52 protein-coding genes, 1 tRNA gene and 1 riboswitch (2 of these 54 running past the window's edge) are annotated in these 56,935 nt (G+C 71.0%); of the genes, 29 read left to right on the top strand and 24 right to left on the bottom strand.

All coding sequences use genetic code 11. The features are described 5' to 3' along the window. The 4 genes from O7597_RS12285 to dnaK all read right to left on the bottom strand — a co-directional run. Positions 1-153 carry the 5' end (the start) of a MerR family transcriptional regulator gene (locus O7597_RS12285; protein WP_164446726.1) on the bottom strand. Its footprint begins 285 nt before the window's first position, so 153 of the gene's 438 nt are visible here — the first part of the coding sequence; the start codon lies at positions 151-153; its stop codon lies beyond the left edge, outside the window. A 28-nt stretch (positions 154-181) separates the two neighbouring features. After that, a complete protein-coding gene (gene dnaJ, locus O7597_RS12280; RefSeq protein ID WP_281582760.1) occupies positions 182-1,357 on the bottom strand; it encodes a molecular chaperone DnaJ in 1,176 nt (391 codons plus the stop codon). 85 nt (positions 1,358-1,442) lie between these two features. Next, positions 1,443-2,204 (bottom strand): nucleotide exchange factor GrpE, encoded by a 762-nt coding sequence (grpE, locus tag O7597_RS12275; RefSeq protein ID WP_281582759.1) that lies wholly within the window; start codon positions 2,202-2,204, stop codon positions 1,443-1,445. A 46-nt stretch (positions 2,205-2,250) separates the two neighbouring features. Then, a complete protein-coding gene (gene dnaK / locus O7597_RS12270) occupies positions 2,251-4,128 on the bottom strand; it encodes a molecular chaperone DnaK (protein WP_269740449.1) in 1,878 nt (625 codons plus the stop codon). Between the two features lie 220 nt (positions 4,129-4,348). Here dnaK and O7597_RS12265 point away from each other — a divergent pair, with 220 nt between their 5' ends. The 12 genes from O7597_RS12265 to O7597_RS12210 all read left to right on the top strand — a co-directional run bounded on the left by O7597_RS12265 (position 4,349) and on the right by O7597_RS12210 (position 20,513). Next, entirely contained in the window at positions 4,349-6,214 is a 1,866-nt protein-coding gene (locus tag O7597_RS12265) for a GTPase domain-containing protein (RefSeq protein WP_269740450.1), read from the top strand. 5 nt (positions 6,215-6,219) lie between these two features. Then, positions 6,220-7,896 (top strand): GTPase, encoded by a 1,677-nt coding sequence (locus O7597_RS12260; RefSeq protein WP_281583240.1) that lies wholly within the window; start codon positions 6,220-6,222, stop codon positions 7,894-7,896. A 50-nt stretch (positions 7,897-7,946) separates the two neighbouring features. Further along, on the top strand, positions 7,947-9,167 hold the full coding sequence (locus O7597_RS12255; RefSeq protein ID WP_269740451.1) for a hypothetical protein: 1,221 nt from the start codon (positions 7,947-7,949) through the stop codon (positions 9,165-9,167). Positions 9,168-9,303: 136 nt separating this feature from the next. Continuing rightward, positions 9,304-9,972 (top strand): hypothetical protein, encoded by a 669-nt coding sequence (locus O7597_RS12250; RefSeq protein WP_281582758.1) that lies wholly within the window; start codon positions 9,304-9,306, stop codon positions 9,970-9,972. A gap of 636 nt (positions 9,973-10,608) precedes the next feature. Then, a complete protein-coding gene (pdhA, locus tag O7597_RS12245; protein WP_269740453.1) occupies positions 10,609-11,784 on the top strand; it encodes a pyruvate dehydrogenase (acetyl-transferring) E1 component subunit alpha in 1,176 nt (391 codons plus the stop codon). Continuing rightward, on the top strand, positions 11,784-12,773 hold the full coding sequence (locus O7597_RS12240; protein ID WP_281582757.1) for an alpha-ketoacid dehydrogenase subunit beta: 990 nt from the start codon (positions 11,784-11,786) through the stop codon (positions 12,771-12,773). Before pdhA ends, O7597_RS12240 begins: the two co-directional genes overlap by 1 nt. Positions 12,774-12,778: 5 nt before the next feature. Beyond that, entirely contained in the window at positions 12,779-14,242 is a 1,464-nt protein-coding gene (locus O7597_RS12235; protein WP_281583239.1) for a dihydrolipoamide acetyltransferase family protein, read from the top strand. Between the two features lie 217 nt (positions 14,243-14,459). Beyond that, positions 14,460-14,597 (top strand): hypothetical protein, encoded by a 138-nt coding sequence (locus tag O7597_RS12230; protein ID WP_196255796.1) that lies wholly within the window; start codon positions 14,460-14,462, stop codon positions 14,595-14,597. 342 nt (positions 14,598-14,939) lie between these two features. Then, positions 14,940-17,435: a hypothetical protein gene (locus tag O7597_RS12225; protein WP_281582756.1), complete on the top strand. Its 2,496-nt coding sequence runs from the start codon at positions 14,940-14,942 to the stop codon at positions 17,433-17,435. 367 nt (positions 17,436-17,802) lie between these two features. Then, on the top strand, positions 17,803-19,383 hold the full coding sequence (locus O7597_RS12220; protein WP_269740456.1) for a recombinase family protein: 1,581 nt from the start codon (positions 17,803-17,805) through the stop codon (positions 19,381-19,383). A 93-nt stretch (positions 19,384-19,476) separates the two neighbouring features. Next, positions 19,477-19,776, top strand: a complete 300-nt coding sequence (locus O7597_RS12215; RefSeq protein WP_269740457.1) for a hypothetical protein — start codon at positions 19,477-19,479, stop codon at positions 19,774-19,776. Beyond that, positions 19,773-20,513, top strand: a complete 741-nt coding sequence (locus O7597_RS12210) for a DUF2637 domain-containing protein (protein ID WP_269740458.1) — start codon at positions 19,773-19,775, stop codon at positions 20,511-20,513. The genes O7597_RS12215 and O7597_RS12210 overlap by 4 nt, the downstream gene beginning before the upstream one ends. A gap of 210 nt (positions 20,514-20,723) precedes the next feature. Here O7597_RS12210 and O7597_RS12205 read toward each other — a convergent pair whose 3' ends face one another. Then, positions 20,724-20,873 carry a hypothetical protein gene (locus O7597_RS12205; protein ID WP_204027591.1) on the bottom strand — a complete coding sequence of 50 codons (150 nt, stop codon included), beginning with the start codon at positions 20,871-20,873 and terminating at the stop codon, positions 20,724-20,726. 1,086 nt (positions 20,874-21,959) lie between these two features. After that, a complete protein-coding gene (locus O7597_RS12200; RefSeq protein WP_269740459.1) occupies positions 21,960-22,145 on the bottom strand; it encodes a hypothetical protein in 186 nt (61 codons plus the stop codon). A 297-nt stretch (positions 22,146-22,442) separates the two neighbouring features. Between O7597_RS12200 and O7597_RS12195 the strand changes: the two genes are divergently transcribed. From O7597_RS12195 to istB, 7 genes are all read left to right on the top strand, one after another. After that, positions 22,443-22,634 (top strand): hypothetical protein, encoded by a 192-nt coding sequence (locus O7597_RS12195; protein WP_269740460.1) that lies wholly within the window; start codon positions 22,443-22,445, stop codon positions 22,632-22,634. A 476-nt stretch (positions 22,635-23,110) separates the two neighbouring features. After that, positions 23,111-23,494 carry a hypothetical protein gene (locus O7597_RS12190; protein ID WP_269740461.1) on the top strand — a complete coding sequence of 128 codons (384 nt, stop codon included), beginning with the start codon at positions 23,111-23,113 and terminating at the stop codon, positions 23,492-23,494. A 72-nt stretch (positions 23,495-23,566) separates the two neighbouring features. Further along, positions 23,567-24,268, top strand: coding sequence for an ATP-binding cassette domain-containing protein (locus tag O7597_RS12185; RefSeq protein WP_269740462.1), 702 nt, complete (start codon positions 23,567-23,569; stop codon positions 24,266-24,268). Between the two features lie 68 nt (positions 24,269-24,336). Continuing rightward, a complete protein-coding gene (locus tag O7597_RS12180) occupies positions 24,337-25,533 on the top strand; it encodes a hypothetical protein (protein WP_269740463.1) in 1,197 nt (398 codons plus the stop codon). A gap of 35 nt (positions 25,534-25,568) precedes the next feature. After that, positions 25,569-26,150, top strand: a complete 582-nt coding sequence (locus O7597_RS12175; protein ID WP_269740464.1) for a hypothetical protein — start codon at positions 25,569-25,571, stop codon at positions 26,148-26,150. A gap of 216 nt (positions 26,151-26,366) precedes the next feature. Then, complete coding sequence (gene istA / locus O7597_RS12170) at positions 26,367-27,983, top strand: IS21 family transposase (protein ID WP_281582755.1); 1,617 nt, start codon at positions 26,367-26,369, stop codon at positions 27,981-27,983. Next, on the top strand, positions 27,980-28,798 hold the full coding sequence (gene istB / locus O7597_RS12165) for an IS21-like element helper ATPase IstB (protein WP_269740466.1): 819 nt from the start codon (positions 27,980-27,982) through the stop codon (positions 28,796-28,798). Before istA ends, istB begins: the two co-directional genes overlap by 4 nt. Before the next feature lie 1,618 nt (positions 28,799-30,416). Here the strand turns inward: istB and O7597_RS12160 are convergent. After that, positions 30,417-30,548 carry a hypothetical protein gene (locus O7597_RS12160; RefSeq protein ID WP_269740467.1) on the bottom strand — a complete coding sequence of 44 codons (132 nt, stop codon included), beginning with the start codon at positions 30,546-30,548 and terminating at the stop codon, positions 30,417-30,419. 431 nt (positions 30,549-30,979) lie between these two features. Here O7597_RS12160 and O7597_RS12155 point away from each other — a divergent pair, with 431 nt between their 5' ends. After that, a complete protein-coding gene (locus tag O7597_RS12155; protein ID WP_281582754.1) occupies positions 30,980-32,815 on the top strand; it encodes an NHL domain-containing thioredoxin family protein in 1,836 nt (611 codons plus the stop codon). A 30-nt stretch (positions 32,816-32,845) separates the two neighbouring features. Here the strand turns inward: O7597_RS12155 and O7597_RS12150 are convergent, their stop codons facing one another. Genes O7597_RS12150 through O7597_RS12140 form a run of 3 tightly spaced genes read right to left on the bottom strand, consistent with a single transcriptional unit; the run spans position 32,846 to position 35,113 of the window. Beyond that, positions 32,846-33,595 carry a 5-oxoprolinase subunit PxpA gene (locus O7597_RS12150; RefSeq protein ID WP_281582753.1) on the bottom strand — a complete coding sequence of 250 codons (750 nt, stop codon included), beginning with the start codon at positions 33,593-33,595 and terminating at the stop codon, positions 32,846-32,848. Then, positions 33,579-34,436: a biotin-dependent carboxyltransferase family protein gene (locus O7597_RS12145; protein WP_281582752.1), complete on the bottom strand. Its 858-nt coding sequence runs from the start codon at positions 34,434-34,436 to the stop codon at positions 33,579-33,581. The genes O7597_RS12150 and O7597_RS12145 overlap by 17 nt, the downstream gene beginning before the upstream one ends. Next, positions 34,433-35,113: a carboxyltransferase domain-containing protein gene (locus O7597_RS12140; protein WP_281582751.1), complete on the bottom strand. Its 681-nt coding sequence runs from the start codon at positions 35,111-35,113 to the stop codon at positions 34,433-34,435. The genes O7597_RS12145 and O7597_RS12140 overlap by 4 nt, the downstream gene beginning before the upstream one ends. A gap of 106 nt (positions 35,114-35,219) precedes the next feature. On the opposite strand from O7597_RS12140, the gene O7597_RS12135 reads away from it, so the two are divergent. Beyond that, the gene (locus O7597_RS12135; RefSeq protein ID WP_269740472.1) at positions 35,220-35,897 is read left to right on the top strand and encodes a hemolysin III family protein; all 678 of its coding nucleotides are present in this window, start codon (positions 35,220-35,222) and stop codon (positions 35,895-35,897) included. An 84-nt stretch (positions 35,898-35,981) separates the two neighbouring features. Here the strand turns inward: O7597_RS12135 and O7597_RS12130 are convergent, their stop codons facing one another. Next, positions 35,982-36,266, bottom strand: coding sequence for a DUF6458 family protein (locus tag O7597_RS12130; protein WP_269740473.1), 285 nt, complete (start codon positions 36,264-36,266; stop codon positions 35,982-35,984). Between the two features lie 117 nt (positions 36,267-36,383). On the opposite strand from O7597_RS12130, the gene O7597_RS12125 reads away from it, so the two are divergent. Together O7597_RS12125 and O7597_RS12120 are read left to right on the top strand one after the other, a co-directional pair. After that, positions 36,384-36,923: a histidine phosphatase family protein gene (locus tag O7597_RS12125; protein ID WP_281582750.1), complete on the top strand. Its 540-nt coding sequence runs from the start codon at positions 36,384-36,386 to the stop codon at positions 36,921-36,923. A 147-nt stretch (positions 36,924-37,070) separates the two neighbouring features. After that, positions 37,071-38,348 carry an IS701 family transposase gene (locus O7597_RS12120; protein WP_281580117.1) on the top strand — a complete coding sequence of 426 codons (1,278 nt, stop codon included), beginning with the start codon at positions 37,071-37,073 and terminating at the stop codon, positions 38,346-38,348. A 58-nt stretch (positions 38,349-38,406) separates the two neighbouring features. On the opposite strand, the gene O7597_RS12115 is transcribed toward O7597_RS12120, so the two are convergent. The 4 genes from O7597_RS12115 to O7597_RS12100 form a co-directional block, all read right to left on the bottom strand. Then, positions 38,407-38,676, bottom strand: coding sequence for a DUF6458 family protein (locus O7597_RS12115; RefSeq protein ID WP_088996804.1), 270 nt, complete (start codon positions 38,674-38,676; stop codon positions 38,407-38,409). A 213-nt stretch (positions 38,677-38,889) separates the two neighbouring features. Next, positions 38,890-40,746, bottom strand: a complete 1,857-nt coding sequence (locus O7597_RS12110) for an acyl-CoA dehydrogenase (RefSeq protein WP_281582749.1) — start codon at positions 40,744-40,746, stop codon at positions 38,890-38,892. Between the two features lie 145 nt (positions 40,747-40,891). Then, a complete protein-coding gene (locus O7597_RS12105; protein ID WP_269740476.1) occupies positions 40,892-42,019 on the bottom strand; it encodes a PP2C family protein-serine/threonine phosphatase in 1,128 nt (375 codons plus the stop codon). Positions 42,020-42,116: 97 nt separating this feature from the next. Then, positions 42,117-42,746, bottom strand: coding sequence for a septal ring lytic transglycosylase RlpA family protein (locus O7597_RS12100; protein ID WP_281582748.1), 630 nt, complete (start codon positions 42,744-42,746; stop codon positions 42,117-42,119). A gap of 179 nt (positions 42,747-42,925) precedes the next feature. Between O7597_RS12100 and O7597_RS12095 the strand changes: the two genes are divergently transcribed. Continuing rightward, positions 42,926-43,477: a phosphoribosyltransferase family protein gene (locus O7597_RS12095; protein WP_281582747.1), complete on the top strand. Its 552-nt coding sequence runs from the start codon at positions 42,926-42,928 to the stop codon at positions 43,475-43,477. A 101-nt stretch (positions 43,478-43,578) separates the two neighbouring features. Here O7597_RS12095 and O7597_RS12090 read toward each other — a convergent pair whose 3' ends face one another. Continuing rightward, the gene (locus O7597_RS12090; RefSeq protein ID WP_210822875.1) at positions 43,579-44,094 is read right to left on the bottom strand and encodes an alpha/beta hydrolase; all 516 of its coding nucleotides are present in this window, start codon (positions 44,092-44,094) and stop codon (positions 43,579-43,581) included. A gap of 116 nt (positions 44,095-44,210) precedes the next feature. Between O7597_RS12090 and O7597_RS12085 the strand changes: the two genes are divergently transcribed. Then, positions 44,211-44,642, top strand: a complete 432-nt coding sequence (locus O7597_RS12085; RefSeq protein ID WP_269740479.1) for an ASCH domain-containing protein — start codon at positions 44,211-44,213, stop codon at positions 44,640-44,642. A 55-nt stretch (positions 44,643-44,697) separates the two neighbouring features. On the opposite strand, the gene O7597_RS12080 is transcribed toward O7597_RS12085, so the two are convergent. From O7597_RS12080 to O7597_RS12070, 3 genes are all read right to left on the bottom strand, one after another. Beyond that, the gene (locus O7597_RS12080) at positions 44,698-45,576 is read right to left on the bottom strand and encodes an LLM class flavin-dependent oxidoreductase (RefSeq protein WP_281582746.1); all 879 of its coding nucleotides are present in this window, start codon (positions 45,574-45,576) and stop codon (positions 44,698-44,700) included. Between the two features lie 88 nt (positions 45,577-45,664). After that, positions 45,665-46,201: a phosphoribosyltransferase family protein gene (locus O7597_RS12075; RefSeq protein ID WP_281582745.1), complete on the bottom strand. Its 537-nt coding sequence runs from the start codon at positions 46,199-46,201 to the stop codon at positions 45,665-45,667. A 108-nt stretch (positions 46,202-46,309) separates the two neighbouring features. Then, a tRNA-Gly gene (locus O7597_RS12070) sits at positions 46,310-46,383 on the bottom strand. Between the two features lie 297 nt (positions 46,384-46,680). Here O7597_RS12070 and O7597_RS12065 point away from each other — a divergent pair. Next, positions 46,681-47,685 (top strand): zinc metalloprotease, encoded by a 1,005-nt coding sequence (locus tag O7597_RS12065; RefSeq protein WP_269740487.1) that lies wholly within the window; start codon positions 46,681-46,683, stop codon positions 47,683-47,685. 68 nt (positions 47,686-47,753) lie between these two features. Here the strand turns inward: O7597_RS12065 and O7597_RS12060 are convergent, their stop codons facing one another. Next, positions 47,754-48,290 (bottom strand): pyridoxamine 5'-phosphate oxidase family protein, encoded by a 537-nt coding sequence (locus tag O7597_RS12060; protein WP_332317138.1) that lies wholly within the window; start codon positions 48,288-48,290, stop codon positions 47,754-47,756. Positions 48,291-48,367: 77 nt separating this feature from the next. Between O7597_RS12060 and dcd the strand changes: the two genes are divergently transcribed. Then, on the top strand, positions 48,368-48,946 hold the full coding sequence (dcd, locus tag O7597_RS12055) for a dCTP deaminase (protein ID WP_093409429.1): 579 nt from the start codon (positions 48,368-48,370) through the stop codon (positions 48,944-48,946). 12 nt (positions 48,947-48,958) lie between these two features. Here the strand turns inward: dcd and O7597_RS12050 are convergent, their stop codons facing one another. The 4 genes from O7597_RS12050 to O7597_RS12035 all read right to left on the bottom strand — a co-directional run bounded on the left by O7597_RS12050 (position 48,959) and on the right by O7597_RS12035 (position 54,338). Continuing rightward, positions 48,959-49,951 carry an NlpC/P60 family protein gene (locus tag O7597_RS12050; protein WP_281582744.1) on the bottom strand — a complete coding sequence of 331 codons (993 nt, stop codon included), beginning with the start codon at positions 49,949-49,951 and terminating at the stop codon, positions 48,959-48,961. Positions 49,952-50,005: 54 nt separating this feature from the next. After that, positions 50,006-50,140: riboswitch (cyclic di-AMP (ydaO/yuaA leader) on the bottom strand. A 191-nt stretch (positions 50,141-50,331) separates the two neighbouring features. Further along, positions 50,332-51,342, bottom strand: coding sequence for a C40 family peptidase (locus O7597_RS12045; protein ID WP_281583238.1), 1,011 nt, complete (start codon positions 51,340-51,342; stop codon positions 50,332-50,334). 253 nt (positions 51,343-51,595) lie between these two features. Continuing rightward, entirely contained in the window at positions 51,596-53,791 is a 2,196-nt protein-coding gene (locus O7597_RS12040; RefSeq protein ID WP_269740490.1) for a (Fe-S)-binding protein, read from the bottom strand. Positions 53,792-54,071: 280 nt separating this feature from the next. Then, the gene (locus O7597_RS12035) at positions 54,072-54,338 is read right to left on the bottom strand and encodes a cell division protein CrgA (protein WP_093409169.1); all 267 of its coding nucleotides are present in this window, start codon (positions 54,336-54,338) and stop codon (positions 54,072-54,074) included. Positions 54,339-54,562: 224 nt separating this feature from the next. Here O7597_RS12035 and O7597_RS12030 point away from each other — a divergent pair, with 224 nt between their 5' ends. After that, entirely contained in the window at positions 54,563-55,372 is an 810-nt protein-coding gene (locus tag O7597_RS12030; RefSeq protein ID WP_269740491.1) for a DUF881 domain-containing protein, read from the top strand. A 7-nt stretch (positions 55,373-55,379) separates the two neighbouring features. Beyond that, a protein-coding gene (locus tag O7597_RS12025; RefSeq protein ID WP_281582743.1) for a class E sortase crosses the window boundary here: on the top strand, positions 55,380-56,935 show its 5' portion. It continues 1,261 nt past the right edge of the window; 1,556 of the gene's 2,817 nt are visible here — the first part of the coding sequence; the start codon lies at positions 55,380-55,382; its stop codon lies off the right edge, out of view.

Below are 56,935 nucleotides of genomic sequence, written 5' to 3'. Positions count from 1 at the left end.
ACCACCACCGGCCGCCCGGCCGGCCTGCACCAGGCCGAGCCGGTCGTACTGGCGCAGCGTCTGCGGGTGCATCCCCGCCATCCGCGCCGCGACCGAGATCATCAGCACCTTGGCCTCGTATGCCGGGTCATCCGAGCCGACGAACCCGTCCATCCCGCTCACCTCCGCACCGCTTCACCGATCAACCGAACCGACGCACCCGCGCGTCGAGATGTTCCCGGGCCGCCGGCGGGGTCTGCTCGGCGAACGTCTCCAGAGCGGCCCGTGCCTCGTCCGAGATCCGCGCCGGCACCACCACGTCGAGGGTGACCAGCAGGTCGCCGGCCTGACCGTCCCGGCGGCTGACACCCTTGCCCCGGGCACGCAGGATGCGACCGCTCGGCGTACCCGGTGGCACCCGCAGGGTCACCGGACCGTCGAGCGTCGGTACCCGCAGATCGGTGCCGAGCACGGCCTCCGCGAACGTGATCGGCACGGTGAGCGTGAGGTCGTCGCCGGTGCGCCCGAACACCTCGTCCGGCCGGACCTTCACGTGCACGAACAGATCACCCGCCGGGCCGCCGCGCTCACCCGGCTCGCCCCGGCCGGCCAGCCTGATCCGCTGGCCGTCGGCCACCCCGGCAGGAAAGCGGACGTTGAGCGTACGGGTCTTGGTGACCCCGCCGGTGCCCTGGCACTCCGGGCACTTCTCGTCCACCACCGTGCCCACGCCCTGGCAGTTGCGGCAGGGCTCGGAGAAGCTGAACGCGCCCTGGTTCCGGTTGGTGACCCCGGCGCCGTGGCAGACCGGGCAGGTGCGTGGCACGGTGCCGGGCTTGGCGCCGTTGCCGTGGCAGGTGTCGCAGACACCGGGTGCGCGCAGGGTCAGCGGCAGGGTCACGCCGCGTACCGCGTCGTCGAAGTCGAGCGCCACTTCGGTCTCGATGTCCCGGCCCCGGGCCGGGCCTGGCGCGCCCGCACCCCCGCCACCACCGGAGAAGATCGAGCTGAACAGGTCGGAGATGTTGCCACCGGCGAACCGGCCGCCACCCGGCTGCGCGCCACCGAACAGGTCGGAGACGTCGAACGGCGCACCGCCCGGCTGGCCGCCCTGGCGGGCACCACGCCGGAACGCGCCCGAGCCGAAGAGCGAGCGCATCTCGTCGTACTCGCGGCGCTTGGCGTCGTCGCCGAGCACCGCGTACGCCTCGGACACCGCTTTGAAGCGTTCCTCGGCCTTGGCGTCGCCGGGGTTGTGGTCCGGGTGCGACTCGCGGGCCAGCTTGCGGTACGCCTTCTTGATCTCATCAGCCGGCGCGGCCTTGGCCACGCCCAGGACCGCGTAGTAGTCCTTCTCGATCCAGTCCTTCGAACTCACCCGTACACCTCCTCCCCACCGCCGGGCCCGGTCCGCCCCGCCCACCGGGTGTCGGCGGGCGGGGCGGCCGGGTCACCGTCGCGCACTATTCCGGGTCGGCGACCGCGACCAGCGCGGGCCGCAGCAGTCGCTCACCGACCTGGTAGCCCCGGCGCATCACCTGTACGCAGGTCGGCTCGGTGACGTCGGCCGAGGTCTGGTGGGCCACCGCCTCGTGCCGCGTCGGGTCGAACGGGTCGCCCTGCTCGCCGAACGGGGTCAGCCCGAACTTGCCGAGCGCGGTGACGAGCTGCTCGGCCACCGAACCGAAGGGGCCGACCAGGTCGCCGTGCTCCCGAGCGCGGTCGAGATCGTCCAGGATCGGCAGCAGCGCGGCGAGCACGGACCCGGTCGCCTGCTCGGTGACCAGGCCACGGTCGCGCTCGACCCGCTTGCGGTAGTTGGCGTACTCGGCCGACACCCGCTGCACGTCGCGGGTGCGTTCGTCCAGCTCGGCGCGGAGCGCCTCCAGCTCGGCACCCAGCCCGCCGGAAGCGGGCTCGGACGGTTCTCCGACCGGCTGTGCCGGCGCGTCCACAACCGGTGGCCCCTCGGTGGACGCGTCGCTCAGCGCGCTCGCCTCGACCTCGATCGAGTCGACCACGACCTCGGCCTCTTCGACCAGACCTTCCGCCGGCACGTCCGGTCCGGCGTCGGCCGCCGTGCCGTCGGGCTCACGGATTTCACTGATCTTGCGGTTGTTGCGGATGACGACCCGCGGCGCGTCGCCGGTGGCCGGCTCGGACGCCGAGCCACCCGGCGCCGACCCGGTGTCACCCGGGTCGGCGGCTCGTGGCTTCTCCGTCATACGACTACCTCATCCCTCTGCCCGTGCGCTCGGGTGGCCAGGACCGTCACTTCTTGTCCTCGTCCACGATCTCCGCGTCGACCACGTCGTCCGCACCGGGCCGTGCGCCGCCGGCCTGCGCGCCACCGGTCGCGTCGGCGCCACCGGTCGCGCCGGTGCCGGCCTCGCCACCCGGCTGGGCCTGCTCGGCCTGCTGGGCGTAGAGCAGCGAACCCGCCTCCTGGGAGACCTGCGCGAGCCGCTCGTGCGCCGACTTGATCTTCTCGATGTCACTGCCACCGAGAGCGCCACGCAGCTCGCCGAGGGCCTCGTTGAGCTTCTCGCGGTTCTCGGCGGGGAGCTTGTCACCGTTCTCGGCGAGGAACTTCTCGGTCTGCCACTGCAGAGCCTCGGCCACGTTGCGGGTCTCGGCCTCCTCGCGGCGGCGCTTGTCCTCCTCCGCGTGCTCCTCGGCGTCCCGGCGCATCCGCTCGATGTCGTCCTTCGGCAGCGAGGAACCGCCGGTGATCGTCATCTTCTGTTCCTTGCCGGTGCCCAGGTCCTTGGCGTGGACGTTGACGATGCCGTTGGCGTCGATGTCGAAGGTGACCTCGATCTGCGGCACGCCGCGCGGGGCCGGCGGGAGGCCGGTCAGCTCGAAGGTGCCGAGCTTCTTGTTGTACGCGGCGATCTCACGCTCGCCCTGGAAGACCTGGATCAGCACCGACGGCTGGTTGTCGTCGGCGGTGGTGAACACCTCGGAGCGCTTGGTCGGGATGGTGGTGTTGCGCTCGATGAGCTTGGTGAAGATGCCACCCTTGGTCTCGATGCCCAGGCTCAGCGGCGTCACGTCGAGCAGCAGGACGTCCTTGACCTCGCCCTTGAGCACACCGGCCTGCAGGGCGGCACCCACGGCGACGACCTCGTCCGGGTTGACGCCCTTGTTGGGCTCACGGCCGGTGAGCTGCTTGACCAGCTCGGTCACGGCCGGCATCCGGGTCGAGCCACCGACGAGGATCACGTGCTCGACGTCGGAGACCTTGATCCCGGCGTCCTTCACGGCCTGCTCGAACGGGCCCTTGCAGCGGTCCAGCAGGTCCTGCGTCATCCGCTGGAACTCGGCCCGGCTGAGCGTCACGTCCAGGTGCAGCGGGCCAGCGGCACCGGCGGTGATGTACGGCAGGTTGATGTTGCTGGTGGTGGCGGCGGACAGCTCGATCTTGGCCTTCTCGGCGGCCTCCTTGAGCCGCTGCATCGCCATCTTGTCCTGCGACAGGTCGATGCCGTGCTCGCCCCGGAAGGTCTTCACCAGGTGGTCGATGATCCGCTGGTCCCAGTCGTCGCCGCCGAGGAGGTTGTCACCACTCGTCGACTTGACCTCGATGACGCCCTCGGCCAACTCCAGCAGCGACACGTCGAAGGTGCCGCCACCGAGGTCGAAGACCAGGACGGTCTGCTCCTTGGAGCCCTTGTCCAGCCCGTACGCCAGGGCTGCCGCGGTCGGCTCGTTCACGATCCGCAGCACGTTGAAGCCGGCGATCTCACCGGCCTCCTTGGTGGCCTGACGCTGGCCGTCGTTGAAGTAGGCCGGGACGGTGATCACCGCATCGGTGATCTGCTCGCCCAGGTAGGCCTCGGCGTCCCGCTTGAGCTTCATCAGCGTCCGGGCCGAGATCTCCTGCGGGGTGTACTTCTTGCCGTCGATGTCGACGGACCAGTTGGTGCCGATCTCCCGCTTGACCGAGCGGATCGTCCGGTCCGGGTTCGTCACCGCCTGGCGCTTGGCGACCTCACCGACGAGCACCTCGCCGTTACGGGCGAACGCGACGATCGACGGGGTCGTCCGCGAGCCCTCAGCGTTGGCGATGACGGTGGGCTCACCGCCCTCCAGAACGCTGACGCAGGAGTTCGTCGTGCCGAGGTCGATACCGACCGCACGTGCCATCTTCGCTTCCTCGCTTCGTTACGTTGAGCAGGTGACGGGCCCTCCCGTCCCGCTGCGCGGCACCTGCCGTCCGCAGCGACCCCACCTCAAGTTGAGTGAACTTGACTCAATAGTGCCACGCCCCCGGAAATCGTCAAGTCAAGGTTGAGTCGGATCGACGCAACTCACCAGTCCTACCGACCGGTTGTCTTACCTTGTGTCGGTCGGGCACGCTTTAGCGGTGACGACGCACGGCGATCCCGCCTCACCGTCCGGCGCGCCCGCCGTCGCAGCCCGCACCGGGTCCGCCGGCGCCGGCGAGGACCGGCCCGCGCCCACCGGGGACGACACCCTGCCAGACGCCCTGACCAGCCTGCGCGCCGCGATCGGGGCGGCCCGGTTCCCGCTGGCCCTGCCCTCGGCCGAGCTGGCCGCACGCACTGTCGCCGCCCTCGCCGACCAGCTCGACGACTACCTGCTACCCCGCCTGGCCCGCCTCGACGCACCGCTGCTCGTGGTGGTCGGCGGATCCACCGGTGCCGGCAAGTCGACCCTGGTCAACAGCCTGGTGCAGGCCCGGGTCAGCGCTGCCGGCGTGCTGCGACCCACCACCCGGTCGCCGGTGCTGGTCTGCAACCCGGCCGACTCGGCCTGGTTCCGCCGGGGCGAGCTGCTGCCCGGGCTGACCCGCACCAACCAGCCCAGCGACGATCCCCGCACCCTGCACCTGGTCACCGCACCGGCGCTGCCCCCGGGGCTGGCGTTCCTGGACGCCCCCGACATCGACTCGGTGGTCGACGCCAACCGGGCCCTGGCCAACCAACTGCTCGCCGCCGCCGACCTCTGGCTCTTCGTCACCACGGCCGCCCGGTACGCCGACGCCGTCCCCTGGGAGCTGCTGCACAACGCCCGGGCCAGGGGTGCGGTCCTCGCCCTGGTGCTCAACCGGGTGCCCGCGGAGGCGACCGACGAGGTGGCCGCCCATCTCGCCGAGATGCTCGCCGAGCAGGGCCTCGACGCCGCGCCGCTGTTCGTGCTCACGGAGACCTGGATCGACGGGCAGGGGCTGCTACCGGGCCGCAGCACCGCACCGCTGGCCGACTGGTTCGCCCGGCTCGCCGCCGACGCGGAGGCCCGCGCGGCGGTGGTCCGGCAGACCCTCGGCGGCGCGCTGGCCCTGCTGCAACCCACCGTCGAGAGCCTGGCCCTCGCCGTCGACGAGCAGGTCACCGCCGCTGACGCGCTGGACGACCGGGTACGCGCGGCCTACCGGGCCGCGAACCGGACCGTCGACCAGGGCCTGCGCGACGGTCGACTGCTCCGTGGCGAGGTGCTCGCCCGTTGGCAGGAGTTCGTCGGCACCAGCGACCTCTTCCGCACCCTCGAGGCGCGAATCGGCCGGCTGCGGGACCGCGTCATGGCCGCCTTCTCCCGCCGCCCGGTCCCCGCCGTCGAGCTGCGGGACGCGATCGAGTCGCAACTGGTCACCCTGCTGCGGGGGGTGGCCGCCGAGGCGGCCGAGCACGCGTACACCGGATGGAAGGCGCACCCGGCCGGTGCGGCCCTGCTCGAACCCGACCTGGCGCACCACGCGGCCGACCTGCCGCAGCGGGCCGAACGGCTGGTACGCGACTGGCAGCGTGGCGTGCTGGAGCTGGTCCGGGCCGAAGGTGGCGACCGGCGCTTCGTGGCACGGACGGCGGCGTACGCGGTCAACGCCACCGGACTGGCCGTGATGATCGCTGTCTTCGCCTCCACCGCCTTCATCCCGACCGGGCTGGAGGTCGCCACCGGGGCCGGCACCACCCTCGCCGGCCAGGCGGTGCTTCAGGCGATCTTCGGTGATCAGGCCGTGCGTACGCTGGCCAGAAAGGCCCGCGAGGACCTGCTGGAGCGGGTGACGGTGCTGCTGGACGACGAGGCCACCCGCTATCTCACCCGGACGCGGCAGACCCGGCCGCCGGCCCGGACCGCGACGGATCTGCGTCAGGCCGCCGAACGGGTCGAATCGGCCCGGTTGCGCAGCGGCTTCGCCGACGCGGCGCCCGTGCTCAGCACCCGGACGACGGGCGTCGACGCCCCGGTGACCGATGGGGAGCGGCCGTGACCGGCATGGGCGGACGCCTCCGCGAGGCGTTACGGATCGCCGACGGGCGGGTGGACGCCGATCAACTGGTCGCCCGGCTGGAGGCGGTGCGGCGCTTCCTCGGCATCGTCGACGGGCACCTACCGGACACCCCGCTGGTGCCGGCCCGCACCCTTGTCGAACGGGCCGGCACCCGGCTGGCGCTGTCCCGCGACCACACCGTGGTGGCGCTGGCCGGGGCCACCGGCAGCGGCAAGTCGAGTCTGTTCAACGCGATGGCCCGGATGGACCTCTCACCCGTCGGGGTACGCCGGCCCACCACCGGTGTGACGCACGCCTGCGTCTGGGGCCCCCTCGACGGAGGCACCCGGCTGCTCGACTGGCTCGGCGTGCTGCCCCGCCACCGGTTCGTCCGGGAGAGCCTGCTCGACGGCGACGACGAGTCCACGCTGCACGGGCTGATCCTGCTCGACCTGCCGGACTTCGACTCCGTCGAGCACTCGCACCGGTTGGAGGTGGACCGGCTGCTCGGCCTCGTGGACCTGGTGGTCTGGGTGGTCGACCCGCAGAAGTACGCCGACCGGGTGATGCACCGCAGCTACCTCCGCGAGTTCCACCGGCACCGGGACGTGACGGTGGTCGTGCTCAACCAGACCGACCGGCTGCCTCCGGCCGAGGTGCCCCGGGTACTGGCCGACCTGCGCCGCCTGCTCGACGCGGACGGGCTGGCCGAGGTGCCGCTGCTGGCCACCACCGTCGCCGACCCGGACGGCCCGGAGCGGCTGCGGGCGGCGCTGGAACGTACCGTCGCCGAACGACAGGCCGCGCTGCGTCGCCTCTCCGGTGACGTCGACGCCGTCGTCGACGCGCTGGACGACATGGTCGGTGCGCCCCGCACCGCGCTCGCCGCGGACGATCCCGCGGTCACCGCGCTGGACCGTGCCCTGTGCAAGGCGGCGGGCGTGCCGACGGTCGTGGCGGCGGTCGAGCAGGCGTACCGGCATCGCGCCGCGGCGGCCACCGGCTGGCCCCTGCTGCGGCTCTGGCGGCGGCTGCGGGCCGATCCGCTGCGCCGGCTGCATCTGCCCGACCGGCGGGCCGGCGGTGACCCGGCGGAGAGCCTGGTGGCCGCGACCTCGGTACCCGAGCCCAACGCGGCCGACAAGTCGGCGTTGGCGTTGGCGCTGCGGACGGTGGCCGAGCGGGCCGGGGCCGGGCTGCCCAACGCCTGGCCGGACGCGATGGCCGCGGCGGCCCGGTCCCGCCTCGGCGACCTGCCGGACGCCCTGGACGGCGCGCTGGCCAGCGCCGATCTCGGCGTCGACCGTCCCCGTGTCTGGTGGCGACTGGTCGGCGGGGTGCAGTGGCTGGTGACGCTCGCCGCGGCGGCCGGGCTGGGCTGGCTGGTCCTCGGTTACGCGATGCGGGCACTCGGGTTGCCGGAGTTGCGGCACCCGATGGTCGGTGAAGTACCGGTGCCGACCCTGCTGCTGCTCGGTGGACTGCTGACCGGGGCGCTCGTCGCGGCACTGACCCGGCCGCTGGTGAGGTGGGCGGCGCGGCAGGCTCGACAGCGGGCGGAGGCGCGGCTGACCCGGGCCGTCGCCGGTGTCGGCGAACAGCAGGTGCTGGCCCCGGTGCGGGCGGTGATCGCCGCGCACGCCGACGCACGCACCGTCCTCGAAGTGGCCCGGCACCGCTGACCGGCCGCCGAACGTTCCTGGACCCCGCGCGATCGGCGTAGGGTCGAGTCATGGCCACGCCACAGACCCCTTACGAAGCGGTGCTGCACGCCGCACGCGACGTGACCAAGCTCGACTCGGCCCTCGACGCGGAGATGCTCGGTGCGGCCCTGCTCGGCAGCGTGTACGAGGTCGCCGAGACGGACCGGGAGGCGGCGGTGCGCGACTTCGTGGGCGAGTTCCTCGCCGCCACCTCGCGACGACGGGCGGTCGCGGCGACGACGGTCCGGGCCGTCTTCGCGGCCCTGGTGCCGGACGCGGCGGGCGCCGACCGGGTGCGGCCCGGTGCGACCGCGCCGGCCTGGTCCGGGCAGCTCGGCAAGGTGCACGTCACCGGCACCTGGGCGTACGGCGACGTGTACGGCGACCAGACCTCCTACCTGGCCACGTTCGCCTACGACGATGCCACCGGAGGGCCGGAACACGCCCTGGTCGCCCTGATCGACCACAACATCGGCATCACCAAGGACGTCTTCGTCGGCGGTCCGGCCGGCCGGATCCTGGAGCAGGTCAGGCAACTGTGCGACGAGGACGAGCTGACCTGGTTCCGGGAGGAGAGCCCGACCCGGATGCGCGACCAGGTGAGCCGGCATCTCGCCGTGACCGATCATCTGGGCCAGCTGCCCGGTGCCGCCTCACTCGCCACCGACCGGGCACTGGTCGGGGCCCGGCTGGCGGTGCTGCCGGCCGCGACCGCACCACCGCCCCGGCAGGCCGACGACCCGTTGCCCGACGCCGAGCGAGCCGCGGAGATCCGTCGTTTCCTGGGCTCACCGGACGCCGCCCGGGCCGGACTGGATGCGGTCGACGACGCCGAACTGGCCTCGCTGCACTTCTGTCTGGGCCTGCTGCTCGACCACGCCGCCACCTTCCCCGACGCCGACCCGCTGCGGTGGAGCCCGACGGTCGCCGGCCTCTTCCTGCTCGACTGGGTGCACCGCCGCGCCGTACTCGACATGGACGACGCGGCGATGCTGCCCCGGGTACTGCGCGCCTGGGCCGGGTACGCGGCCCACCGGCGCGGGCTGCCCGAGTCGGCGGCTGTCGCCACTGACGCGGCGATCGAGGAGATGGTGCCGGAGTTCGTCCGGCTCTACGCGACCGGCGAGCGGCGCAGCCCGGCCACCGCCGCGGTGGCCCAGTTGATGGCCGACGGCATCGACCCGGACGATCCGGCGGCACTGGACGCCTGGATCGAGGCCAACCGGCACCGTCTCGCCGACGACGGCTGACCCGCACCTACGCGGTCACCGGACCGCCGGACGCACGGCACCGCCGGGCGGTCCGCCGGGCCGGCACCGCGCCCGCAGTCGGGACCGGACGCTGCCGTTGCGCTCGGGTGTGCCGAGCACAGCCGGTTCGGTCACGATGCTTGTCGGTGGGGGCTCCGGCGCGGACCCACCGCCACGCGGCCCCCCCGGCACGGTCGGCGCGGCGGATGCGGAAGGACCGCTGGACGCACTCGGGTCGGTCGTCGGCCCCGGGTCACTCGACGTGGTCGGTTCGGCGGACGCGGAGGGATCGGTCGACGGGCCCGGGCTCGCGGGAGGCGGGTCGCTGGACGCGGTCGGTTCGACCGGGCCGCTCGGATCGGCCGAGGCGGTTGGATCGGCCGAGGCGGTCGGCGTGGGCGAGCCGCTGGTCGGGGCCGGCGCGGGTGTCCGGGTCGGGACGGGCGCCGGGCGAGGGGCCGGTGTGCTGGTGGGTGTCCGGGGGGCGGGCGCGGTCGCCGGCGCGCCGGGGCGACGGGCCGGCGTGTGCTCGACCGGTGGACCGACGATCGTCGGTCGGGGCGTCGGCAGCACGGGGATGACCGGCGGCGCCGCCGGTTCGACCGAGGGCACCGCGGTCACGATGGCGGTCGGCGAGCCACTGGGTGGCGGTGGGACCACCACCGGTCCGACGGAGGGTGTCGGGATGAACGGCGTGCTGCCGTCCGGCAGCGCCGTACTGCCGACCGTCGCGGAGCCGGTGCTGATCGCGGCGAGAACCGGCATCGAGGCGGTGCCCGCGAGCAGCGCCACCGTCAGCAGGTAGCCCCGGGTCGGCCCGGCGGTACGCACGGCCCGGTGCGCACCCACCACGCGCCGGTAGCCGGGCGCCCGATGCCGGCCGAGGACCGGCGCGCCGGGGCCTTCACCTGGTTCGGACACCACGCACCCCCTCGTCGTCACCCCTGGTCGAGGCCGCCGCCCGGGCGCCCTCGCGAGCCTCTCGGAAGCGGGAGCCGACCCGCGCGACCAGCCTGGGGCAGTGACTCTGCGTCAGCCAAGACCACACCGCGTGTCGACACGCGTATCTGGCCGAATGGTGACGAACCACCACCGGAACGGCCGGGAGTCGCTCGACCCGACACTGCGGCACTTCGGGTAACGAAGCGGGCCGGTCACCGGATGCGGGGCGGGCGGGGTGTGGGACGCCTCACCTCTGATGCGAAACTGGAGCCACGGCGGCAGCGCAGCCGCGACCTCCGCGCACCCACGCGGTAGGCGCGACTGGGCACCGGCGCTCCCGAACCGGGTTCGGCCAGAATCCGGCTCATGCCGCGCGGCAACCCCTACCGGGGTCAGGCGCGGCCGCCAGGAACCATCCCGGCACCAGCCGGGACGGGCGCACGAGTCGCGCGGCCGGGTGACCCCCCGGTGCCGACGCAGACACGACAGGGAGAGACGGATGGCAAAGGGCGACCCCGGGGCTCCGGCCCGCGGCCGGCGAGCCGCACCCCGATCCAGGAAGGCCACGACCGGCGATCCGGAGCTGGTGCAGTTGCTCACGCCCTCGGGCGAGCGGATCGAGAGCGTGACCGGCCCGGACGGCACCGAGTACCGCGTCGACTTCACCGACGAGGAGTACCGCGGCCTCTACCGCGACCTGGTGCTCGTCCGCAAGCTGGACGCCGAGGCGACGGCCCTGCAACGACAGGGCGAGCTGGGCATCTGGGCGAGCCTGCTGGGCCAGGAGGCGGCGCAGGTCGGTTCCGGCCGGGCGCTGCGTACGCAGGACATGGCCTTCCCGACCTACCGAGAGCACGGCGTGCTCTACTGCCGTGGCATCGACCCGATCATGCCGCTGGGCCTGTTCCGTGGGGTCGACCAGGGTGGCTGGGACCCGAACGAGTTCAAGTTCAACATGTACACCATCGTGATCGGCGCGCAGACCCTGCACGCCACCGGCTACGCCATGGGCGTCGCGATGGACGGCCGGACCGGCACCGACGACGGTGAGGCGGTGATCGCCTACTTCGGCGACGGCGCCACCAGCCAGGGCGATGTCAACGAGGCGTTCGTCTGGGCCGGCGTGTTCAACTCACCGCTGGTGTTCTTCTGCCAGAACAACCAGTACGCCATCTCCGAGCCGCTGGAGCGGCAGACCCGCATCCCCCTGTACCGGCGGGCCGCCGGCTTCGGGTTCCCCGGCATCCGGGTCGACGGCAACGACGTGCTGGCCACGTACGCGGTGACCCGGCACGCGCTGGACAACGCCCGGCACGGGCAGGGCCCGAGCCTGATCGAGGCGTACACCTACCGGATGGGCGCGCACACCACCTCCGACGACCCGACCCGCTACCGGATCGCCAGCGAGGTCGAGGCGTGGCAGGCCAAGGACCCGATCGCCCGGATGAAGGCGTTCCTGGAGCGGGAGAAGATCGCCGACGCCGGCTTCTTCGGCGAGGTCGACGAGCAGGCTCGCCGCGAGGCGGTGGACCTGCGTGAGCGGGTGCTCGCCATGCCGAACCCGGAGCCGGGCACCATCTTCGACCACGTCTACCCCAACGGGTCGCCGCTGCTCGACCAGCAGCGGGAGCAGTTCAGCCGGTACCTGGAGTCGTTCGAGGGGAGCGTGCACTGATGGCCACGGAGACGCTCACCCTCGGCAAGGCCCTCAACGCCGGCCTGCGCAGGGCGCTCGAGAACGACCCGAAGGTCGTCATCATGGGCGAGGACGTCGGCAAGCTCGGCGGCGTCTTCCGGATCACCGACGGGTTGCAGAAGGACTTCGGTGACCAGCGGGTGATCGACACCCCGCTGGCCGAGTCCGGCATCATCGGCACCGCGGTCGGCCTGGCCATCCGGGGCTACCGTCCGGTCTGCGAGATCCAGTTCGACGGCTTCGTCTACCCCGCGTACGACCAGATCGTGTCGCAGGTGGCGAAGATGCACTACCGCTCGCGGGGCAAGCTCAACATCCCGATGGTGATCCGGATCCCGTTCGGCGGCGGCATCGGCGCGGTGGAGCACCACTCCGAGTCGCCCGAGGCGTACTTCGCGCACACCGCCGGGCTGAAGGTGGTCTCCTGCGCCAACCCGCAGGACGCGTACGTGATGATCCAGCAGGCCATCGCCTCGGACGACCCGATCGTCTTCCTGGAGCCGAAGCGGCGTTACTGGGAGAAGGGGCCGGTCGACCTGGACGCCCCGCTGTCCGAGGCGTACCCGCTGCACGCGGCCCGGGTCGCGCGGACCGGGACCGACGCCACCCTGCTCGCGTACGGCCCGATGGTGCGTACCTGCCTCGACGCGGCGACCGCCGCCGCCGAGGACGGACGGAACCTGGAGGTCATCGACCTGCGCACGCTCTCCCCGCTGGATCTCGGCGTGGTGTACGAGTCGGTGCGCCGTACCGGCCGCGCGGTGGTGGTGCACGAGGCCCCGTCCAACCTGGGCATGGGTGCGGAGGTCGCGGCCCGGATCACCGAGGAGTGCTTCTACTCGCTGGAGTCGCCGGTGCTGCGGGTGGCCGGCTTCGACACCCCCTACCCGGCGGCCCGGGTGGAGGAGGAGTACCTTCCCGACCTCGACCGGGTGCTCGACGCCGTCGACCGCACCTTCGGCTGGTGAGCGGCATGTCGCGGATCAAGGAATTCAACCTGCCCGACCTGGGCGAGGGTCTGACCGAGGGCGAGATCCTCACCTGGCTGGTCAAGGTGGGCGACACGATCGAGCTGAACCAGCCGATCGTCGAGGTGGAGACGGCGAAGGCGGCCGTGGAGATCCCGGCGAAGTGGGCCGGCCAGGTTCAGGCGATCTTCCACCCGGAGGGCTCGACCGTCGAGGTCGGCACCCCGATCATCGCGATCGACACCGACCCGGGCGCCGGCCCGGCGGAACAGTCCACCACCGGTGCGTCCACCAGTGACCTGCCCACCCCGTCGGCGGCGTCGTTGGCCGCCGTCGAGGTCGCGCCGACCGAGGGTGCGGTCGAGCCGGGCCTGATCGGTGGTCCCGCCCCGGGTGGCCGTACCGCCGTCCTCGTCGGGTACGGCCCGCGCACCACGGCGGCCAAGCGTCGCCCCCGGAAGGGCGCTGCTCCGGCCGCCTCCGCTCCGGCGGCGGCACCGGTGCAGCACAGCCCGGCGCCGGTCGTCCCGGCACCGGTGCGGTCTCCGTCCCCGGCGGTCAACGGCAACGGCCGGAGCAGCGGACCGGTGCTGGCCAAGCCGCCGGTGCGCAAGCTCGCCAAGGACCTCGGGGTCGATCTGAGCGCGCTCACCGGGTCCGGCCCGTCGGGCTCGATCACCCGGGAGGACGTACAGCGGGCGGCGGCCCCGGCGGCGGCCGAGCCGCTGACGGTCACCAGCCCGGTCAGCTCGGCCGCGAGCTTCGGCGCGGATCGTGAGCAGCGCATCCCGGTCAAGGGGGTACGTCGCCTCACCGCCGAGAACATGTCCCGCTCGGCCTTCACCGCCCCGCACGTCACCGAGTTCCTGACGGTGGACGTGACCCGCGCCATGAAGGCGCTGGACCGGCTGCGCGGGCGGCGGGAGTGGCGTGACGTACGGGTCTCGCCGCTGCTGCTGGTCGCCAAGGCGGTGCTGTTGGCGGTCCGGCGGCACCCGATGGTCAACTCCAGTTGGGCCGGCGACGAGATCGTCGTCAAGGAGTACGTGAACCTCGGCATCGCGGCGGCCACCGAACGCGGCCTGATCGTGCCGAACATCAAGGACGCCGGCCGGTTGACTCTGCGTGAGCTGGCCGACGCCATGACCGACCTGGTGCAGACCGCCAAGGCCGGCAGGACCTCGCCGGCCGACATGTCCGGCGGCACCCTGACCATCACCAACGTCGGGGTGTTCGGGGTGGACACCGGAACGCCGATCCTGCCCCCGGGTGAGTCGGCGATCCTGGCGTTCGGTGCGGTACGCGAGCAGCCCTGGGTCCACAAGGGCAAGGTCAAGCCGCGCCTGGTCACCACGCTCGGCCTCTCCTTCGACCACCGGATCATCGACGGTGAGCTGGGGTCGAAGTTCCTCCGTGACGTGGGCGACTTCCTCGCCGATCCGGAGGCGACGCTGCTCGCCTGGAGCTGACGCGTCAGGACGGCTACGGCCGGTGCGCCACGGGTTACCGCCCGGCGCACCGGCCGTTGCCGTTTGACGAAGAAAAGGTTGCTGCTGAGGGTGGCTTACCTAAGATTCGTAGGCTGGTGGCTCAGCTCACCTAATAATCGCTGGAAAATCCGATCCCACTGCGCTTCAATGGAGGAGACGACGGGACGACAACCGAATAGCCAGGAGGAGAGACACCATGAGCATGATCGAGCGAATCCGCAACCGCCGCGACGCCAACCGCCGCGCCCGTGCCATCGAGCGGGCCCTGCGCTCCGCCAACTCGCCCGCGGTCCGCGACGAGATCCTCGCCATCGCCCAGCGTCACATGCACTGACGCCACACGACGTTATCCGCCTCCTCCAGATCGACGACCCGCCCGGGCACACCGGGCGGGTCGTCGGCGTTACGACCGGCCGTTGACACCGGGATACCGCCCCGACGCAGCGCCCGGTACGGTGGGGCTCGGTCGTCGTCCGCGCTCGGGGCAGGCCGAGGCGATAGAAGCACCTCGACACCGCCCGGCGACGGACAGTGACGATCGAAGCTCCCCGGAAGCCCACCAGCGGCTACCGGGATACGGTGCGGGGAGCCGGCATCGCCGGTACGCCGGCACCGCCGGCTGCCCTGCCGAGACCATCGGCGACGGCGGCCGACATGTGATGGAGGAGGCGCACGCATGACGTCCGAGGGCCCGCACCGCCCCGGCCAGGAGCCGGACGAGGCGCCGCCGGGCGGCGGCGGACCGGCGCCGTACGGCGACCGTCCGACTCAGCAGGACAACGGGTACGGCGCGACCGCCCCCGACCTCGGTTGGGCTCCGCCACCACCCGCCCGCCCGGACACGTCCGCACCAGCCTGGGCGAACCAGCAGGGCAACGCCTGGGGCAGCGCCCAGGCGACGCGTCAGGCGGAGGCCGGGCCCGGCAACTGGGACCAACCCGCCGGCAACCAGCAGCCCTGGGCGCCCCAGGGGGACCAGCCGCAGCAGCCGACCCCGGGTTGGGCGCCGGCCGGTCCGCCCACATCGGAGGGGCCCGCCTGGGCGAACGGCGGCCAGGCCGGACCCGCCTGGGCCACCGATCCCGCCACTGCGGACGCCGCGCAGCCGGCAGAGTGGACGCCGAACCAGCCGGCGGCCAGCCAGCCCGACCGCGCCAACGGTCAACCACCGGCCGGCCAGCCGGACTGGACCACCAGCCAGCCGGACTGGGCCAACGGTCAGGCCGCCGCGGGCCAGGCCAACCCGGCAGCGCCCAGCGGCTGGGCCGGCGGTCAGCAGCCCGACTGGGCCGGCGTGCCCCGAACCGACGATCAGACCCCCGGCTGGGCCTCGACCGCCGGTCAGCCCGAGCCGCCCCAACCGGCCTGGGCGCAGAACGACCAGCCGACGCCGGCCCGCGAGCCGGCGGCCCGGGCCAGCGCTCAGGTGCCGGTCGCCGACGCGGGTCAGCAACAGCGGCCCACCGACGGGTCGTCCCACGCCGAGGCGTGGCCCGCCGAGCAACCGGAGCAGTCCGGCTGGGCGGCCGGCCAGCGGCGGGAACCCGCCGGCGGTTGGGCGAGCGACCAGCCGGCGGAGGGCTGGCACACGGGCGGTGACCGGCCGTCGCAGCCCGACTGGGCCACCCCCGCCCAGGAGGAGCCGGCCGGTTGGGCCGGCGGTAACCCCGCTGCCGGGCCGCCGCCGTCCTGGAGCCCGTCCGCCGAGCCGCTGCCGTCCCGGACCGCCGCCGACCGAGGCGCCATGCCGGACATCCAGCCATGGGCACCCGGAGAGGCGTGGGGTCAGCCGGCCGCGGAGCCCGCCGCGCCCCGAACCAACGCCGAGCCCGACCCGGGCCGATCCGACGATCCGGTCTACCAGCCGGCACCCGCACCGGGCATCTCCCCGGCCAACATGGTGCCGTTGCCGCCGCAGGAGCAGCGAGTGCCGGGTGCCAGCCTGGCCGCCACGCCGCCCGCGGACTTCGCCCAGCCCCCGCCGTTCACCGACGACCCGGCCGGGTCGGCCGGTGGCCCGGCCTGGGGCCAACCCGAGCCCCGACACGACGAGTCGCAGTCCCCGGCGATTCCGGCGCCCCGTACCTCTCCCGAGGCCGAGGGCCGGCCGGCGTCGCCGGCCGGCGGTGGTGTCGCGGCGAGCGCGTCCGTGCCACTGTCCAGTCGGGTCATGCCCCCGGCCGACCATCCGGCTCGCCCGGCCGGTTCGCCCGCACCCCAACCACGGGTGTACGGCCGGCCGGCCCGCACCGAGGAGCCGGCGCCGGAGCACGGCGAGCAGCCGCTGGTGCCCCGCTTCGACCAGGGTCCGGGTCGGTTCGACGGTGACCCGGGCGCGGCGCGCGGCGATCAGGGCCCGGAGCGGTACGAGCCGGCCCCGGAGCGGTTCGAGCCGGCCTCGGAGCCCCGCTTCGCCGACCGGGAGCCGCCGATGGGCGGGCCGAACGCCTTCGCCGGTCCGGCCGCTCCGGCGTCGCCGGCCGCCCCACCTCCCTTCCCCCCGGGGATGCCGTCCTTCGTCGACGCGCCGCCGGCCAACCGGCCGGTCAACGGCGTACGGCCGCACGCCGAGCCGGATCGCCCGGCCGACCCGTTCGGCGGCGCGCCGCGTGACCCGTTCGGCGCCCCGGGCAACGAGCCGTTCGGCGGGCCGTCCGAGCGTCCAGGTGGCACCTACGGCGCTCCCTTCCGGTCCGAGCCGGGCGGCGAGCACAACCCGGCGTACCCCCCGCCGCCACAGTCCGCACCGCCGTGGAGCCCGGGTCCGGGCAGCGGATCGGGCGAGGCGGAGCAGGGCCGCTTCGACGCCTTCAAGCCGGTCGCCGAACCAGCTGCGGAAGCCCCGGCACCGAAGGTACGCAACGGACGGGTGCTCGCCGCGGTACTGGTCGCCGCCGTGCTCATCCTGGCCATTCCGCTCGGCCTGCTGATGCTGCTCGGCATGGTCGGCGGGTCGGACGACGCCAACGCCTTCGACCCGCCGATCGGCTCGTGCGTCAAGCGTTCCGGCAGCACCGCGGTGGCCGCCGACTGTGCCGAGCCGGAGGCATTCAGCGTGGTGTCCAAGGTCGAGTCGAAGGACAAGTGCCCCGACCCGGCCATGCCGCACGTGGACCTGCGCGGCGCCACCGCCAACCCGGTGCTCTGCCTCAAGGAGGCAACCGGCGGCTGAGCCGGCGCAACGACGGCGGGGTCACGGTTGATCCGTGACCCCGCCGCCGCTGTTTCGGGGCTCGCCCTGCCCGCCGGCCAAGCTCCCAGTTCGCGGCACGTCGCGCCTTCCGGCCAGCGTGAGGGCCCGCGTTGCCGCAATCCATTTCCGTCGCCGCGCCGGCCTTTCCCTTCGCGCTGGTGGGCGTCCACCGGTGGGGCACGATGGGGTCGTGAGTGCACGCGTGCGGGCTCCCGAACTGCGGGGTCGGGCCTGGCTGAACACCGGCGGGCGGCGGCTGACGCTCGCCGACCTCCGAGGCAGGATCGTCATAGCGGATTCTTTGACGTCATTGACGGTCTAACGACCTCCTTCCTACGCTCGCCGCATGACCCACCCAGCCGATCAACTAGACCCTCCGAGGTGCTGTGCCCTCTACCTGCGCCGCTCGCATCGCAACGCCGAGGGCGATGCCCGCAACGGTCGGTCGCTGGCCGAGCAAGAGACCGAGCTGCGCGACCTGGCCGCTCGACTCGGCCTCATCGTCGTGTATGTCTTCATCGAGCGTGAGGGGACCGGGGCGTCCCGGTTCTCGCTGAAGGCCCGCCCCGAGTGGAAAAAGGCCCTGGAATGGCTCCGTGTCGGTGACCTCTTCCGCACCCTCCTAACTTGGTCACTGGACCGGGCAGACCGCCGCGGCGCGGTCGAGATCGGCAAACTGCTGGATGAGCACGCCGACGGTTCTCGACGGATCGTCGGCGCGGACGGTACCGACACGGGGGATCCACGCCGCCGGTTGGAACTGATCATCCGCGCCGAGATCGCCCGCGAGGAGGTCGAGAACCTGTCGCGTCGGGTCAGTCGGACGAAGCGCTTCCGGCGGGCTGAGGGCCGCTGGCTCGGCGGGCCGCCTCCGTTCGGTCTGCGCATCGCTGACGGCCAGCTCGCCCGCGACCCCGATTCCTACCCGGTCGCTCGGCGCATCGCTGACGAGTTGCTCGCCGGACGGACGATCTGGCAGACCGTAAAGGGTCTCAACGACAGCGGCATACCCTCGCCGCGCGGAAAGTCCTGGGGGGTCGGCACCGTATCCAATATGGTCCGCTCGCCCGGCTGGGCGGGTCTTCAGAGCATCCGCGAGCGCACGACCTCGGGCCGATGGGCGACGGTCGCCGAGCCGTTCCGCGATGAACGCGGCCAGACCGTCAGCGTCGGCGAAGGCGTCATCACCCCGGGCGAGCGTGCCCGCATCCTGGGCGCCCTCGACGGTCGCTCGGCGACCCTCGCCGAGGGCGGACGGTTCCTCCGGCGTGGCGACCGGCGCTCGGCTGCGCTGCTGACCGACGTCCTGCGCTGCTCCGAGTGCGACGGTCGGACAGCGCAGAGCGGGGCCGCCGGTAGAAAGGTCTACCGCTGCGGCCGGTACGGCAACGGCCGAGACTGTGCCGGGTTCACCGCTCCAACCGTCGAGACCGACGACGCCGTGTCGCTCGCGTTCCTTTACCGCCTCGCCGCCCTGGAGCCTGGCGACCCGTTGCTAGAGGCCGTCGCCGATGCATGGGTCGCCCGAGTCGCCCCCGACGACATCGCCGCCCGTGATGCCGCTCAGGACGCCCTAGACGCCGCCCGCGCCAACCTCGCCCGCGTACGCCGCCTTACCGCCTCGGGGGCGTTCACTGAGGAAGACGCCGCCGAGGTCATGCCCGAGCTACGCGCGAAGGTCAAAGCCGCTGAGGACGCCTTAGCCCGCATCCCGATCCCCGAGGCCGATATTTCGCCCCTCCTCGACCTCGCGCAGAGCGTGCCCGCGTTCTTCGATCTGCCCGAGCACGAACGCCGGGGCCTCCTCGGCCTCGCCGTCGCCAAGGTCACCGCGACCCGCGCCGGCACTCGCGGCGTGCGTTTCAAGCCCACCGAACGCCTGCTAATCACCTGGGCTGACGGTACGACCTCGCGGCCCGCCGCCTGAGCCCTCTCACCCGCACCAACAGCAAATAAGGCAGGCCCCGACCGAGCGATTCCGCCGCTGGTCGAGGCCCTAGACGGAAACGGAGCTTCCGCCATGGCCCACGACCCTACCCGCCGCCTGTACATCGCCGCCCCCGCGCTCGCCACTGCCGCTCTGTCGGCTGCTGTCGCTGCCCTGCTCGCCGCGGGGTTCCTGGTGACCACCGCGACCGAGGCCGCCCCGGTCGACGCTGACGAACTGCTCGCCGTGATGGCCGAGGACATGGACGCCGCCCGCGCCGCTGACGCCGTGGTGACCCTGCCCGGCGCCGAGGACTTCCCCGAGCCGGTCTACGCCGCCCTGTTCAGCGTTCCGGTCGTCACCCTCGCTGACGCACTGGCGGGTGCCGCATGAACGCCCGTCGCTTCGCTTCACTGGCCGGCACGGTCGCCGTGACCGTGATCGCCGCTGTCGCTTCGTACGACCACATGCGGGAGCTTGCCGAGCGCGCCGGGCAGCCGCCGCTACTGGCCGCACTGCGGCCGCTGTCGGTTGACGGCATGATCCTCGTTGCCATGCTGGCGCTCGGCGACGGTCGCCGGTCGCGTTGGTCGGCATGGCTGGCCTTCGTTCTCGGCGTGGCCGCGTCGCTGGCCGCGAACGTCATCGTTGCCGAGCCGAACGCAACCGCCCGCGTTGTCTCGGCGTGGCCCGCCGTGGCGCTGCTGCTGACGGTCGAGATCCTGACGCGGTCCGGCACAGCCCCACCCGCGCCTGTTGAGAAATTCTCTGCGGCCCTCGCAGCGCCGGCCCCGGCCCTGGGCACCCCCGCACTGTCTACGGCCACCGCGCGGCCCCCTGTCACCGTGCCGCCGCGCTCCCGCCCGCCGGCTGTCCCGCCGGACGTGCGCCTGCTGCCGGTTGTCGCCCGTGTCAGCACGCCGCCGGCCACCCCGGACACGCTAGCGGCACCAATCCGGACCGCTGACCGTGTGGCGGCACTGCTCGCCGCCGAGCCGAACGCGACGCCCGCCCAGGTCGCCGCACGGCTGGGCATGAGTGAGCGGACCGCCCGCCGGTACATGCCCGCCGACAAGATGCCGCCACGGCGCCGCCAGGCGAGCCGGGTGCCGGCCATGGCGACCGGCTGACCGGCAGGGAGAGCGCCCGTAACTGCCACGGGCGGGCGCACTCCCGGCGCGGGGACGACAGCCGTGCCGCCCAGGCGGACAGGGTGCCGCCAATGCACGCCCGGCCGCAGCTCGCGGCCACGATGGACACACCCGATCGGGCGATGGCCGGGCGGATGAGGCGTTTACACGCCCGCGCATCCCGGGCGGCGTGGCAGTCGCCCGGCGTGGTCAACGTGCCGCCAGCGCGACGACAAGGCCGGTCACCGCGACGAGGAGGCCGCTCAGGCTCGCGATGAAGCCCGGGGCGGTCCGCAGGTATTCGAGGATCAGGCCGTGCCGGTCGCGCGGCGCGCTGCTGGTCTGCTCTTCGGTCGTCACGCCCCGGGACGGTACGGAAGTCCGGGGTCTGTGTCCTACGCGCCGCAACCGCTGTAGCTCACGCTCGGCGACCCGGGCGGCACGTACCGCGATTCCTTCATGCCTGTCGATGCCAGTGCTGCTACAACCTGCAACAAGGGGATGCCCATTCGGCTGATAGCCGCAGGTAGCCGTTTTCGGTGCGCCATTTGCGCACTCGGGCCGCCCAGCGCTGTGCGGTTTGATCGTGTCGGCGAGGCAGTGCGCCCGCCCCTGCGTTGGGAACGGGCGCATTTGCCTGCGTCCGGTGAGTGTGCCCGCCTTGCGGTTAGCGCCGCAGGCTGAACAACTCGGCCAGCGCCCGCAACACGGCCGGCAGTTTGTCCGGCGGTACCCGGAACAGCGCCACCAGCGCCACAATAAGACGAGGCACCGCGTAGGTCGCCGCAACGGCTATCAGTGCCCAAGGCCCAACGTTGACGAATGGCTCTAGCGCAGACACGGCGAAGCGACCCCCTTGGGGCTCAACCTCGCGGCGGCCAAGGCGCACGAGTCAGGTTCGCCGATCCCGGTCAGGCGTTGAGTTCTGTCCTCAGGCTACCGCACCCTGCGACTAATCAACGACTCGCGCCCACGTCGGCGCTCCAAGCGGTACATGTCGAATGACGCCGATGTCGGGGAGCAACAGCAATCCACTCCGGCACCGTGAACAGATGGCTGGGGACGAGTAGGCCATATCTTCGGGCTGCCGCGGGAGCGGTACGGCTCGGGGTGGTCTGTTTACTGGCAAGATCGGCTTGCCGTCCTCACAGTCCCGCTCGTTGGTTGGGCCGCGACCGCTCGACGTCCATAGCCACATCCGACCGTCTTTCCCGGCGTACACGACTGCGATCGTCGTATGCGGCTTCGAGCATTCACAGACGATCTGATCGAGCTTCCGATACCGGTCTGGATGTGCCTTGATTGCGGCGGCCTGCTCTTCAAAGGCATCCATATCGACACCCTGCCACTCGCCACCCATGGTTTCCGCCTCCGGCAGTCAATCCGTCAGCGCGGCGGGCCATCGCGCTGCCTTGCCGACGGCGCGGCGACATCCACCGCCAGCCTTCAGCCGGTCTCTTCGTCGGCGAGCCGCCGGCCGCGCTGCTCCGCGTAGGCGCGCACGTCTGTCGCATCCCAGATCCGACCAACGGTCAGGGTGTCGATGGGCGCGGGGAAGTCGGGGCGATCGACCAAGATCGCGGCACGCTGGCGCGATACGCCGAGGTAGTCGGCGACCTCTGATAGCGCCATGACTCGCACGGGCGGACCCTCCGGCAACACGGGTAGGCAGGTTGCCACCGGAGGGGTTGACTACTTGTCAACTGTGCGTCAACGTGGCCGTATGCCCACGCATCGTGATTGCAAACCCTCGGCCTCTGGTCCCCGCCGTCAGCCCGCGAACGTCGTGCCCGCGTCCCGCTGGTCCGACCGGCTCAACCGTCCCCGTGTCCGGTGACGCGGGAGGACGGGACGCCTCGGGTCTCCCCCGGCGTGTACCTCCTGACCCGGGAAGCGTCCCCGCAATTCTCGCGGCCCATCATCGTGCGCGTGTTCCGCGAGGTGAGCGACCTGCACCCGCCGCACGGCTGGACGTGGGTCGACTGCTACCAGCTCGACCAGAACGGCGACGCGACGGACCGGCGGCGGCTGTTCGTGAGACCCGCGGGTCTGCGCCGGGTGCACAGCCAGCCGACCCCGTACGCGCAACGCACCCGCCCCTCCGCGAAGGCCGCCCGGTGAGCGAACACCTACCGTCCCGCCCCACCTGGCGCTGCTCGGCGTGCGGTACCCACTGGCCGTGCGGCCCGGCGAAGGTGCGGCTACTGGCTGAGTTCGACGCCCTGTTTCGGCACCGGGCGGGCGGGTTGTTTGGGAACCACCGTGGCCGAGCGGACGGTTGGCGTCAGGCTTCCGTGGACATGATCGGCACCTTCTCGCGGTGCCACCTGTTGGCGCTTTGCCATGATCGGCAGGTTCTTCGGGCGCCATGAGTGATTGGTAGGCCGGCTGCGGCGCCACCCAGGGGCAGGCTGCTGTCGTCGATGCTGACGGATTTTCGTACGCATTTCTGGATAAGTGCGACTTCCGAGTTCTGCAAATGGAAGGCAGCAAACGCATGCCGCATTGACGTTGGCAACTGAGAGTGCTTGGGTGATTTCGACTAGTCATCGTTACGACCACGCGTGCGCTTCCGTCAACAATGATCGGAGAATCGCATGAGGCGATCGACGGCAGCCGTGATGGCGGCCGCCCTAGGGCTTTCCACTATTGCAGTTGCAAGCCCGGCATGGGCGGATCCTCAAGGCTGCGTCCAGGGGGATATTTCCTTCTACCAGGATTCTGGCTACATGACTGCTGTCAACGACGCGTTTTGTCAGACGTCCGTGACCCGAACCTTCCGGGTCGAGATCAAGAGAGACGTGGCCCTCTCACCCGACCCGGTGGTATCGAGCTACGACGACTACTGGACGGGCACGTACTACTATGCTTCGACCAGCAGCTGCGACGGCGGACGAACCGCTTACTACTATGGTCGGTCGTTCTTCACGACCAACACGACCTACAATGACTCCTACCACTATCAGGTGGCCACCTGCTGACGCGAACGAGGGCCGACGATGGGTGATCCAATCACTGGGCACGGATTGACGCAGCGGTACGGGAAGCGGAATGTGTTTCGCGATCTCAATGTCGTGGTCCCGCGCGGCGTAACGGTGCTGTTGGGGCCGAATGGCGCCGGGAAGACGACTCTGCTGCACACCATCGTGGGTCTCAAGCGTCCGGAGGCAGGGAGTCTTCGCGTTCTTGGTCATGATGTGCTGCGTCGTGGCGGCCTTCGGGCCGTCGCGGCGCGGATCGGGTTTCTGCCGCAGGTCGTGTCGCACTATCCCGGCTACACCGTCCGGGAGTCTATCGCCTACGCAGCCTGGCTGAAGAACGTTCCGAGGCGAGACATCGGCGCGAAGGTGGATCGGGTTCTCGGGTTGATGAGCCTGTCCGGTCGAGCCGGGTCACGGATGGGGAGCCTGTCGGGCGGACTGTTGCGCCGGGCCGGTATCGCGCAAGCGCTGGTGCACGAGCCGGAGCTGGTCATTCTCGACGAGCCAGCGGCCGGTCTTGATCCCCAGCAGCGCATCGAGCTGCGCCGTGTCCTGCGGAAGGTCGCCGGCTCGGCCGCTGTGCTGGTCAGTACGCACGTGGTAGCCGATGCTCGGCATGTTGCGGACACCATCATCGTTCTCAATGAGGGTGCGGTGGTTTTCACCGGCACGGTCTGCGAGCTGGAAGGGCTCGCCAGGCCGGGGGTGGACGGGGACAGTGATCTGGAGCGCGGCTACCTCACCGCGCTGCGACAGCCGGTGGTGTGCGTTTGACCCCGCTCCGCATCGAGCTGCGCCGAGGGCCGGGCTTGTGGATCCTGCCTGTCTTGATAGCAGTCGGCGTGTTCATGTCCCGCGCCCAACTGGACAAGGACACGGACACGGTCTGGGCCTACGCCACCGGCGCGGTGACAAGCGCCCCGGTACTGATGGCCCCGCTGGCGGTGGGCACGGCCGCGTGGGCGGGAGGCCGATCACAGCGCCGCGGCGCACGCCACGCCTGGCTGCTGGCGGGACGCGACCCAGCGCAGGCGCCACTAGTCGAGGCAGGTGTACTGGTGGCCTGCGCCACCGTGGCCTACGCCCTGGTCGCAGCGGTGACGCTGCTGTCCACGGCGAATGCCGCAACGTGGGGTGGTCCTTTCTGGTGGTGGCTGGCCTCAGCCGGGATCGGGTTCGCCGCAACCGTAGCGATCGCCTACGGCGTGGGCGTGCTCCTGCCGGGGCCGTTCACCCCGTTCGCCGCCGCGCTGGTCACCTACCTGGCCACAACCTGGAACCTCGGGCAGTACGGCACCTGGTATGCGCTGTTCCCGTTCACCATCGAGCTGATCCCGCCGTTCAGCGCACCGCACACCCCAACCATGCGGGGACAACTGCTGTGGTTCACCGGCCTGGGGTTCCTGGCCCTGGCATTGGTCGCCGCCAAGGTGCGCTCCTCGACTCGGGTGGTGATCCCGGCGATCGGGGCGTCCCTGGCTCTGGCCCTCAGCGGCGCCGCGACAGTGATCGGCGAGAACGGCCGCTACGTCGATGTGAATCGCCACATCATCTGGTCCTGTTCGGGCAGCTCGCCAGAGGTGTGTATCCATCCCGCCTTCGCCACCAGCCTCACGCCGATCAGTCAGCGAGCACAGGCCATCAGCCAGCGTCTGGCCCCCACGCCGTTCGCCATCAGCCGGGTAGAGCAGCGACCCCGAGGCGTGGGCGGCCAGCCCACACCCGGCGCGATTGCGTACGCCCTCGACGCACCCGCCACCCATCACTACGACCGCGCGAGCCTCGACATCGCCATCGCCGCTCTCGGCGTCGACTCCTGCGGCCACGGGCCCCAACGTGACAGAACCGCTCACGCCATGGCTCAACTCCTCGTCGCCTGGGCCGTCGGCGACGAGAACCTGTTCACACCACGCGACCCCGGACACCGACAGGCCAAGGCCCGCTTCCTCAACCTGTCAATGACAGGCCAGCAGCAGTGGCTCACCGCCCACGCCAACGCAGTCCGCACCTGCTCCCTGACTCCGCAGTCGTTCACATGACCGGCCCCCGCCTACTACTGAAGTCCCGACGAGCAGTGCCGCTGTTGCTGGCCCTCATCGCCGTCGCAGTTGTCTCCCGCGGACTCGGGGGCCAGCACCTCCTCATCGGCGCCACCGAGCCGGTCCCGCTGCCGTGGGCCGCGGTCCTGCCCGCACTCACCGCCTACCTCACCACAGCGGTGGCCTGGTCAGCCTTGCCCCTGGAGGAGCACCTCGCCGTTCACCGCGTGGACCTCCACGACCTGCTCTACCTCACCGTGGCCGTCCTGGTCGGCGCCGGACTGGTCGCATGGGCAGCCCAACCGCTCATCGGCACCATCACCGAGCCCGGCGCAATACGCAATTACCTCGGCCTGCTCGGCTACTCCCTCCTCGGAGCCGCCGCCTTCCGCCTCAGCATGGGCTGGACGATTCCCACCACGCTGTTCACCACCGGTCTGGTCGTCGCCGGCACCGGCGCTGACCTTCCGCCGCTCGACTGGCCAGCCCGCCACGACAACGAGCCGACATCCTGGGCGGTCAGCATCACGATCCTAATCGCCGGCATTGCAGCGTTCGCCAGCCCGACGCGCCGGCGCGCCCACGCGCTACGCGCGGCACGCACCGAAGCCGACTAGCGCCCGCCACGGCGGTTCGCCAGCGTGCACTCCGGGCGTCGCCACCCGCCTGGTGACACTGCACCTCGACACGCAGGAATGGCTGTTATGCCTTGCTTGCTCGACTTGTCGATTTCTGTGGGCTTAGCTTGATCCTGGTCATATCGGGAGGCCAGATTGCCCACGCGTGTCGAGATTTTCGAGCGCATTCGCGCTGATCGGCGGGCCGATCCATCGGTGTCGCAGCGGGAGTTGGCGCGCCGGCACCACGTGTCGCGGCGCACCGTCCGTGCAGCGCTCGCGTCGGCTGTTCCGCCGCCGCGTAAGCGGCCGGTTCGGGGGCGGCCGTTGGCGTTGACGCCGGTGCTCGCCGTGGTGGACGAGATGCTGCGCTCGGACGTTGTGGGGCCACGCAAGCAGCGGCACACGATCGAGCGGATCTGCCAGCGTCTGGCCGTCGAGCACGATTTCACCGACGCGTCGTACTCGACGGTGCGCAACTACGTGGCCCGCCGACGGCCGCAGATCCTCGCCGAGGCACGCGAGGGACGTGGGCACCTCGATGGGATGGTGCCGCAGATCCACCCGCCGGGCGAGGAGGCGGAGGTTGACTTCGCCGAGGCGTTCGCGGTCGTCGGTGGCACGCAGATGAAGTGCTACCTGTTCACGCTGCGGATGTCGCACTCCGGCAAGGCGGTACACCGGGTGTTCGCCTCCCAGGGCCAGGAGGCGTTCATGGAAGGCCACGTCGAGGCGTTCCGGGTCCTCGGCGGGGTGCCGACCCGGCACATCCGCTACGACAACCTCAACCCTGCGGTGCGGCAGGTGCTGTTCGGCCGAGGCCGCATCGAGTCGCAGCGGTGGGTGGCGTTCCGCTCCCACTACGGCTTCCACGCCTTCTACTGCCTGCCCGGCAAGGACGGCGCCCACGAGAAGGGCGGAGTAGAGCACGAGGGCGGCCGGTTCCGCCGCAACCACCTCGTCCCGCCCCCGCAGGTCGCGTCCCTGGCCGAGCTCAACGACCGCCTCGCTGCCATCGACGCCGCCGAGGACGCCCGGCACGTCCACGGCGCGCCGGCCAGCATCGGCTTCAACTTCGCAGCCGAGGCACCGCTGCTGCACCCGTTGCCGGCCGACGACTTCGAGCTCGGCACCACGCTCACGCCGCTGGTGCGCCGCAACGCCCGCATCGTGGTCCGGCAGTGCTACTACTCGGTCCCCGCCAGGTTCATCGACCGCAAGGTCCGGGTCAGCCTGCGCGCCAACGAGGTCCTCGTCTTCGACGGCCGGCAGGTCGTTGCCCGCCACCCACGCCTATCGCGCCGCTACGACTACCGCGACGACCTGGACCACTACCTGGAGATCCTTCTGGTCAAGCCCGGCGCCCTGGCCGGGTCGACCGCGTTGGCGCAGGCCCGCGCCGAGGGGTCGTTCACGTCAGTGCACGACGCGTTCTGGGCCGCCGCCCGCACCGCGCACGGCGAAGCCGAAGGCACCCGGGCGCTGATCGAGGTCCTGCTGCTGCACCGGCAGCTGCCGCACGCGGCGCTGGTTGCCGGGATCACCGCCACCGTCAACGCCGGCTCCTGCAGCCCCGAGCTGGTCGCGATCGAGGCCCGCAAGGCCGCCGACGCCGGCATCGTCACAGACTCACCAGCAGCCACGGCACCTGTTGACCACGTCGCCGAGGACGGACTCGAACTGGCCGAGCCCGTCGACGAGCCGCCTCCCGGCAGCGCCCGGGTGATCTCTCTGCACGCGCGGCGGCTGCCCTCAGGCAGCGAGCACAAACCACCGCCGATGAGCATCTACGACCAGCTGCTGTCACATCGATCGAAAGGCACAACCGCGTGAGCGCGATCGCTTCCACCGGCAGGGTGTCCCGCACCCCCCGACCCCGCCAGTCCGCACCCGGCATCGACCCGCTCGACGCCGCCATCGACACCGCCTGCACCGAGTTGCGACTGCCCAGCATCCGCGACCGCTACACCGATATCGCCGAACAAGCCCTACGCGACCGCGCCAACTACAAAGGCTTCCTGCTCGACCTGCTCCGCGCCGAGATCGCCGACCGCGACGAGCGACGCAAACAACGCCTCGTCCGCGACGCCGCGTTCCACCGACCCAAACGGCTGGAAGACTTCGACTACGACAAGAACCCCCAGGTCGACGCCGTCTACGTCAACAACCTCGCCAACCCCACCTGGGTCAAAGCCGGCGCCCCACTGGTCTTGGTCGGCAACTCCGGCACCGGTAAGAGCCACCTACTCATCGGCATCGGCACCGCCATCGCCGAACACGGCCTGCGAGTCCGCTACACCACCACCGCGAACCTCGTCAACGAACTTGCCGAAGCCCACAACGAGAAACGCCTATCAAAGACCCTCCACCGCTACGCCCGCTACGACCTGCTCTGTCTCGACGAATTCGGATACCTCAACCTCGACCGCACCGGCGCGAAACTGCTGTTCCAAATCTTCACCGAACGAGAGGAACGCAAAGCCATCGCCGTCGCCTCCAACGCGCCCTTCTCCGAATGGGACAAAACCTTCACCGAGGAACGCCTCTGCGCCGCCATCGTCGACCGACTCACCTTCAACGGCTACCTCATCGAAACCGGCAACGACTCCTACCGCCTGCAAAGCACCCTCGAACGCAACCGCAGCTAACAGCCCTCGGCACACGAACAGCCGCGCCGGGACGAACCGTCCCGGCGCCGCCGCGTCCCACCCTCACATACAGAGCCGGGCTCCCCAGACGCTGCATCGGGAGCAGCGCCTGGAAGAGCCCGGTCTGCCCCGATACTAGACCAGCCCCTAGCCCAAGTCAGCGCAGCGACCCACGCGCGAATGCCTTGTCACGCCCTGGTGCCCGATGAAGATGCCAATCATGGAAGCCCCCGACCTGGTGCCCAAAGAAGCTAACGATCAGCGACTGCCGATCAATCCGCCGACAAGTGGCACCCAAAGAACCTGCCTGAGTGGTGCCGATTCAACCTGCCGGAATCAAAAGCGGCGGAGAATCTGTGATCCTTGTACGGAATCTATCACAGATGGAAATTCGTGCGCTTGAGCGCTTCCCGGAGATTCAGGCTCACCCAGAGCACGCCTTTAGTAGCCTTGCCACCGCCGTTGAGTCAATGGACGAGGTTCGGGCAAAGAACGATTCGGTCCATTTGCAGAGGGCAGCCGAAGAGATCTAGAGACGGGACAGCCCAGATCGAAGCCCCTTACGCGGACAACGTTCAGGTGAGGGGCTTTCGTACGCTTACACGCCTTTGCCCGGCTATCCAGTCTCCGACGGTGCTGGTGACCGCGCCGGTTTGGCGAGCAGGCCAACTAGGTCGTCGGCCAGTTCGACGAATTCGCGTGCGTGCCGGGGAAGTAGGTCGCCTGGCCGCTCCGTTCCAAGGTCTCGAAGTGCACGTAGCTCACGGAGCACCGCAGCGGCTCCCGGATGTGTTGCACTGAGCGGCCTTTCCGGCCGCCGGTCGAGCCGCATAGTCTCCATCTCGCGTTCAGCCCATTCATCTAGCGCCCACACGACCCCTACCCAACCTAGACGAATCGCTTCGGCCGTATTGATGTCCACCCAGGCACGAGCCGCGTTGAGCATGGCGGGAACGCCTTCCGGTTCATCGCCTATGGCACGGAGTTGACTCGCCGCTTCGACGGATGCCCTTACCTCCCCGGCAACCCTGTCCCACTCGGCCTCGAACGGCCCAACTGTGAGCCGTCGCAAGTTGTCACCGAGTAGCTGCGCGACCCGCCGCCGGTACGCCAGCAGCACCACAAGCACAACCGACGGCCACGCGAGCGCCTGCACAAGCGCGACGGTGAATTGGCGCCAGTTCACGGCCCTCCTAGCCGACCGGGCGACTGTACCGCCGGGGAGTTCGTCGTTAGGTGACGGGGGCTCCCGTCGGACATAGGAGCCCCCGTCACGGGTAGAGGAACCGCCTGGGTCCTCAACCTAACCTCATTGCCAGTGGCCGGCTATGAGCAGGATCAAGTACACGATTTTCAACGTAGTCGCGATGACCTGTCCGAACTCGTTGACTCTCGGAAGCACCTGACGCTGATCTGCCCTTTCCCGCCGCCGCAGTGAAGGTTTGCGCATGGAGCGCATTTCGGATTCCTCTCGGCCGCCGCCTCCCATCAAGGGGATTTGACGAACCCGGACCGGCGCTAGCTTCCGGTCCGCCGCCTGGGGCTACGGCGGGAGGTGGTTCCTACCCCGCACAGCAGTCTATCGATGGTGCGCAAGGTGGATGGAGCTGCAACGGCCCTACCGCGATTCTTCCGTCGCGATCTCGGCGAGCCGCTGCGCCTGAGGGTCGACGAACTCGCCCAGGGCGAGCGAGACCCGCTCGGTCTCGAAAACCTTCCGCCCCGGCATCGCGGCCCGCCGGATGGTCACGGACGCGCCCGCGGAAACCAGCAGCGCCCGGCGCCCGCCTCGCGATGTCGTAGCCCAGGGCTACCTTGTCGCCTATGCCCGGTAGCGGTCAGATCCCCGCGCCTCTTTGCCTGCGCCCTGTCGTCGGCTCGCCCGCAACGATCGTCATTGGCGACGACTCGTACCCGGCGGTCGTGGTCCGCTCCACTCTTACGGCGATCACCGTGCGCCGGGTCGAGGCCGGAATGCCACGCCGCAACCGTGACCACACGGCGATGATCGCGCCCGGCGACCTCTCCCGCCCGATCGGCCCGCCTGAGGTCTACCGGATGCGGGATGGCCGGTACCGAACGGCGTCGGCGGTCGTGACGCTTGGCGAGGCAGTGTCGCGTACGCCTCTCCCACCTCCCCGTCGCGCCGGCTGGCGCCCTTTGGTAAGGCACGATGGGGTCATGAGCGCACGCGTACGCGCCCCTGAACTGCGGGGCCGGGCCTGGCTGAACACGGGCGGGAAGGTCATCCGTTTGGCCGACCTTCGAGGTCGTATAACCGTCTTAGATTTCTGGACCTTCTGCTGCATCAACTGCTTGCACGTGCTCGACGAGCTACGTCCGCTCGAACAGAAGTACGCCGACGTCCTCGTGGTGATCGGGGTGCACTCGCCGAAGTTCGAGCACGAGAAGGACGCCGACGCGCTGGCCGCCGCCGTCGAGCGGTACGGCGTGCACCACCCGGTCCTCGACGACCCCGAACTCGACATGTGGCAGCAGTACGCGGCCCGCGCCTGGCCGACCCTCGCCGTGATCGACCCGGAGGGGTACGTGGTGGCCACCATGGCGGGCGAGGGTCACGCCGACGGGCTGACCCGGCTGATCGACGACCTGATCGCCACCCACGAGGCCAAGGGCACGCTGCACCGGGGCGACGGCCCGTACGTCCCGGTCACCGAGCCGGAGACCACCCTGCGCTTCCCCGGCAAGGCGGTGGCCCTGCCCGACGGCGGCCTGCTGGTCTCCGACTCGGCGCGGCACCGCCTGGTCGAGTTGGCCGCCGACGCCGAGACCGTCGTCCGGACCATCGGCACCGGCGAGCGGGGCCGGACCGACGGTGGTGCCGGTGCCGCGACCTTCTCCGAGCCGCAGGGGTTGTGTCTGCTGCCGCCGCACGTGGCCGAGGTGACCGGCTACGACCTGGTGGTCGCCGACACCGTCAATCACCTGCTGCGGGGCGTCCGGCTGGCCACCGGTGAGGTGCTCACCGTGGCCGGCACCGGGCGGCAGTGGCGGTCGACGGTCGACGACCACGCACACGACGCCCGCTCGGTGGACCTCTCCTCTCCCTGGGATCTCGCCTGGTACGACGACCGGATCGTCATCGCCATGGCCGGCATCCACCAGCTCTGGTGGTTCGACCCGATCAAGCGCACCGCCGGCATGTACGCGGGCACCACCGTGGAGGCGCTGCGCGACGGGCCACTGGTCGAGGCGTGGCTGGCCCAACCGTCCGGGCTCGCCGTCTCCGCCGACGGCAGCCGGCTGTGGGTCGCCGACAGCGAGACCAGCGCGATCCGCTACGTCGAGAACGGTGCCCTGGGTACCGCCGTGGGTCAGGGCCTGTTCGACTTCGGGCATGTGGACGGGCCGGCGGCGCAGGCCCTGCTCCAGCATCCGCTCGGCGTCTGCGCCCTGCCCGACGGCTCGGTCCTGATCGCCGACACCTACAACGGCGCGGTACGCCGGTACGACCCGGCCGACGACCGGGTCGCCACCGTCGCCGCCGGTCTGGCCGAGCCCAGCGACCTGGTCCTCACCGCCGACGGCGCGGTGCTGGTGGTGGAGTCGGCGGCGCACCGGATCACCCGGCTGGCTCCCGGTGCGCTCTCGGCGGCCGGCGCGGAGACCGTCGACGGTCCCCGGCACCGTACCGAGCGCAGGCCGACGGAGTTGGGCGCGGGTGAGGTAGTCCTGGACGTCGTCTTCACCCCGGCCCCCGGGCAGAAGCTGGACGACACCTTCGGGCCGTCCACCCGGCTCGTCGTCTCGGCGTCGCCGCCGGAGCTGCTGGTCGAGGGTGCGGGCACCGGCACGGAGCTGTCCCGGCGGCTGGTGATCGACGGATCGGTGCCCGACGGGGTGCTTCAGGTCACCGCGCAGGCGGCCACCTGCGACGCCGATGTGGAGCACGCGGCCTGCCACCTGACCCGGCAGGACTGGGGCGTACCGGTGCGGGTGGTCGACGGCGGCGCCGGTCGGCTGCCGTTGGTCCTGCGCGGCATGGATGCCGGCTGACGCCCGACCAGGCGTGCCCTGCCTCGCAGCTCAGGCGAACGGGGCGGGGGTGACCCCGGCGTCGACGAGGGCGGCGCGGACGAGTTCCGCGGCGGCCACCGCCCCGGGGGTGTCGCCGTGCAGGCAGACCGACTCCACCACGCACGGAACCGTACCGCCGTCGACGGTCGTCACGACCCGCTCGGTGGCCATCCGCACCGCCCGGCGGGCCACCTCCTGTGGGTCGGTGACCAGCGCGTCCGGGGAGGTGCGCGGTACCAGGCGACCGTTGGGCAGGTAGTTGCGGTCGGCGAAGCCCTCGGCCACCACCCGGACCCCGGCGCCCTGGGCGAGCTGGGCGAGGACCGAACCGGGCGGGCAGAGGACGGGCAGTTCCGGGTCGTGGTCCTCGATCGCGGCCAGCAGGGCCGCCGCTGGCAGTTCCTCGCTGGCCGCCGCGTGGTAGAGCGCCCCGTGCGGCTTGAGGTAGCGAACCCGGGTGCGGTACGCCCGGCAGAAGGCGTTGAGTGCACCGAGCTGGTAGAGCACCTCGTCGCGCAGTTCGGCGAACTCGTACTCGATGTGCCGCCGGCCGAAGCCGGCGAGGTCCCGGTACCCGACCTGGGCTCCGACGGCGACTCCCCGCTCGGCGGCGGCGGCGCAGACCCGGCGCATGGTGGCCGGGTCGCCGGCGTGGAAGCCGCAGGCGACGTTGGCCGAGGTGACCAGGTCCAGCAGGGCATGGTCGTCGCCGAGACGCCAGATGCCGAAGCCCTCGCCGAGATCAGCGTTGAGGTCCATGAAATCTCACCGTAGTGCCTGGGCGGGCCTGCGCGAGCGGGGTCACGTCCGCCACCACCGCGATGACCGGGTATCCGCCGGTGGTGGGATGGTCGGCGAGGAAGACGAGTGGCTGACCGTCCGCCGGCACCTGCACCGCGCCGAGCACGAGTCCTTCGCTCGGCAGCTCCCCGGCCACCGAGCGGGGTAGCGGCGCGCCGCTCAGGCGCGCGCCGACCCGGTTGCTCAACGGACTCACCTGGTACGCCGTGCCGAGCAGCCGGTCCAGTGCCGCCGGGGCGAACCAGTCGTGCCGAGGTCCGAGTCGTACGGTGAGCCGCAGCTCCGGCGGCGACGCCACCGGCATGGTGACGTCGACCGGGGCGGGCGGGCCGGCCGGGGCACCCAGCGGCAGCTGGTCGCCGTCGCGTAGCGGGGCCGGTCCGAGCCCGGCGAGGGTGTCGGTGGAGCGGCTGCCGAGCACCGGTGTGACGGCGATGCCACCGGCCACCGCGAGCCAGCAGCGCAGGCCCCGTCGGGCGGGACCGATGCGCAGCACCGCCCCGCGCGGAACGGCCAGTGGGCGACCGGTGTCGCCGGGACGCTGGCCGACCCGCACGTCGGCGTCGGCACCGACCACGGCGACGGTGGTGGCCCGGGTGGGTCGCAGCTCGCAGCCGGTCAGGGTGATCTCCAGCCCGGCCGCCTGCTCCGGGTTGCCGACCAGACGGTTGGCCAGGCGCAGCGCCGCCGGGTCGAGGGCACCGGAACGGGGTACGCCGAGGTGTGCCCAGCCCGGTCGGCCGAGATCCTGCACGGTGGTCAACGCCCCGGCCCGGAGCACCTCGAGGAAACCGCTCACCGGTCCACCAGCCGGACCCGGGTGCCGGGGCTGAGCAGGGCCGGCGGGTCCGCCGTCACGTCGAAGAGGGTCACCTCGGTGCGTCCGACCAGCAGCCAACCGCCGGGGGACGCGGTGGGGTAGATGCCCGCGTACGGGCCGGCAAGTGCGACCGATCCGGCCGGCACCCGGGCGCGGGGTGTCGCCAGCCGGGGCACCGCCAGCTCGGTGGGTAGCCCGGTGAGGTATCCGAAGCCGGGTGCGAAGCCGCAGAAGGCGACCTGGAACTCGGTGGCCCGCAGGCGACGTACGACCCCGGCTCCGTCCGTGCGCCAGTGACCGGCCACCCGGCTCAGGTCTTCCCCGTCGAAGGTCACGGGCACCTCGACGAGACGGGCGGGTGCGGCGGCGGTGGGCGCGGTCGCGGCCCTTTCGACCGGTGGCGCGGTGGTGGTCGTCCAGGTGGCGATCCGGGCGGCGGCGGCCGGTGGGTCGGGTACGCCGTCGAGCAGCACCGTGGCGGCGGCCGGCACGATCTCGACGGCGACCAGTTCGCCGAGTTCACGGCGGCGCCGCAACTCCGCCCGCCACGCCTCGACGACGGCGGCCACATCGGTTGCCGATCCGGGAGTGTCGCCGTCCTCCGGACTGGCGAGGTCGAGCAGGAGTGCCTGAGTGCCGACCGTTCTGATCCGCATCCCACCATCCTCCCGGACGAGCGGAAACGTCCGCGTCGGCTACCTGTCGGACGGCGTGACCAGTTGCACTACCCGAAAGTAACCTACGCTGCCGTAACCTATGGGCGTGACCACCTCAGCACGCCCCCGGCTCAAGCCGGTCGACATCGGGAAACCCCGGATGCGCGGCTGGCTGCACACGTACGCCTTCTTTGTCGCCCTGGTCTGCGGCATCGTGCTCTGTTCGATCGCCGCCACCCGCCCGGGCTGGACCCCCCTGGTCAGCTCCGCCGTCTACAGCTTCACCGTCTGCGGCCTCTTCGGCACCAGCGCGTTGTACCACCGTCGGGTGTGGTCGACCCGCGGCTACGCGGTCATGCGCCGGATGGACCACTCGATGATCTTCCTGTTCATCGCCGGCACGTACACACCGTTCTGCCTGCTGCTGCTGGAGACCCGGGCCGCCGTCATGATGCTGTCGATCGTCTGGGGCGGCGCCCTGGGCGGCGTGGCGCTCAAGCTGATCTGGCCGCACGCCAACCGGTGGATCTCCGCGCCGCTGTACGTCGCCCTCGGCTGGGTGTCGGTGGCGATGCTTCCCGACATCCTCCGCCAGGGCGGCGTCACCGCCCTGGTGCTGCTCGCGGTGGGTGGCGGGATCTACACCGTGGGGGCGGTCTTCTACGCGCTGCGTCGCCCCAATCCGTGGCCCACCGTCTTCGGCCACCACGAGTTCTTCCACGCCTGCACCCTGGTCGCCGCCATCTGCCACCACATCGCCATCTACTTCGCACTGTTCGCCTGACCCGCCGACCAGCCGGGGGTACGCCGACAGCGGGGGTGGTGAGCCTCGTCGCTCACCACCCCCGCTGGGTCTATCGGGTGCGGGTCAGATCGTGGGGCCGGGCCGGCGCACCTCGCGGTACTCCTGGACCACCCGGTCGTCCCGGACCGGCACGGCACGCTCGGCCACCACCCGCTCCTCGCGCACCGGCGCGACGACCGCACGCCGACGCGAGTTCCAGAAGGAGAGGGTCACGATCAGCCCGGCGACACCTGCGAGCATCAGCACCCAGCCGACGACGCTCAGGTTGAGCCAGCCCAGGTCCGCCTCCACGGCGAACGCGAAGATCGCACCCAGCGCGATCAGGAAGATACTGCCACCGATGCCCATCTCGTCGTCTCCTTGGCTATCGAAGCTGGCATTCCACTCCGCCGCGGCCACGGATGAGGTTGCGGCACCGACCGACTTACCCCGGCACGGAGATCGCCAATCGGGCAAGCTGGAGACATGACGGACAGCCCGCACCACGAGCGGACACTGGTGCTGCTGCGGCACGCCAAGGCCGAACCGCCCACCCCGGACCGTCCCGACGTCGAACGTCCGCTGGCTCCTCGTGGCCGGGCGGACGCCGCGGCGGCCGGGGCGTGGCTGGCCCGGCAGGGGCTGCTGCCGGACGTGGTGCTCTGCTCGGCGGCCGTACGAACCAGACAGACGTGGCACGACGTCCAGTCGGGCATCACCGGCGCACCGCCGGAGAGCGGTCCGGCCGGTCCGGCTCCGGCGATCCGCTACGAGCCGGACGCCTACGAGGCACATCCGGAGGACCTGCTGCACCTGATCCGACAGGTGTCACCTACCGCGACGACGGTCCTGCTGATCGCTCACAACCCGGGTGTCTCACTGCTGTCCGAACTGCTCGATCCGGTCGGGGCGGAGCCGGAGGGGCTGCGTACCGGCGGTCTGGTGGTGCACCGGACGGCCGCGCCCTGGGCGGAACTGAGCCGCGGCACGGCCCGGATCGAGAAACGACACACCGCACGCGGCTAGTACGGCAGCCGCCGTTTGAGATCTTGCTGTTGAGGTGGGGTGGACGCGAGGCGGCCACCGCGTGATCGTCTGTACGTTGTGGACATAACTTCAGATCTGGCGGTGGCCGCAGGCCACAGCGTAGACCCCGCCGCGTGGGAGCGGGTCATGGCCGGGGTGCTCGGCTGCTTCGCGGGCCGGTTCGGGCGGGTGGAGCCGCGGCGGGCGGCGGGAGAGTTCGTCTCTGGTCTGCTATCTGACCTTGAAGTCAAGACATGTTGGCAGTTGGCGGAGCAGGCCGGGCACGTCCGGCCGGACGCGATGCAGCGGTTGTTGTACCGGGCGGTGTGGGACGCCGACGCCGTTCGTGATGACCTGCGGGCTCTGGTCGCGGGCCGGTTCGGTGACCCGGACGCGGTCCTGGTTCCGGACGAGACGGGAGACCTGAAGAAGGGCAGCCACACCGTCGGGGTGCAGCGGCAGTACACGGGCACGGCCGGGCGGATCGAGAACAGCCAGGTCGGGGTGTTCCTCGCCTACGCAAGCCGGCACGGGCACACTCTGATCGATCGACGGGTGTATCTGCCGGTGTCGTGGACCGACGACCGTGACCGCTGCGCCGCCGCGGGGGTGCCCGACGAGGTCGGGTTCGCGACCCGGTGCGAGCTGGCCGCCGACATGATCACCGCAGCCCTTGATGCCGGTGTCCCGGCGGGGTGGGCCGCCGCGGACGAGGCATACGGCAACAGCAGCGTGTTTCGTGCCTTGCTGCGCGAACGCGGACTCGGCTATGTCCTCGCGGTGTCCCGCAGTCATCTGGTGCCGCTCGACGGCGGCAAGACCCGCGTCCGCGCCGACCGGGTGGCCGCCGACCTGCCCGCCACCGCATGGCAACGCCGCTCGGCCGGGGCCGGATCCAAGGGCCCACGCTTCTACGACTGGGCCTGGCTCGACGACGTGTGCACCGACGCCGACCCGGACGACGGCGGACGGCACAGCCTCCTGATTCGAAAGAACACGACCACCGGTGAGCTGGCCTTCTACCGCTGCTGGACCCCGAAGCCGGCCACTCTCGCTCAGCTCGTGCGGGTCGCGGGCATCCGCTGGACCGTCGAGGAGAGCTTCCAGGCCGCCAAGGGCCAGGTCGGCCTGGACCAGCACCAGGTCCGCCGCTGGGACTCCTGGCACCGGTTCACCACCCTCGCCCTGGCCGCACTCGCCGTCCTGGCGATCTGCGCCGCCGACGCCGCGACCGACGCTTCCACCGACCACGGCTTGATCAAGCTGACCGTCAACGAGATCCGCCGACTGATCAACGCCTGCATCATCCGCCCGATCACCGACCTCGCCCACCGTTTGCACTGGTCAGGATGGAGACGCCGGCATCAAGCCCGAGCCCGCCGAGCCCACTACACACGCCGACTCAACCTCGAACTCCAGCCATGATCCCAAACGGCGGCTGCCGTACTAGCCGGGCCACGTGCGGTGTGTGCGGAGGCGTCGCTCAGCTCGGTGGCGCGGTCGGTGGCGGTGGATCGGGCGGTGGCGGCATCATCGCGGTCGGATGCGAGAGCCGGTTCTCCTCCACGATGAGGGTCCGGGCCCGCTTGCGCCGGTCCTGCCAGAACCAGAGCGTGGTGAGCAGCACGGCCAGCCCGGCCAGGATGAAGACCCAGCCGACCGCCCGCAGGTCGATCCACCAGACGTTGGCCCGGATGGCGAAGGTCAGGATCGCGCCGATCGCGATCAGGAAGATCCCACTACCAATGCCCATGTGCGCGGCACTCCCCCGTGCGGTTGCTCTGGGCGTACTCGGACTGGCCCGCCACGCATACCCACCCACCCCCCACTTACCCCCGCCCAACCCCCACCGACACCCCGTTGATCGTGAGGTTAGCGGCGAGGTTGATCTCTATAACTGCCGCCAACCTCATGATCAAGGAGACGAGGCGGGTGGGGGTGGGTGGGTGGGTGGGTGGGGTGGGGGTTAGAAGGCTTCGGTGGGGAGGTCCATGATGTCCAGGTCGGTGGACTCGATGATGCGGCGGTCGGCGCCGATGCGGGGCAGCACCTCGCGGGCGAAGAATCGGGCGGCGGCCACCTTTCCGGTGTAGAACGCCTTGTCCGCCGCGCTCACCTCACCGGCGAGGGCCTTCAGCGCCACGTCGGCCTGCTTCTGCAACAGCCAGCCGACGACCAGGTCACCGAGGGCCAGCAGGAAGCGCCGGCTGCCGAGCCCGACCTTGTACAGCGCCCGGGTGTCGCCGCTCTGCGCCTCACCCAACCAGCCGGTCATCACGCCGAGGATGTTCTGGATCTCGGCCAGTGCCTTGCCGAGCGCCTGACGCTCCTCCTTGAGCTGACCGTTGCCCGCCTCGGTGGCGATGAACTCCTGGATCTCACCGGCCACGGCCATGAGTGCCTTACCGTTGTCCCGGACGACCTTCCGGAAGATCAGATCGAGGCTCTGGATCGCCGTGGTGCCCTCGTACAGCGTGTCGATCTTGGCGTCCCGGACGTACTGCTCCAGCGGGTAGTCCTGGAGGAAGCCGGAGCCGCCGAAGGTCTGCAGCGACTCGTGCCCGAGCAGCTCGTACGCCCGCTCCGAGCCGACGCCCTTGACCAGCGGGAGAAGCAGGTCATTGACCCGCTTGGCCAGCTTGATGGCCTTCTCGTCACCGGCCGCCTCCGCCATGGCGACCTTGTCCTGCCACGTGGCGGTGTAGAGGACCAGCGCCCGCAGGCCCTCGGCGTACGACTTCTGCAGCAGCAGCGAGCGACGCACGTCCGGGTGCGCGGTGATGGCCACCCGCTCGGCGGTCTTGTCCGCCATCTGGGTCAGGTCGGCGCCCTGCACCCGGTTCTTGGCGTACTCCAGGGCGTTGAGGTAGCCGGTGGACAGGGTGGCGATGGCCTTCGTGCCGACCATCATCCGGGCGTACTCGATGATCATGAACATCTGCCGGATGCCGTCGTGCTTCTCGCCCAGCAGCCAGCCCTTGGCCGGTACGCCGTGCTCGCCGAAGGTGATTTCGCAGGTGTTGGAGACCTTCAGGCCCATCTTGTGCTCGACGTTCGTCGCGAAGACGCCGTTGCGCTCGCCCAGCTCGCCGGTGCTCTCGTCGAAGTGGTACTTCGGCACGACGAACAACGACAGGCCCTTGGTGCCGGGGCCACCCACGCCCTCCACGCCGACCGGGCGGGCCAGTACGTAGTGGACGATGTTGTCGCTCAGGTCGTGCTCGCCCGAGGTGATGAAGCGCTTGACGCCCTCGATGTGCCAGGAGCCGTCCGGCTGCGGGATCGCCCGCGCCCGGCCGGCACCCACGTCCGAGCCGGCGTCCGGCTCGGTGAGCACCATCGTGGAGCCCCACTGCCGGTCGATGAAGAGCTTGGCCCACTTCTTCTGCTGCTCGGTGCCCTCGACGTGCAGCACGTGCGCGAAGGACGGGCCGGAGGCGTACATCCAGACCGGCGCGTTCGAGCCGAGCACCAGCTCGGCGAGCGCCCACCACAGCGCCCGGGGGGCGTTGGTGCCGTCCAGCTCCGAGGGCAGGTCCAGGCGCCAGAACTCGGACTCCATGAAGGCCCGGTACGACTTCTTGAACGACTCCGGCAGCGGCGCGGTGTGCGTGGCCGGGTCGAAGACCGGCGGGTTGCGATCGCTGTCCTGGTAACTGGCGGCCAGGTCCTGCCGAGCCAGCCGGTCGACCTCGGCGAGGAAGCTCCGCGCGGTGTCGACGTCGAGGTCGGAGTACGGCTCCTGGCCGAACGCCCGGTCCGCCCCGAACACCTCGAACAGGTTGAATTCGAGGTCCCGAAGGTTGCTCTTGTAGTGGGTCATCTCGCTGGCCCCGCTTCCGGACAGGTGTTACCGATCAGTAACCCTGACTCTATTACTCGCGGGTAGGCAGCGACAAGCCGATCCCGCCAGTGACAGGCATTACACACCTGCCGTTCGGGTTCGCCGGTCCCCTCCCCTTGACGTCTCACCCTTCGGCGGCGCCGACCTCCCAACTCGGCACCGCCGCCGTCGTGTTGCCAGGTGAGCCCGTGTACTCCATCAGGACCAGTGCGATGTCGTCGTCGAGCCGGCCGTGCACCCATTCGACAAGGGCGGTCTCCAGCGAGGCGAGGCCGTCGCCGACCGTGCCGTGGCCGAGCAGCCGCCAGGCCCGGTCCGCGGTGGGGAAGAACTCGCCGTCCCGCCGGGCCTCGCCGAGCCCGTCGGTGAACAGCAACAACCGGTCACCCGGCTCCAGCCGTTCGACCCTCGGTCGGACCGTGGGCATGAACCCCAGCGGAGGCGCCGGCGCCGGTGGCTCAAGAGAGATCACCGCGCCGCGGCGCAGCAGCAGCGGTGCGGGGTGCCCGCAGTTGACGATGGTGAGCGTGCCGCCGCGCTCCTCGACCAGGGCGGCGGTGACGAAGTCCTCGTCGCCGACGTTGCGCGCCACCGCCCGGTCGAGATCCGCCACCACCGCCCGCAGATCGGACCGCTCGTACGCCACGTGCCGGTACGAGCCGAGGACGATGCTCGCCAGCCGGACCGCCTCCAGGCCCTTGCCGCGCACGTCTCCAATGATCATCCGAACGCCGTACGGAGTCTCGATCGCCTCGTAGAGGTCGCCGCCGATCTCGGCCCGGGCGGTCGACGAGATGTACCGGCCAGCCACGGACAGTGCGCCCACCCGAGGACCGAGCGGACGCAGCACCGCCTGCTGAGCGACCATGGCCAGCTTCGACAACTCGGCGATCTGCTCCGCCTGCCGCTGCCGTACCGCCGCCACCGCCCCCGCGATGCCCGTGCCCAACGCGATGCCGGCCACCGCGACCGCGGTGGAGAGCGAGACCGTCCGCTCGGCCAGGGCGAAGGTCGCCCCCAGCACGGAGGCGGCCGCACCGACGCCGAGCACGACCCGCCACGAGGCGAGCGCGGCGGCCAGGAACGGCGCCGCGACCATCAGCGCGATGTAGTTCGCCGTACGGCCGTCCGCCAGCTCGACCGCCGAGACGATTGCGAGCAGGACGAGGGCCGCGCCGAGGCCGGCGCGGGATCCGGGGCTCAGCGGGCCGCGGCCCGGCTGGAGGAGTTGGGTACGTACATCCGACAGCATGCCCGATGTCGGTGAGCGAAAGAATGAGCCAGGCCCCTCGGACGTGACGGATCTTGCCGCGAGGATCCTGGGCCGGAGCCGATCGGGCCGCACCGGCTCAGCCGAGCACCTCGTAGCGGACCTCGATGTGACCGAGATCGAGCGACGCGATCTCGCCGAACGCGGCCCGCGCCAGGTCCAGGCAGCGTCCCTCGATGAACGGGCCCCGGTCGTTGATCCGGACGGTGACCGACTTGCCGTTGGCCGGGTTCGTGACCCGTACCTTCGTGCCGAACGGCAGGGTCTTGTGGGCGGCGGTCATGCCTTCCGGGTCGAACGTCTCGCCGTTGGCGGTCAGCTGACCCTGCCAGTAGAAGGACGCGCCGCAGGAGCCGGAGTCGACCACCGGACGGGCCGTCGTCTTCTCGGCCGTCGGCTTCGGCTTCGGGCTGGCCGTACGTTGCTTGCTGCGGGACGGTGCCTGCGCGGTGCGGCTCGGCTTCGGGCGCGCCGTCGGGCTTGGAGAGGAGCTGACTCCGGGGGTCGGCAACGCGCTCGGCGAAGCGGGGACACTCGTCGCGGTGGTGGGCGACAGATCGATCGCGGCCGGTCGCACCGGCGCCGACTCGGCGGTCAGCCGAACGGCACCCACGGTGCCGCCGACGGCGAGCGCGACCGCCACCACGGCGCTGGCCGTGAGCCCGGCCGGCGAGGTGAACCTGCGGGTACGGGAGTGCCTACCAGCCACCGGCCCGGTCCTTTCTCAGCGGGTCAAACCGGGTCGGACCATAACGAGAGAAGCACTTCCGAAGTCAACGTGATCATGACGTTATGACGGTAATTATGGCGATACGTGCAGCCAATCATCCGACCCGACGTGGGCCGGGCGGGCGGGTGTCCGGCAGGTGCCTGGCGCAGGATGGTGACATGCCCGCTGAGCTGAGAAGACGTCTCGTCGAGCTGTTCGAGTGGGTCGATCCCGGACCGGGCGCGAGTCACCTGGTCAGTGACACCTCCGGGTGGTGGCGGGATCCGGGGACGCTCGCCGCGCTGGGGCCGGCGTTGGTCGCGCCGTTCCGGGCGACGCGGCCCACGGTGGTCGTGTCCCCGGCGGTCACCGGGTACCTGCTCGGGCCGTTGGCCGCCGCCGCACTTGGCGTGGGGTTCGTGGCAGCACACAAGCCCGGGGACGGACGGCTGCCCACCGGCTCGCTGACCTGGGCGCAGAGTCATCCCGACTTCCGCGGTCGCCGCGTGGACCTCGCGGTGCGAGACCGGCACCTGGGCCCCGGGGACCGGGTACTGGTGGTCGACGACTGGGTGGACACCGCCGCCCAGGTACGCGCGGTCTACGAGATCTGCGCGGCCCGCGGAGCGGACCCGGTAGGCACCGCCGCCGTGGTCGCCACCTGCCCACCCCCGGTGGCGGCCGAACTGAGGATCACCGCCCTCCTCACCACCCCCGACCTGCCCACCTGACCCACCCCTGACCCATGCTGTTGATCATGAAGTTGTTGTCCCACACGTCGGCGTGTCGCGACGACAACGTCATGGTCAACGGCAGGCAGGGGGTACGGCGGTCAGCGGACGAAGTCTTCGACCACGGTGCAGACCTGGCCGAGCGCCTCGGCGGACCGGGCCAGCGGCCCGGGCACCATCAGCGCGTGGTCGGCACCGGGGATCTCCAAAACGTGCGGGGTGAGCCGCCGGGCGACCCCACCGTCCCAGGACGAGTCGGCGGTACCGCCGACCAGGATGAACGGGGCGGTGGCCCGGCGCAGCGCGTCGACCACGTCACCCCGGTGCAGCAACGGGGTGAGCCAGACGGCGGGCAGTCCCCGGCCTGCCGCGAGCGGCGCGGCGAGGGTGCCGAGCGACTTGCCGACCAGCAGGTCCGTCCGCTCGGTCAGGGTCGGGGAGACCTGGTCACACACCCACCTGCCGATGGTGTCGATGTCGAAGTGCTCCGGCACCTGCCAGGAGATCCCGTGCAGCCCGAAACCGACCCGGCGCAGTGCCTCGCCCAGGTAGAGGAAGAGGGGGTACCGGGTGTCGTACCCGCGTCCCGGGATGAGCACCGCGCGTCGGTCCGCCATGGACATCTCCTTGTCGTCGGCCATCGACCGTACCCCCAATCGCGCCCCGGCGGACCGGCTCGGCGTACCGGAACGTCGGCGATGTCGCGGCGGGACCGGGCGGTAGCCTCGACAGGATGTGGCCACGGATCGGCGGTCTCCGCGCACTAGCCCTCGGCACCCCCGGTGACCTGCGGTCGCGCCTCAACACCCTGGTGCTGGCCGGCGTGAAGACCGCCACCGCCGGCCTGCTCAGTGAGTACGCCGAGGAGGACGAGGAACTTGAGCACGTCGGCGAGCGGCTGGTCCTCGTGGACGACGCCGACGCGCTGGTGGCCGTCGTCGAGGTGACCGGCGTCGAGGTGACCCGGTTCGCCGAGGTGCCGTGGGACTTCGCCCGCGCCGAGGGCGAGGGCGACCGCTCGATCGAGGAGTGGCGGGCCGGACACGCCGCCTACTGGGCTCGCGTCGGCACCCCGGTCACCGACGACAGCGAGGTCGTCTGCGTGCGCTTCCGCCTGGTGTCCGCCGGAGCCGGCGGCATCGCCACCGGCGACCTCGGCACCTGAGCCGCCCTCCGGCTCGCGGCTCCGCGCCACCGCACCGATCCGCAGGTGCGCCGGCTCAGCGACGTAGCTCGGGCAGGAGACGGGTGGCGACCTCCACCAGGACCGCCTCGTCACCGGCGTACCAGCTGCTCGCCCGTGGCCAGTGCGTGATCACATCGGTGAAACCGAGCTTCGCCGCCCGCTCCACCTGATCGGCGAAGAACTGCGCGCTGCTCAACGAGAAGACCGGAGCCGAGTCCAGCGAGAGGTAGCGGTCCAGACTGGCCGGATCCCGTCCCTGCGCCGCCAGGGTCGCGTCGAGCCGGCTGGCCAACTCGGCCACCCCGGTCCACCAGTCGCCCAGGTCGTCGACGGCGGGCCCGGTGGTCACCCAGCCCTGCCCGAAGCGGGCCGCGATCCGCATCGACCGAAGTCCGTTGGCGGCCACCACGAACGGCACCCGGGGTTTCTGCACGCAGCCCGGACTGCTCCGCGCGTCGACCGCCGCGAACCAGTCACCCCGCCAGGTGGTGCCGTCTCCCCGTAGGATGGTGTCGAGCAACTCGGTGAACTCGGCGAACCGGTCCACCCGTTGCCGTGGGGGCAGCGTCTCACCGCCGAGGACGGCGGCGTCGAACCCGATGCCGCCCGCGCCGAGGCCGAGCAGCGTCCGCCCGTCGGAGACGTCGTCCAGTGCGGTCACCTGCCGGGCGAAGGCCGCCGGATGCCGGAAGTTCGGTGAGGCGACGAGCGTGCCGAGACGGATCCGCCTGGTCACCGTCGCGGCGGCGGTCAACGTGGTCATCGAGTCGAACCAGGGCCCGTCCACCAGGTCGCGCCAGCCCAGATGGTCGTACGTCCAGGCGTGGTCGAAGCCCCACTCGTCGGCTCGTCGCCACCGGTGCCGCGCCACCGACCAGCGCTGGTCGGGCAGGATCACGATGCCTATCCGCATGATCACGATGGTACGGGTCTCGGTGGTGACACCGCCGGCATCGGCGGACGGGGTGCCGGTGGACGGCCCGTCGCCCTCGCACGGGGTGCTAGCCGGTCCACACCGGCAGCTCGTCGGCCCGCACCAGGCTCAGCACCGTGCCGAGTGCCGCCCGTCGATCATCATGGAGCTGATCGACCAGGACGTTGCACCCCACCCAGCTGCTGCCGCCCTGCTCGACCAGCTGTCTGGCGGTGAGCGCCTGGTTGCCTGTCTCGATCCAGTCGTCCACGAGCAGAACCCGATCGTGTGGGCCAAGTGAGGATCGCTGCAAGCGCAAGGTGTGCGACTGCTGGCGGTAGTCCCGTTCGGCCACCGCTGTGATCTTGTCGCCAGGAAACAGCCCGCCACGCTTGCGCACCGGGATGAAGCCGACGCCCAACTCCACAGCCGCGGCGCCCCCGAGAAGGAACCCCCGGGACTCGATCCCGCAGATGGCGGTGACATCCGAGGTCCTGAACGGCTCGACCAGACCTGCGACGACATGACGCAGTGCCTTGGCATCGCGGAATATCGCCCACACGTCAGCGTGGCCCTCGATCCATCGGAAGTGCTTCAGGACCAGACCACGTGCGGAGTCGGACATGGTGGGATTATGGCTGCCAAGGCCGACGACCGCCGGGGTCCCGGCTCGCGACCAGGACAGTTCGAAGGCCCTGACTGGGACTCGCGTCCTGGCCAGGGCCTTCGTGCGTGGAGCGGGTGACGGGAATCGAACCCGCACTGTCAGCTTGGGAAGCTGATGTTCTGCCATTGAACTACACCCGCGAGCGGGATCACTCTACCCGAGCCCTCACCCGGATGCACCCAAGGCCCCCACCCCTCACGCCGCGCGTCGCGCCAGGGCGGTCTCAGACAGCAAGATCCCCGAAGTTGCTGTGTCGGGGCGGGTCGGCGGCAGCAACATCCCCGAAACTGCGTGGATCTTGAACTGGGCCGGCGAGAAGTTTCATGACCGCAACATATGGCCGTGTTCAAATCTGTCTATCGGTTGTAACGTCTGCCCCACGTTTTCCGCACGACGCGACACAACCCCCGGTCGCGTCGCCAGAAAGAGGTGGGCATATGGGACTGCGTCCCGTCCTGCTGAACCGGCGTACGGCCGGCATCGCATCGACGTCGCTCGCACTGGTGCTCGGCGTGGCCACGGTCGGCCTCCTGCCGGCCGCCACCACGACCGCGAGCCCGGCGGCGGCCGCCTTCACAGCCGACGAGGTGTGTGAGGATCAGACGGGCACCCTGGCCCGGGCCAAGGGTGGCAGCGCCGTCAAGCACGATCCGAACCAGCTGACCCTCGCCCAGGTGCACCAACGCGAGGCCGAGTTCGCCGACATCCTGCAAGAGCGCGCCAAGCGAGTTGGCCAACGCGCATTGAGCGCCCAGGCCGCTGCGGCCTCGGTCACCATCCCGGTCGTGGTGCACGTGATTCGCCGGGACACGACCCGGGCCGGCGGAAACATCCCCGACTCGATGATCCAGTCCCAGATCAACGTGCTCAACCAGTCGTTCAGCGGTGCGACGGGTGGCGCCGCGACCGCCTTCGCGTTCCAGTTGCAGAGCATCAACCGGGTGACCAACTCGTCGTGGTACCCGATCCGGCAGGGCTCGTCGGCCGAGCGGCAGATGAAGACCCAGCTGCGGCAGGGCAACAAGGCGACGCTCAACATCTACCTCGGCGCGCTCAGCAACAACCTGCTCGGCTGGGCGACCTTCCCGCAGCGCAACCTGAACGTGATGGATGGCGTGGTGGTGCTCAGCGAGTCACTGCCCGGTGGCACCGCCACCAACTACAACCAGGGTGACACCGGCACCCACGAGGTCGGCCACTGGCTGAACCTCTACCACACCTTCCAGGGCGGCTGCTCGGGCAGCGGTGACCAGGTGTCGGACACCCCGGCCGAGGCCTCGCCGGCCAGCGGCTGCCCGACCGGCCGGGACACCTGCTCAAGCTCGGGCCTCGACCCGATCACGAACTTCATGGACTACTCGTACGACGGCTGCATGTACCAGTTCACCTCGGGCCAGGCCACCCGCATGATCAACGCCTGGAACTCCTACCGCGCGGCGTAGCGCGAGCGTCGCACCGCGTACCGCGGGTGCCGGCTCCGTCGGACGGGGCCGGCACCTGTGCGTGTGGGTCAGGCGGCGCGGCGGTGATGCCGCCCGGAGTGGGCCGGCACCGGGCGCGTGGCCTGGGGTGTGGCGCCCGCCGGGTCGAGCCAGACCTGGACCGCCGGATGCGACGCCAGCTCGCTCGGCCCAGCCACCGACTGCTCCCGTCGGGCCAACATCGCCACGTCGACGGTGAACTCGAACAGGCGCCAGTCGGCGTGCGGGGCGGCCCGCGCCGCGAACGCCAGCCGGGCGACGGTGGCGTCGTCGGTGACGGGCCGGGCCCGCCCGGCCACGTACGCCTCGTCGTCGCTCTCCTCCGGCGGGAACGAGTGCAGCGCGTAACGACCGTCGCGTTCCAGGTCGCGCCGCTTCGGTGAGTCGATGACGAAGCAGTAGAGACCGTCATCGGTGATCACCGGGGAGACCGGGTGCACCCGGGGTCCGCCGTCGGCGCGGACCGTGGCCAGGTAGCCGAAGCCCGGGCCGTACTGCTGCATGAGAAGGCGGATCCCGTTGGCGAGTCGAGGCTCGTCAGCGGCGAATTCGGACCAGGAAGCCATGCCGACATCCTATCGAACACACGTTCGAAGCGGGTAGTCCGACACGCGTGTCGCATACCGGCAGCTATGGTGTGGCGATGCTGCTCTCCGACCGCGACCTGGTCTCCGAGATCAAGGCGGGCACCCTGGCGCTCGAACCGTTCGAGCCCACCCTGGTGCAGCCCTCCAGCATCGACGTACGTCTGGACAAACTCTTCCGGGTCTTCAACAACCACCTCTACACCCACATCGACCCGGCCACCCGGCAGGACGACCTCACCTCGGCCGTCGAGGTGCCCGACGGCCAGGCGTTCGTGCTGCACCCGGGCGAGTTCGTACTCGCCTCCACGCTCGAGGTCATCTCGCTGGGCGACCAGCTCGCCGGCCGCCTCGAAGGCAAGTCCAGCCTGGGACGACTCGGCCTGCTCACCCACTCCACCGCCGGCTTCATCGACCCCGGCTTCTCCGGTCACGTCACCTTGGAACTGTCCAACGTGGCAAACCTGCCGATCACCCTCTGGCCCGGGATGAAGATCGGGCAGCTCTGCATCTTCCGGCTCTCCTCACCGGCCGAGCACCCGTACGGCTCGGCCGTCTACGGTTCCCGCTACCAGGGTCAGCGCGGCCCGACGCCCAGTCGTGCCTGGCAGAGCTGGCGCACGTGGCCCACCCGCTGACACCGGCGATCCTCAGCCGGGCCGGCCGAAACTGTGCACCGGGCTGCTGTCCAGCCGCTTCATCTTGACCGGTTGACCCGCCCGGGAGGCGTGCACCACCCAGCCGCCGCCGACGTACATCCCGACATGGTGCAGGTCCCGGTAGTAGAAGACCAGGTCGCCGGGGCGCAGCGCGCCACGGCTTACCGACTTGGTGACCCGACGCTGCCGCGCCGCGTTGTGCGGCAGTGCGACACCGGCCCGCGACCAGGCGGCCAACGTCAGCCCGGAACAGTCGTACGCGTCGGGCCCCTCGGCGCCCCAGGAGTACGGCTTGCCGATCTGGGCGCAGGCGAAGGTGACCGCCTCGCCGGCCGCTCCGCCCGGGTAGCTGGCCGGGCAGGGCGCCGGCCGTAGCGGGCCACCATCACCCTTCCCGTACGCCCGCAGCCGGAGCCGCTGCAACCTGTCGATCTCGGCGTCGATCTGTCGCCGCCGCTCGGCGAGATCGGCCTCGGTGCGGGTCAGCTCGCCGATCGTGCGGTCCAGGCCGGCCTTGGTCTCGGCGAGTTCGTCGCGCAGGTCACTCGCGTGCCGCACGTCCTGCTGCTGCACGCGGGCGTACCGGTCGAGCAGGCCGAGCTGCTCGACCACCTCGCCCGGCGACCGGCTACCGAGCAGCGTGTTGACGAAGCGGACCTGTTCGCCCTTGTACGCGCGGGCAGCGAGCTTGCCGACCCGGTCCATGGCCTCGGCCACCTGGCGTTGCAGCGGTGCCATCCTGGCGGCCAGCGCGTCCGCCTCCCGCCGCTTGCCGGCCAGGTCCTGCCGGGTCGCGTTGTGCTGCTCGATGACGGGTTCGAGCCGATTCCAGTCCTCGTCGATCTGGCGCTCGATGTCGGCGACCGTGGGCTCGGCCCGGGCCTCCGTCGCGCCGCCGACCAGCATCACGGCGGTCGCGGCCAGGCCAGCGATGATGCAGCGGTACCAGCTGGAACGCGGCGAGTCCGTCGATCGGCCGGGCATTGCCGGCGGCGATGACGGTGGCCGCGGGGCATGGTCTGCCACCGGGCTCAGCACTCCTTCTTCCGCTACCGCCTACCGGGTTAGCTGACGGGTTCGGGCGGGAAGGGGCGCCCTACCGTGACCGGCACGGATTCACCCCGGGTACCTGGTTCCCCGGCTCGCTGACGAGCGATTCGGCGGTGTCGGACCGTTACCGCCCGGGCTGGGCGGACCTGCCAGCGGCCGACGATTGCCCAGCGTAGGGACGATCGGCGTCGATACGCAACAGATCCACACCGTCACTGTGGGTGCTTACATCCGACAGTGGCGAGGGCCCCCGTCGACTTGACCGGGGGCCCTCGGGCGTTCCTGCGCGACCGCTCAGCGGACGCGGTGGCGGCTCAGCCGGGTCGGCGGAAACCGGCGACCGGCATGGTCGTGATGGGCGAGACGTTCACCGGCTTGCCGGCGCGAGCCGCGTGCACCATCTGGTTGTTGCCCAGGTACAACCCGACGTGACTCACGTCGCTGCGGAAGAAGACCAGATCGCCGGGACGGGCGTCGGCGCGGGAGACGGCCTTGCCCTCGTTCCACTGGGCACCGGTGAAGTGGGTGAGGTAGATGCCCGCGGCCTTGTACGCGTACTGGGTCAGACCCGAGCAGTCGAACGAGTTCGGGCCGGTGGCGCCCCAGACGTACGGCTTGCCGACCTGGGCGCACGCGGTCCGGATGGCCGTGCGGGCGGCGTCGCTGACCACACCGTTGATGGTCGGGCAGTTGGTGGTCTTCACCGTGGTCACCGGCAGCGACCTCTCCAGCCGCTTGATCTCGGCGTCGATCTGCTTCTTCTTCGCCGCCAGCTGCTTCTGCTTCGCCTCCTGGTCGGCGATCAGGGCGTCGAGCTTGGCCTTCTGGTCGTCGTACTTCTTGCGGATCTTCATGACGCCTTCGAGCTCGCGGCGCTCCTGCGAGGCGAGCCGGTCGAGGAAGGCCATCTGCTCGCCGAGCTCGTTCGGCTTCGAGTTGAGCAGGACGACACCGATCTCCTTGGACGGGCCGGTGATGTAGTAGCGGGAGGCGAGGTCGGCCACCCGGTTCATCGCCAGCTCGGTCTCCAGGGCCAGCGGCTGGATCTTCTTCTCCAGGCTCTTCGACTTCTGCTTGTTGACCCGCAGCTGGGAGCGCACCTTGTTGTACTGCTCGATGGTGGGCTCCAGCTTCTGCCACTGCTTGTCGATCTGGGCCTCGATCTCGTCGACCGAGGGCTCGGCGTACGCGGGGGCGGCGAGCAGGCCGGCACCGACCGCGGCGGCGGCTACCAGGACGACCAGCCCGCGGGCGGCCCTACGCAGGCCACCCGGACGGGATCGTCCCGGCGCACGACGATGGAGGGGCATGGTTGCCACCGGCAGCGTCTCCTTTGCAACCGACCACCGGGCGTCCCGCGAGAGGTAAGTGGCGGGATCCGACGACCCATGGCGGTCGGTGCCCCACATTAGGGAACGGTAGGTGGGGAATCAAGGCGACCAACGGCTCATTCACCTTTGCGCGACGGTACGCACACTAAGGGTGTCGGCCGATTCGTTATAGTCACGTACGCCAATACAAAACCGGGCGGGGCGGCACTGGATAGGGGTGCCGCCCCGCCCGGTGCGTCCGGGCCGGTCAGCCGGCCACCGGCGTGGTCTCCTCGGCGCCGCCGACCTGCTCGGGCTTGACCGAGCGGAGCAGAACGCTGGCCACGTCGATGACCTCGACCTGTTCTCCGGCACCCTTGCCGTTCACCCCGTCGGTGAGCATCGTCGAACAGAACGGACAACCGACGGCGACCGTCCTCGCCCCGGTGGACATGGCCTCCTCGACCCGGTCCACGTTGATCCGCTTACCGATGCGCTCCTCCATCCACATGCGGGCACCACCCGCACCGCAACAGAAGGAGCGCTCGCTGTTACGCGGCATCTCGGTCAGCTCACCCTCGATCGCGCTGCCCAGCACCTCGCGCGGCGGGCTGAATACCCGGTTGTGCCGGCCCAGGTAACACGGGTCGTGGTAGGTGACGCCGCCGTCGACCGGCTGCACCGGGGTGAGCTTGCCGGTGGCGACCAGGTGGGCCAGCAACTGGGTGTGGTGCACCACCTCGAACTCGCCGCCCAGCTGGCCGTACTCGTTGCCCAGGGTGTTGAAGCAGTGCGGGCACGTTGCGACGATCTTGCGCTTGGCCTTCTCCCGGCCCTCGAACGCTTCGTTCAGGGTCTCGACGTTCTGCTGGGCCAGCATCTGGAAGACGAACTCGTTGCCGATCCGGCGGGCCGGGTCACCGGAGCAGGTCTCCCCCTCGCCGAGGATGGCGAACGAGACGCCGGCCTCGTTGAGCAGGGTCGCGACGGCCCGGGTGGTCTTCTTCGCCCGGTCCTCGAACGCACCGGCACAGCCCACCCAGAACAGGTACTCGAAGTCCTCGACCTCGCCGACCCGGGGCACCTCGAAGTCGAGGCCCTTGGTCCAGTCCTCCCGGGTGTTCTGCGGCGCGCCCCACGGGTTGCCCTTGTTCTCCAGGTTGCGCAGCATCACGCCGGCCTCGGAGGGGAAGCTGGACTCGATGAGCACCTGGTAGCGGCGCATGTCGACGATGTGGTCGACGTGCTCGATGTCGACCGGGCACTGTTCGACGCAGGCACCGCAGGTGGTGCAGGACCAGAGCACGTCGGGGTCGATGACGCCGCCGGACTCGGCGTCGCCGATCAGCGGCTTCTCCGCCTCGGCGAGAGCCAGCACGTCGAGGTGGGCGAGCTGCGCGGCAGTGGCCTTCTCCTCACCGGTGAGGTCCTTGCCACCACCGGCCAGCAGGTAGGGCGCCTTGGCGTACGCGTGGTCACGCAGACTGAGCACCAGCAGCTTCGGCGACAGCGGCTTTCCGGTGTTCCACGCCGGGCACTGCGACTGGCAGCGACCGCACTCGGTACAGGTGCTGAAGTCCAGCAGCCCCTTCCAGGTGAACTGCTCGACCTGGGCGACGCCGAATTGGTCCTTCTCCGGGTCGGCCTCCTCGAAGTCGAGCGGCTTGCCGTCGCTCATCATCGGCCGCAGCGCGCCGAGGCCGGAGCCGGCCGCACCCGGCTTGCGCTTGAAGAAGATGTTGGGGAAGGCGAGGAAACGGTGCCAGGCGACACCCATCGTCACGTTCAGGGAGATCACGATGACCCAGACCATCGAGATCGAGATCTTGATGAGCGCGGCGACGCTGACACCGGACTCCCAGCCCGGCAGCAGGGCACCGACCGCGTGACTGAGCGGGGTGGCCCAGGTGGGGTACTCGAAGTGGTCGGTGGCCACCTTGAAGCCGCGGATCAGAAAACCCATGACCAGTACGGCGAGGACGACCGCCTCGACGAAGTAGCCCTGCCACATGGTGGAGCCGGTGAACCGCGACCGGCGTCCCGCCCGGTTCGGCCGGTTCGCCACCCGGATCGCGATCAGGACCCCGATGCCGACCACGCCCAGAATGCCGATCCACTCGGTGACCAGCCCGTAGAGCGTCCAGGAACCGATGAGCGGCAGCCCGCCGGTCGGCGACACCACCTCGAAGTACGCCTCAAGCACCAGCAGCGACAGCACGATGAAGCCGACCATCACGAACCAGTGCGCCGCGCCCACCACGCTCCAGCGGAGCATCCGGGTGTGCCCGGCTGTCTCGGCCAGCATGGTCCTGGTGCGGCTGACCTTGTCGCCGGAACGGGTCGGATCGGGCTGACCCAGCCGGATGACGGCCACCATCTTCGAGACCGCGCGTACCGCAAGCCACACCGCAACGGCGGTGATGGCGGCCGCGAGGATCGTGGTGACGATCTGGACGCTGCCCATCGAGTTGGCCTCCCGGTCTGCTGCCTGTCGAGCGGCTCGGCGACCGGGGCGTCGGTGCGATCGGTCGACCCAACGCCGCCGCACCTCAACCTGATCGGTCGATGACCTCGCTCCGCTCGGTCATGCAGTGCAGCCTACGCGCAAGGTTACCCAGCAGTAACGTGAGTCATCTCGCACTCCGGGCCACGCTGCCCTGCGCACACCTTAGGAGGCCGGCGGCACCGCCGCTCGGGCGGGCCGCCGGTGGTGGTGCCGGGCAGTCACGGCTTCGAGCTGCGGGTCAGCGCCAGCGGGAGAGCACGATCAGGGAGGCGACCATCGCGCCGAACCCGACCGCCAGGTTCCAGTACCCCAGCTCCATGACCGGGTACTCCTGCTCGGAGAGGTAGTAGACCACCAGCCAGCCGATGCCGAAGACGATCAGCGACACCGCCAGAACCGGCAGCCACACCGGGCTGGGCTTGTTGGTTGCCGCGGTCGTCGCCGTCGGGCGGACGTCCGTGGGCGGGGTGTACACCTTCTTCTTGCGGACCTGAGACTTGGGCACGGCGCTCTCCAGAGGGGTTACGACCTCGTCCGGCCTGACAACCGGGCGCGAGGGCGACGGTCCATGGCCAATAATGTTCGACAGCTAGCGTAGTCCGGAAGACCCGTCCGATCCACGAATGAGGTGAGACCGGTACCGGGCAGCATTGGAAATCGGACTCAGGACGACCGGCGCCGCGCCCCACACCGGGTAGCGTCGGAGCGGAAGAGCAGGGGGACTGGCCCGTGGAGTACACGTCCGGCGCAGCGTCGTGGCAGAAGGCGCTGCGACGACTCGTCGCCGGGTTGCTGCCTCGGCGGCCACGTCAGCGCCGCCCGTTCTGGTCGGTCGGTGTGCCGCTGATCGCCCTGGCCGCGGGCCTGCTGTTCACCACGACGGCCACCACGGCCGGCGGCACCGCCCTGCGGGAGGACCGCCGACCCCAACTGACCGAGCTGATCGAGGATCGGCGCGCGCAGGTGGCGGCGAACGAGCAGCGCGCCGCCACGCTGCGCGGCGAGGTGGAGAGCCGGACGGCCGTCCTGGCCAACTCGAACGGCCCGATCCGGGAACAGCAGCAGCGGGCCGACGCCAACCGGGCCGAGGCCGGCTTCACCGCCCTCACCGGCCCCGGTCTGACCGTCGAACTCAACGACGCGCCGCAGTTGAGCAACCTGCCCGAAGGAGCCTCCAACGATGACCTGGTCGTCCATCAGGGCGACGTGCAGGCGGTGGTCAACGCGCTCTGGGCCGGTGGTGCCGAGGCGATGTCAATCATGAACGTGCGCGTCCTGGCGACCAGCGCGGTACGCTGCGTGGGTAACACCCTGCTGTTGCACGGCCGGGTGTACTCCCCACCTTTCAAGATCGTAGCAATTGGCGATCCCGCCGCACTCCGGCAGGCCCTCGCCGCTTCCGAGGGAGTCCGGTGGTTCAGGGACGCGGTCAACAACTACCAACTTGGCTACTCGGAGACCGCTGGCAACGTCACGGTGCCCGCCTTCGAGGACTCCACCACCCTGCGTTCGGCGACCGTGCCGGCGGTGCCGCAGTGAGCCCGCGGTGAGCCCGCAGTCCGACGGTCGGCACCGCGACCAGACCGACGAGCCCACCGCCTTCCTACCCAAGGTCGATCGGGCCGAGTCCGCCGGCGCCCGGGCGGCGGGAGCCTGGCCCGACCCGGTGCTGCCCACCCGGTCCGGACCGTCCCCGGCACCGCACGACCCGCCACCGACCGCAGCTCCGCGGCCGACCGATCAGGCTGCCGCCGGGGGCCGACCGCCGGACGGCCAGCGGCCGACCAACTCCGGTCGTTTCGACGGGACCGCCGAGCCCACCTCGCCCGCCGGCTCCGGCCGATGGGACCCGGCACCACCGGCGGAATCACCCGCTCGGACCACGGCCGGACCGGGCACACCGGGCGGCTGGACCGCACCCGCGGCGCCGGAGCGGGCCGGCGCGCCGGCGGTCGAGCGCCGAAGTGCCGGCCCGGGCCAGGAGCAGCCGACCGCGCCCGGACGTCGGGACACCGCGCCCACCAGTGACCACCGGGCGAACCAGTGGGACACCCCCGCGAGCACCGGTCGTGGTGCCAACCAGTGGGATCCGGCACCGAATGGGCAGCGTCCGGCGGATCCCGACCGTACGGCGAACCAGTGGGACTCGGTGCCCGGTCCGGTTCGTGGCGCATCCGGTCGGCCGCAGAGCGCGGGAGACAACGACCAGTGGCATGGCGTGCCCCTGCCGTCGGGTCAGCCGGACATTCCGGTGGGGCCCACGCCGTGGCACGGCGCCTTCCAGCCCGCCCGGGGTGCGGGCGACCCGCAACAGCCGAGCAGCACCCGCCCGGCCGGCGCGGACGCCGGTCACCCGGGTGCCACCGGCACCGCCGGCCGGCCGGGGTGGCCGAGTCCGGCCGACACCGCAGCCCGACCGGACATCGGCGAGGCCGCCGGCACCCCGCCGCCCTGGCCCGGCAGCCAAGCCCAATCGTCCGGTCCGAGCCGGTCCGGCACCGGAACGGCGCAACCCCGCGGCGGCCCGGTCCGGCCCAACGGCGAGCAGCCGAGACAGCCCGCCGAGACCACGCAACCTGTCGCGGTACGGCCGGCCACGCCACCGTCCGGTTCGGCAGCGCAGTCGTCCCAGCCCGTGCCGGCACCACAGTTCGGGGCACCCTACGGCGAGCAGACGCCCCGCCCCGGATCCGGCCCGGCAGCCCCGGCCCCGCACGCGCCGCGTCCCGGAGCCGGTCTGGCAGCTCCGGCCCCGCACGCGCCGCATCCCGGAGCCGGTCTGGCAGCTCCGGCCCCGCACGCGCCGCGCCCCGGTGCCGCGCAGCCTGCCGGCGCAGCGCCGGCACCGCACGCGCCGTACCTCGGACCGGCGGGCAACAGCGGGGCGGCGCAGCCATCGCATCCCGGACGGCCGGGCCCGAACGGCCCACCAATGCAGCCGTCGCAGGCTGGCCAGGACAGATCGGCACCGCATGTGGCGCGCCCCGAGCCGACCGGCGAGGACCGGCCCGGCCGCAGCGGCCCGGCGTACCCGGCGGTGCCAGGTCAGCCGCCGGCCACACCGTCCTGGTCGGCTGAAGGTCGGCGCACGCCCGCTGTCGA

The organism is Verrucosispora sp. WMMC514, assembly GCF_027497295.1.
Classification (GTDB): domain Bacteria; phylum Actinomycetota; class Actinomycetes; order Mycobacteriales; family Micromonosporaceae; genus Micromonospora; species Micromonospora palythoicola.
The sequence above is the reverse complement of the archived record's forward strand: the minus strand, read 5'-3'. Positions and strand labels throughout refer to the sequence as shown.

What these genes read in the sequence shown, in the direction of transcription:
- O7597_RS12050 (WP_281582744.1), bottom strand. Translation starts at nt 49,951, where the DNA reads ATGCCCGGCCGATCGACGGACTCGCCGCGTTCCAGCTGGTACCGCTGC.
- O7597_RS12200 (WP_269740459.1), bottom strand. Translation starts at nt 22,145, where the DNA reads ATGGCGCTATCAGAGGTCGCCGACTACCTCGGCGTATCGCGCCAGCGT.
- O7597_RS12075 (WP_281582745.1), bottom strand. Translation starts at nt 46,201, where the DNA reads ATGTCCGACTCCGCACGTGGTCTGGTCCTGAAGCACTTCCGATGGATC.
- O7597_RS12065 (WP_269740487.1), top strand. Translation starts at nt 46,681, where the DNA reads ATGGGACTGCGTCCCGTCCTGCTGAACCGGCGTACGGCCGGCATCGCA.
- O7597_RS12230 (WP_196255796.1), top strand. Translation starts at nt 14,460, where the DNA reads ATGAGCATGATCGAGCGAATCCGCAACCGCCGCGACGCCAACCGCCGC.
- O7597_RS12105 (WP_269740476.1), bottom strand. Translation starts at nt 42,019, where the DNA reads ATGCTGTCGGATGTACGTACCCAACTCCTCCAGCCGGGCCGCGGCCCG.
- dcd (WP_093409429.1), top strand. Translation starts at nt 48,368, where the DNA reads ATGCTGCTCTCCGACCGCGACCTGGTCTCCGAGATCAAGGCGGGCACC.
- O7597_RS12090 (WP_210822875.1), bottom strand. Translation starts at nt 44,094, where the DNA reads ATGGCGGACCGACGCGCGGTGCTCATCCCGGGACGCGGGTACGACACC.
- O7597_RS12095 (WP_281582747.1), top strand. Translation starts at nt 42,926, where the DNA reads ATGCCCGCTGAGCTGAGAAGACGTCTCGTCGAGCTGTTCGAGTGGGTC.
- O7597_RS12040 (WP_269740490.1), bottom strand. Translation starts at nt 53,791, where the DNA reads ATGGGCAGCGTCCAGATCGTCACCACGATCCTCGCGGCCGCCATCACC.
- O7597_RS12120 (WP_281580117.1), top strand. Translation starts at nt 37,071, where the DNA reads ATGGCCGGGGTGCTCGGCTGCTTCGCGGGCCGGTTCGGGCGGGTGGAG.
- O7597_RS12220 (WP_269740456.1), top strand. Translation starts at nt 17,803, where the DNA reads ATGACCCACCCAGCCGATCAACTAGACCCTCCGAGGTGCTGTGCCCTC.
- O7597_RS12215 (WP_269740457.1), top strand. Translation starts at nt 19,477, where the DNA reads ATGGCCCACGACCCTACCCGCCGCCTGTACATCGCCGCCCCCGCGCTC.
- O7597_RS12235 (WP_281583239.1), top strand. Translation starts at nt 12,779, where the DNA reads ATGTCGCGGATCAAGGAATTCAACCTGCCCGACCTGGGCGAGGGTCTG.
- O7597_RS12140 (WP_281582751.1), bottom strand. Translation starts at nt 35,113, where the DNA reads ATGCGGATCAGAACGGTCGGCACTCAGGCACTCCTGCTCGACCTCGCC.
- O7597_RS12260 (WP_281583240.1), top strand. Translation starts at nt 6,220, where the DNA reads ATGGGCGGACGCCTCCGCGAGGCGTTACGGATCGCCGACGGGCGGGTG.
- O7597_RS12130 (WP_269740473.1), bottom strand. Translation starts at nt 36,266, where the DNA reads ATGGGCATCGGTGGCAGTATCTTCCTGATCGCGCTGGGTGCGATCTTC.
- O7597_RS12085 (WP_269740479.1), top strand. Translation starts at nt 44,211, where the DNA reads ATGTGGCCACGGATCGGCGGTCTCCGCGCACTAGCCCTCGGCACCCCC.
- O7597_RS12080 (WP_281582746.1), bottom strand. Translation starts at nt 45,576, where the DNA reads ATGCGGATAGGCATCGTGATCCTGCCCGACCAGCGCTGGTCGGTGGCG.
- O7597_RS12250 (WP_281582758.1), top strand. Translation starts at nt 9,304, where the DNA reads ATGCTTGTCGGTGGGGGCTCCGGCGCGGACCCACCGCCACGCGGCCCC.
- O7597_RS12210 (WP_269740458.1), top strand. Translation starts at nt 19,773, where the DNA reads ATGAACGCCCGTCGCTTCGCTTCACTGGCCGGCACGGTCGCCGTGACC.
- O7597_RS12155 (WP_281582754.1), top strand. Translation starts at nt 30,980, where the DNA reads ATGAGCGCACGCGTACGCGCCCCTGAACTGCGGGGCCGGGCCTGGCTG.
- O7597_RS12060 (WP_332317138.1), bottom strand. Translation starts at nt 48,290, where the DNA reads ATGGCTTCCTGGTCCGAATTCGCCGCTGACGAGCCTCGACTCGCCAAC.
- O7597_RS12115 (WP_088996804.1), bottom strand. Translation starts at nt 38,676, where the DNA reads ATGGGCATTGGTAGTGGGATCTTCCTGATCGCGATCGGCGCGATCCTG.
- O7597_RS12240 (WP_281582757.1), top strand. Translation starts at nt 11,784, where the DNA reads ATGGCCACGGAGACGCTCACCCTCGGCAAGGCCCTCAACGCCGGCCTG.
- O7597_RS12150 (WP_281582753.1), bottom strand. Translation starts at nt 33,595, where the DNA reads ATGGACCTCAACGCTGATCTCGGCGAGGGCTTCGGCATCTGGCGTCTC.
- O7597_RS12110 (WP_281582749.1), bottom strand. Translation starts at nt 40,746, where the DNA reads ATGACCCACTACAAGAGCAACCTTCGGGACCTCGAATTCAACCTGTTC.
- O7597_RS12125 (WP_281582750.1), top strand. Translation starts at nt 36,384, where the DNA reads ATGACGGACAGCCCGCACCACGAGCGGACACTGGTGCTGCTGCGGCAC.
- grpE (WP_281582759.1), bottom strand. Translation starts at nt 2,204, where the DNA reads ATGACGGAGAAGCCACGAGCCGCCGACCCGGGTGACACCGGGTCGGCG.
- O7597_RS12190 (WP_269740461.1), top strand. Translation starts at nt 23,111, where the DNA reads ATGAGGCGATCGACGGCAGCCGTGATGGCGGCCGCCCTAGGGCTTTCC.
- O7597_RS12255 (WP_269740451.1), top strand. Translation starts at nt 7,947, where the DNA reads ATGGCCACGCCACAGACCCCTTACGAAGCGGTGCTGCACGCCGCACGC.
- pdhA (WP_269740453.1), top strand. Translation starts at nt 10,609, where the DNA reads ATGGCAAAGGGCGACCCCGGGGCTCCGGCCCGCGGCCGGCGAGCCGCA.
- dnaK (WP_269740449.1), bottom strand. Translation starts at nt 4,128, where the DNA reads ATGGCACGTGCGGTCGGTATCGACCTCGGCACGACGAACTCCTGCGTC.
- O7597_RS12225 (WP_281582756.1), top strand. Translation starts at nt 14,940, where the DNA reads ATGACGTCCGAGGGCCCGCACCGCCCCGGCCAGGAGCCGGACGAGGCG.